The organism is Streptomyces sp. NPDC050423 (assembly GCF_040655445.1).
In the GTDB taxonomy this organism is placed as follows: Bacteria; Actinomycetota; Actinomycetes; order Streptomycetales; family Streptomycetaceae; genus Streptomyces.
Window position 1 is genome coordinate 1 of sequence record NZ_JBFAJY010000050.1, and the last position, 42,898, is coordinate 42,898.

At 71.2% G+C, this 42,898-nt stretch carries 35 protein-coding genes and 2 tRNA genes; 6 read left to right on the plus strand and 31 right to left on the minus strand.

Going from position 1 to position 42,898, the window contains the following annotated elements:
- The first annotated feature begins 143 nt into the window (after nucleotides 1-143).
- On the plus strand, nucleotides 144-599 hold the full coding sequence (locus AB0I52_RS29050; protein ID WP_363077579.1) for a pyridoxamine 5'-phosphate oxidase family protein: 456 nt from the start codon (nucleotides 144-146) through the stop codon (nucleotides 597-599).
- A 92-nt stretch (nucleotides 600-691) separates the two neighbouring features.
- Here AB0I52_RS29050 and AB0I52_RS29055 read toward each other — a convergent pair whose 3' ends face one another.
- The 8 genes from AB0I52_RS29055 to AB0I52_RS29090 form a co-directional block, all read right to left on the minus strand.
- Nucleotides 692-3,316 carry a ComEC/Rec2 family competence protein gene (locus tag AB0I52_RS29055; RefSeq protein ID WP_363077581.1) on the minus strand — a complete coding sequence of 875 codons (2,625 nt, stop codon included), beginning with the start codon at nucleotides 3,314-3,316 and terminating at the stop codon, nucleotides 692-694.
- Complete coding sequence (locus tag AB0I52_RS29060; protein WP_363077583.1) at nucleotides 3,313-4,212, minus strand: ComEA family DNA-binding protein; 900 nt, start codon at nucleotides 4,210-4,212, stop codon at nucleotides 3,313-3,315. The genes AB0I52_RS29055 and AB0I52_RS29060 overlap by 4 nt, the downstream gene beginning before the upstream one ends.
- 297 nt (nucleotides 4,213-4,509) lie before the next feature.
- On the minus strand, nucleotides 4,510-5,355 hold the full coding sequence (locus tag AB0I52_RS29065; protein WP_363077585.1) for a DegV family protein: 846 nt from the start codon (nucleotides 5,353-5,355) through the stop codon (nucleotides 4,510-4,512).
- A 172-nt stretch (nucleotides 5,356-5,527) separates the two neighbouring features.
- Nucleotides 5,528-6,292 carry a hypothetical protein gene (locus AB0I52_RS29070; protein ID WP_363077587.1) on the minus strand — a complete coding sequence of 255 codons (765 nt, stop codon included), beginning with the start codon at nucleotides 6,290-6,292 and terminating at the stop codon, nucleotides 5,528-5,530.
- A gap of 326 nt (nucleotides 6,293-6,618) precedes the next feature.
- A complete protein-coding gene (gene leuS / locus AB0I52_RS29075; protein ID WP_363077589.1) occupies nucleotides 6,619-9,486 on the minus strand; it encodes a leucine--tRNA ligase in 2,868 nt (955 codons plus the stop codon).
- A gap of 312 nt (nucleotides 9,487-9,798) precedes the next feature.
- Nucleotides 9,799-9,871: transfer RNA gene (locus tag AB0I52_RS29080), tRNA-Ala, on the minus strand.
- 112 nt (nucleotides 9,872-9,983) lie between these two features.
- Nucleotides 9,984-10,217: a hypothetical protein gene (locus AB0I52_RS29085; RefSeq protein ID WP_362962580.1), complete on the minus strand. Its 234-nt coding sequence runs from the start codon at nucleotides 10,215-10,217 to the stop codon at nucleotides 9,984-9,986.
- Between the two features lie 235 nt (nucleotides 10,218-10,452).
- Nucleotides 10,453-11,952, minus strand: a complete 1,500-nt coding sequence (locus tag AB0I52_RS29090) for an MFS transporter (protein WP_363077591.1) — start codon at nucleotides 11,950-11,952, stop codon at nucleotides 10,453-10,455.
- Nucleotides 11,953-12,246: 294 nt separating this feature from the next.
- On the opposite strand from AB0I52_RS29090, the gene AB0I52_RS29095 reads away from it, so the two are divergent.
- On the plus strand, nucleotides 12,247-13,113 hold the full coding sequence (locus AB0I52_RS29095; RefSeq protein WP_363077653.1) for a helix-turn-helix transcriptional regulator: 867 nt from the start codon (nucleotides 12,247-12,249) through the stop codon (nucleotides 13,111-13,113).
- A 29-nt stretch (nucleotides 13,114-13,142) separates the two neighbouring features.
- Here AB0I52_RS29095 and AB0I52_RS29100 read toward each other — a convergent pair.
- From AB0I52_RS29100 to AB0I52_RS29130, 7 genes are all read right to left on the minus strand, one after another.
- A tRNA-Ala gene (locus tag AB0I52_RS29100) sits at nucleotides 13,143-13,215 on the minus strand.
- A gap of 129 nt (nucleotides 13,216-13,344) precedes the next feature.
- Nucleotides 13,345-13,998: a histidine phosphatase family protein gene (locus tag AB0I52_RS29105; RefSeq protein WP_363077655.1), complete on the minus strand. Its 654-nt coding sequence runs from the start codon at nucleotides 13,996-13,998 to the stop codon at nucleotides 13,345-13,347.
- Nucleotides 13,995-14,426 carry a ribosome silencing factor gene (gene rsfS / locus AB0I52_RS29110; protein WP_362962578.1) on the minus strand — a complete coding sequence of 144 codons (432 nt, stop codon included), beginning with the start codon at nucleotides 14,424-14,426 and terminating at the stop codon, nucleotides 13,995-13,997. The genes AB0I52_RS29105 and rsfS overlap by 4 nt, the downstream gene beginning before the upstream one ends.
- A gap of 274 nt (nucleotides 14,427-14,700) precedes the next feature.
- Nucleotides 14,701-16,533 carry an LCP family protein gene (locus AB0I52_RS29115; RefSeq protein ID WP_363077593.1) on the minus strand — a complete coding sequence of 611 codons (1,833 nt, stop codon included), beginning with the start codon at nucleotides 16,531-16,533 and terminating at the stop codon, nucleotides 14,701-14,703.
- 19 nt (nucleotides 16,534-16,552) lie between these two features.
- The gene (gene nadD, locus AB0I52_RS29120; RefSeq protein ID WP_363031419.1) at nucleotides 16,553-17,170 is read right to left on the minus strand and encodes a nicotinate-nucleotide adenylyltransferase; all 618 of its coding nucleotides are present in this window, start codon (nucleotides 17,168-17,170) and stop codon (nucleotides 16,553-16,555) included.
- A gap of 38 nt (nucleotides 17,171-17,208) precedes the next feature.
- Nucleotides 17,209-17,373 (minus strand): hypothetical protein, encoded by a 165-nt coding sequence (locus AB0I52_RS29125; protein WP_363077595.1) that lies wholly within the window; start codon nucleotides 17,371-17,373, stop codon nucleotides 17,209-17,211.
- An 84-nt stretch (nucleotides 17,374-17,457) separates the two neighbouring features.
- Nucleotides 17,458-17,610 carry a hypothetical protein gene (locus AB0I52_RS29130; RefSeq protein WP_164494319.1) on the minus strand — a complete coding sequence of 51 codons (153 nt, stop codon included), beginning with the start codon at nucleotides 17,608-17,610 and terminating at the stop codon, nucleotides 17,458-17,460.
- Nucleotides 17,611-17,720: 110 nt separating this feature from the next.
- On the opposite strand from AB0I52_RS29130, the gene AB0I52_RS29135 reads away from it, so the two are divergent.
- A complete protein-coding gene (locus AB0I52_RS29135; protein WP_363077597.1) occupies nucleotides 17,721-18,860 on the plus strand; it encodes a M48 family metallopeptidase in 1,140 nt (379 codons plus the stop codon).
- Here the strand turns inward: AB0I52_RS29135 and AB0I52_RS29140 are convergent.
- The 5 genes from AB0I52_RS29140 to proB form a co-directional block, all read right to left on the minus strand.
- Nucleotides 18,784-19,911 carry a hypothetical protein gene (locus AB0I52_RS29140; protein ID WP_363077601.1) on the minus strand — a complete coding sequence of 376 codons (1,128 nt, stop codon included), beginning with the start codon at nucleotides 19,909-19,911 and terminating at the stop codon, nucleotides 18,784-18,786. The genes AB0I52_RS29135 and AB0I52_RS29140 overlap by 77 nt on opposite strands.
- Before the next feature lie 370 nt (nucleotides 19,912-20,281).
- Nucleotides 20,282-20,887 (minus strand): hypothetical protein, encoded by a 606-nt coding sequence (locus tag AB0I52_RS29145; RefSeq protein WP_363077603.1) that lies wholly within the window; start codon nucleotides 20,885-20,887, stop codon nucleotides 20,282-20,284.
- A gap of 65 nt (nucleotides 20,888-20,952) precedes the next feature.
- Nucleotides 20,953-22,236, minus strand: a complete 1,284-nt coding sequence (locus AB0I52_RS29150) for a glutamate-5-semialdehyde dehydrogenase (RefSeq protein ID WP_363077605.1) — start codon at nucleotides 22,234-22,236, stop codon at nucleotides 20,953-20,955.
- Nucleotides 22,237-22,320: 84 nt separating this feature from the next.
- Nucleotides 22,321-22,821, minus strand: coding sequence for a hypothetical protein (locus AB0I52_RS29155; protein WP_363077607.1), 501 nt, complete (start codon nucleotides 22,819-22,821; stop codon nucleotides 22,321-22,323).
- A 142-nt stretch (nucleotides 22,822-22,963) separates the two neighbouring features.
- The gene (gene proB / locus AB0I52_RS29160) at nucleotides 22,964-24,049 is read right to left on the minus strand and encodes a glutamate 5-kinase (RefSeq protein WP_363077657.1); all 1,086 of its coding nucleotides are present in this window, start codon (nucleotides 24,047-24,049) and stop codon (nucleotides 22,964-22,966) included.
- Between the two features lie 248 nt (nucleotides 24,050-24,297).
- Between proB and rfbC the strand changes: the two genes are divergently transcribed.
- Nucleotides 24,298-24,951: a dTDP-4-dehydrorhamnose 3,5-epimerase gene (rfbC, locus tag AB0I52_RS29165; protein WP_363077609.1), complete on the plus strand. Its 654-nt coding sequence runs from the start codon at nucleotides 24,298-24,300 to the stop codon at nucleotides 24,949-24,951.
- On the opposite strand, the gene rfbD is transcribed toward rfbC, so the two are convergent.
- Genes rfbD through AB0I52_RS29180 form a run of 3 tightly spaced genes read right to left on the minus strand, consistent with a single transcriptional unit; the run spans nucleotide 24,952 to nucleotide 27,886 of the window.
- Nucleotides 24,952-25,869 carry a dTDP-4-dehydrorhamnose reductase gene (gene rfbD / locus AB0I52_RS29170; RefSeq protein WP_363077611.1) on the minus strand — a complete coding sequence of 306 codons (918 nt, stop codon included), beginning with the start codon at nucleotides 25,867-25,869 and terminating at the stop codon, nucleotides 24,952-24,954.
- On the minus strand, nucleotides 25,833-26,819 hold the full coding sequence (gene rfbB / locus AB0I52_RS29175) for a dTDP-glucose 4,6-dehydratase (RefSeq protein WP_363077613.1): 987 nt from the start codon (nucleotides 26,817-26,819) through the stop codon (nucleotides 25,833-25,835). The genes rfbD and rfbB overlap by 37 nt, the downstream gene beginning before the upstream one ends.
- A complete protein-coding gene (locus AB0I52_RS29180) occupies nucleotides 26,816-27,886 on the minus strand; it encodes a glucose-1-phosphate thymidylyltransferase (RefSeq protein WP_363077659.1) in 1,071 nt (356 codons plus the stop codon). Before AB0I52_RS29180 ends, rfbB begins: the two co-directional genes overlap by 4 nt.
- Nucleotides 27,887-28,403: 517 nt before the next feature.
- On the opposite strand from AB0I52_RS29180, the gene AB0I52_RS29185 reads away from it, so the two are divergent.
- Entirely contained in the window at nucleotides 28,404-30,476 is a 2,073-nt protein-coding gene (locus tag AB0I52_RS29185; protein WP_363077615.1) for a hypothetical protein, read from the plus strand.
- A gap of 69 nt (nucleotides 30,477-30,545) precedes the next feature.
- Here the strand turns inward: AB0I52_RS29185 and galE are convergent, their stop codons facing one another.
- The gene (gene galE, locus AB0I52_RS29190; RefSeq protein WP_363077617.1) at nucleotides 30,546-31,517 is read right to left on the minus strand and encodes a UDP-glucose 4-epimerase GalE; all 972 of its coding nucleotides are present in this window, start codon (nucleotides 31,515-31,517) and stop codon (nucleotides 30,546-30,548) included.
- 206 nt (nucleotides 31,518-31,723) lie between these two features.
- On the opposite strand from galE, the gene AB0I52_RS29195 reads away from it, so the two are divergent.
- Nucleotides 31,724-33,955, plus strand: a complete 2,232-nt coding sequence (locus tag AB0I52_RS29195; RefSeq protein ID WP_363077619.1) for a CDP-glycerol glycerophosphotransferase family protein — start codon at nucleotides 31,724-31,726, stop codon at nucleotides 33,953-33,955.
- A gap of 93 nt (nucleotides 33,956-34,048) precedes the next feature.
- Here the strand turns inward: AB0I52_RS29195 and obgE are convergent, their stop codons facing one another.
- The 7 genes from obgE to AB0I52_RS29230 form a co-directional block, all read right to left on the minus strand.
- The gene (obgE, locus tag AB0I52_RS29200) at nucleotides 34,049-35,488 is read right to left on the minus strand and encodes a GTPase ObgE (protein ID WP_363077621.1); all 1,440 of its coding nucleotides are present in this window, start codon (nucleotides 35,486-35,488) and stop codon (nucleotides 34,049-34,051) included.
- 139 nt (nucleotides 35,489-35,627) lie between these two features.
- A complete protein-coding gene (gene rpmA, locus AB0I52_RS29205) occupies nucleotides 35,628-35,885 on the minus strand; it encodes a 50S ribosomal protein L27 (protein WP_018103204.1) in 258 nt (85 codons plus the stop codon).
- 14 nt (nucleotides 35,886-35,899) lie between these two features.
- Nucleotides 35,900-36,220: a 50S ribosomal protein L21 gene (rplU, locus tag AB0I52_RS29210; RefSeq protein ID WP_024494442.1), complete on the minus strand. Its 321-nt coding sequence runs from the start codon at nucleotides 36,218-36,220 to the stop codon at nucleotides 35,900-35,902.
- Nucleotides 36,221-36,418: 198 nt separating this feature from the next.
- On the minus strand, nucleotides 36,419-37,480 hold the full coding sequence (locus AB0I52_RS29215) for an iron-containing alcohol dehydrogenase family protein (RefSeq protein ID WP_363077623.1): 1,062 nt from the start codon (nucleotides 37,478-37,480) through the stop codon (nucleotides 36,419-36,421).
- Complete coding sequence (locus AB0I52_RS29220; RefSeq protein ID WP_363077625.1) at nucleotides 37,468-38,220, minus strand: phosphocholine cytidylyltransferase family protein; 753 nt, start codon at nucleotides 38,218-38,220, stop codon at nucleotides 37,468-37,470. Before AB0I52_RS29220 ends, AB0I52_RS29215 begins: the two co-directional genes overlap by 13 nt.
- Before the next feature lie 71 nt (nucleotides 38,221-38,291).
- Nucleotides 38,292-39,182, minus strand: a complete 891-nt coding sequence (gene galU / locus AB0I52_RS29225) for a UTP--glucose-1-phosphate uridylyltransferase GalU (protein WP_363077627.1) — start codon at nucleotides 39,180-39,182, stop codon at nucleotides 38,292-38,294.
- 119 nt (nucleotides 39,183-39,301) lie between these two features.
- Nucleotides 39,302-42,898: Rne/Rng family ribonuclease (locus AB0I52_RS29230; RefSeq protein ID WP_363077629.1), on the minus strand; the 3,597-nt coding region annotated here is incomplete at its 5' end.

Below are 42,898 nucleotides of genomic sequence, written 5' to 3' on the forward strand. Positions count from 1 at the left end.
TGTCGCAATCCACACCGAACCCGGAAGGCCCTCACTCGTTCAAGATCCCCAAGCCGTGGGATCCGTCACCAACCTCCATGGACAGAACACCTAGGACCAGCGGCGGAGGCGCGGTGCCGGTCGCGGTGACTAGCGTGCGGGACATGACGAAGCAGGAGCCGGCCCGCAGCCGGGAGCAGCGCAAGCAGGATGTACTCGATCGCCTGGAGAAGGACGAGGACGCCTGGGTGTCCACCGCCTCGGCGGACGGGGTGCCGACCCTGGTGCCGCTGTCGTTCGTGTGGGACCGGGGGACGTTGCTGATGGCCACCCGGCGCACCAACCCCACCGCGGTCAACGTGACGCCGGCCGGGCACGCCCGGATCGCCGTGGGCCACACCCGTGACGTGGTCCTCGTCGAGGCGACGGCCGAGGTGATCGAGGGGGCGGACCTTGCCACGGAGTCGGGCGACGCCTTCGCCGCCAAGCTCAACTGGGATCTGCGGGGCCGCCCCGCCTGGGTGTACCTGCGCTTCACCCCGACCGCGCTGAGGGCGTGGCGGGAGGAGAACGAGCTGGCCGGCCGTGAGCTGATGGCCGAAGGGCGGTGGCTGGACTGAGCAGACCGTGAGCTGACGGCCGAAGGCCCATGACCAAGCAAACTGCACGGTGAACTGACGGCCGAAGGCCCTTGGCCGGGCTGAGTACTCGGTCATGACCGGCCCACCGCCCGCAGTCCCGGCCCGGCGCCCGTCACCGCGATCGCACCGTCCCTGTCCGTACGGAGCACCACCGCTCCCCCGGCCCTGAGCGCGTCGACGGTTCGGGCGGCCGGATGCCCGTACGGGTTGTCCCGGCCCACGCTGATCAGGGCGAACCTCGGGTGCGCGGCCCGCAGCAGGGCGGCGTCCTGGTACGCGGAGCCGTGGTGGGCGACCTTGAGCACATCCACGCGCGGGAGCGCCGGATAGTTACGCAACAGGCTCTGCTGGGCAGGAGGTTCGAGGTCTCCCGGGAGCAGCAGAGTGAGTCCGCCGGCCCGTACGAACAGGGTGACGCTGGCATCGTTCGGCTCCTGCGGTACGGGACCGGCCGCCGGACCCGCCGACGCGCCGCCCACCGGCCACAGCACCTGCCAGTCGAGCGCGCCGATCCGTCGTCGCTCGCCGGGTACGGCCCGCACCACGGGGACACGGGCCGCCGCGGCCGTTCTCGCCACGAACGCGGCCTGTTCCGGCGGTTCGTCCAGGCTCGTCGTCTGGATCGCGCCCACCTCTCTTCCCCGCAGTACACCGGGCAGGCCCCGGACGTGGTCGGCGTGAAAATGGGTCAGCAGCAGCAACGGAACGCGAGTGATCCCCAGGTCGCGCAGGCACCGGTCGGCCGGCCGGGGATCCGGCCCGGTGTCGACGACCACACCCGCGCCGGGCCCCGCCGCGATGACCAGGGCATCACCCTGGCCCACGTCGCACATCGCGAACGCCCAGCCGGGCGGCGGCCATCCGGTCAGCGCCCGGGTCAGCGGCACCGGGCGCAGCACCGCGAGCACCAGGAGCAGCGCCGCGGCCGAGCACACCCAGGGCCGGCGTCCGATGCGCCGGGCGAACAGCACCGCCAGCCCGGTCAGCACGGCCAGCAGGAGTGCGCCCGGCCGGCCGTCGGGCCAGTCGATCTCCGCGCCGGGCAGCGCCGCCCCGGTCCGGGCCACGGAGGCGATCCACCCGGCCGGCCACCCCGCCACCCTGGCGAGCAGTTCGGCCGCGGGCATGGCCACCGGGGCCAGGGCCAGCGTGGCGAACCCGAGGACCGTGGCCGGTGCCACCGCGAGCTCGGCCAGCAGATTGCACGGGATCGCCACCAGGCTCACCCGGGAGGCGAGCAGCACCACGACGGGCGAGCACACCGCCTGAGCCGCCGCCGCGGCAGCCAGTGCCTCGGCGAGCCGGAACGGCAACCGGCGCCGTTGCAGCGCGTCGCTCCACCGGGGGGCGATGGTCAGGAGCGCGCCGGTGGCCAGGACCGACAGGACGAATCCGTAACTGCGCGCCAGCCAGGGGTCGTAGAGCACCAGCAGCAGAACGGCGGCGGCCAGCGCGGGGATCAGTGTTCTGCGCCGCCCCGTGCCGATGGCGAGCAGTGTGATCAGGCCGCAGGCCGCGGCCCGCAGCACACTCGGTTCGGGTCTGCAGACGAGGACGAAGGCGAGCGTGAGTCCGCCGCCGACCAGGGCGGTCGTCCGCAACGGGATCCCCAGCGCGGGTGCCAGGCCCCGGCGTTCGACCCGCTGAGCGCTGCCCGGCGGTCCGATCAGCAGGACGAGCAGGATCGCCAGGTTGGCACCCGAGACGGCCATGAGATGGGTGAGGTCGGTCGCCCTGAACGCATCGTGCAGTTCCGGCGTGACCCTGGTGGTGTCGCCGACGACCAGTCCGGGCAGGAGCGCCCGCGCATCGGGGCCGAGCCCCTCGGTCGCAGTGCGCAGCCCGGCGCGCAGCCCGCCCGCCGTGCGCTGGAGAAGCGTGGGCGGCCCGGTGATGCGGGGCGGGCCCTTGCCTTCGGGGCGAAGAACCGCGGCGGCCCGCTCCCCGCTGTGCAACGGGGGCGCCAGCCGGCCGCCGATGCGTAACCGGGTGGAGGGGAGCAGCCGCTGCCACTGCTCCGCCGCGCCGCCGGGTGTGACGATGACCAGCACCGGCGTACGCAGCCGGGCAGCCGTGCCGTCGGGCCCGGTGAGCCGGGTGATCTCGGCGTCCAGGAGGAGGGAGACGGGTGTGATGTGGTCGCCGCGCACCCGGGGAAAGGTCTGCCGGGCATCGGAGGTGAGGGTGATCTCTGCCTCGACCCTCGCGAACTGCCGGGCCAGTCCGGGCACCGGTCCCTGCCTCACGCCGGCGCTGTGCAGTCCGGCCGACGCCGCCCCGGCCGCCGCACAGAGCAGTACCGCCGCGGCGGCCGTCGTGTGCAGTCGCAGCCTTCCGTCACCGGTGGGGTGCGGTCGCCGCTGTCCATGACCTGCCACGTGCGGTTGCCGCCGTTGGTCACCGGTGGCGAGCGGTCGCCGTCGTACGCCGGCCGTGCTGTCCCCGTTGCCGTCCGGTGCCGCGCGTGCGGCGCGGGCCGGTGGGGCCCCCGGCACGGCCAGCAGGACCATGGCCGCCCCGAGACAGAGCACCACCCCCACCGCCACCCACCGGCCCGGCGTGCCCACCGCCAGTGCGGCACCGGCCCAGGCAGCCAGAGCCGGGGGAACCAGTCGCAGATCCGGCGGACCCTCCTGCCGCGGATCGGAGACCCCGAGCCGCCGGCCGGACGCCGTGTGGACGTCCGCGGCGCTCACGGTCGCACCAGTGGCTGAAGGTCGGCGAACCGGCGGTCGCCGATCCCGGTGACCTCGCGGAGTTCGTCGACGGACCGGAAACCACCGTGCTGGGTGCGGTAGTCGATGATGTGCCGGGCGAGGACGGGACCGACTCCGGGCAAGGCTTCGAGCTGTTCGGCGGTCGCGCTGTTGAGGCTCACCGGTCCGGTGGTGCCGCCCGGGGCCGTAGGGCCCGCGCCGCCCCCGTCCGTACCGCCTGCGGCAACCGTGCCGGGCGGTGCGCCCACCAGGATCTGTTCCCCGTCCACGAGCACCCGGGCCCGGTTGAGGCCGTCGAGATCCACGCCGGGCCGGGCCCCTCCCGCCGCCCGCAGCGCGTCGGCGACGCGTGCGCCGGACGCCAGCCGGTGAATCCCGGGCCGGCGCACCTTCCCGCTGACATCCACCACGATCCGCCCGGCCGTCCCCCCGGCGGCGGGCCGCGGCCCGGGGGACGGCTCGGGCACACCGGCCCCGTCCGCCACCGGGTCCGCGCCGGCCCGCGGTACAGGGGCGTGCCCGGTCTCGCTGACGGGATCGGGTGCACGTACGCCTTCGGGGCGTGCGGACCAGAAGTGCATCGCGGCGAAGACGGCCGCCGCGACCAGGACAACGGCGAGTGCGGCAAGAGTCTTCGGCTCCAGACCGCATCTCAGCTGCACCCACATCGGCAGCCGCTCCCGCAGCGCGGGAACCGCCCGCGCCCACCGCCCCTCCGGTTCCGCGCGCGACGCCGGCCCGGACGGTGATTCCGCCGTGGACGCCTCCGCCGTGGTTGCCGCGTCCGCCGCCTCTGCCGGCCCGAGGGCCGGGGCCGGCGGCGGACCCTCGGCCCGGGGCGGACCCGGGGCGATGCCCACCGCCTGTCGGGCCACCCGCCCCCCGTACCCGCCCGCCATGAGCGCATCCGCACGGGTGCGCGAGGCCGCGGCGGTGGCGGCGCGGTCCGGCGCGTGGCGACGGCGGCCGGGTCCGGCGCCCGCAGCGCTCCGGGCGCGCCCGTCCGACGCGGGAACGCGGCCGGGTCCGCTGCCGGGTCCGCTGGTTGCACGATGTGATCGGGAAGCCATGCCTCATGACGCTAGGCACTTCCGCCGGAACTCGCTGAGGGCGCCCGATTATGGTGGAAAACCTGCCTGTTGTGGATAACTCGACCACTCCGGACAGTGACGTCAGCGCGGCGAGACCACTGCTCCCAGCAGCCCCGGACCGGTGTGCGCGCCGATCACCGCACCCACCTCGCTGACATGCAGGTCGACGAGTCCGGGAACCCGCTCACGCAGCCGCTCGGCCAGTCGCTCGGCCCGTTCGGGGGCCGCCAGATGATGCACCGCGATGTCCACCCGCCCGCTGCCCGCCCGCTCGACGACAATCTCCTCCAGCCGGGCGATGGCCTTCGAGGCCGTCCGCACCTTCTCCAGCAGTTCGATGCGGCCGCCGTCCAGCTGGAGCAGCGGTTTCACGGCGAGGGCCGAGCCGAGCAGCGCCTGTGCGGCACCGATCCGGCCGCCGCGGCGCAGGTAGTCCAGGGTGTCGACGTAGAAGTACGTGGACGTGCCCGCCGCACGCTTCTCGGCGGCCACCACCGCATCGTCGAGGCTGCCGCCCGCGTCCGCGGCCTCCGCCGCCGACAGGGCGCAGAAGCCGAGGGCCATGGCGACCATCCCGGTGTCCACCACCCGCACCGGCACCGGCGCGTCCTTCGCCGCGAGCAGGGCGGCGTCGTACGTGCCGGAGACCTCCGCGGACAGGTGCAGCGAGACGACGCCGCTCGCCCCCGCGTCGGCGGCCGCACGGTAGGTGGCGGCGAACACCTCGGGGCTGGGCCGGGAAGTCGTCACGGGGCGGCGCTTCTGGAGCGCCAGCGCGAGGGAGCGGGCCGAGATCTCGGTGCCCTCCTCCAGCGCCTGATCACCGAGGACGACGGTCAGCGGCACTGCGGTGATGCCGTGCCGTTCCATCGCCTCGGGCGGCAGGTAGGCCGTTGAATCGGTGACGATCGCGACATGGCGGGACATGAGCGGGAGGTTACCTTCCGGGGCGGTGGCTCGGCAGTCCGACCCCGACCGAATGATCAGTTCCGGTCGCTTCGAGCCGCATCCTGCCATGCCAGGTCCCACTCGACGCCCAGGTCCCCACGACGGCCCCCGGCACTCCGCCCGTGTGCCGGGAAACGGGGCGGCTACTTCTTCAGTTCGTGGTCTCGGGCCGCGCCGTCTTCTGCCATGGGTATGTGGTCCGCTGCCGCGGGTCCGCAGCCGCGATGGCCTGCGCGATCCCCTCGTCTCCCGGCCCGCTTCCCTGCCCCTGCTCGTGCCGCTGGGCGGTTCCGGGGGCTCCGGCCGGGTCCTGCCCCGGTCCGGGGCCATGCTCGGCCGAGCGGTCGGGCTGCTGCCCCGCTACCGGCTCGTGCGTCGTCCAGTGCCGCAGCGCACCGGCCTCCACGTCGATCTGTTCGTTCAGTGCCGCCAGATCGTCGTCGGCGAACCGGCGGGCCCGGTCACGCGCGGCCCAGCGCAGCGACTCCGCCGAGCGTGTGATCTCCCCGGTGCGCTTCTTCAGTCCGGGCAGCAACGAGCCCACCGTCTTCTTGTCGGGCTCCCGCTCCAGTCGCTTCAGCTCGTCGTCCAGCTCACGGCCGTGCACACTCAGCCGCTGGAACAGTCCCAGCGACTCGGAGAGCGAGGCGTCCTCGGCCACGCCCGCCTGCAACGCCTCCTGCGTGGCCCGCATCGACATGCGCAGGGAGAGCCGCAGCTGCGCCAGCTCCCCGGCGACGCCCAGCTGTCCGTAGCTCTTCGCCCGCAGCGTGGTGTCCTCCACGGCCCGGCGCGCCTGCGTGATCGTACGGTCCACCCCGCGGCTGGCCGCCCCGATGACCTTGACACTCACATAGACGCCCAGCGCCACGAACGCGACGACGAGCAGCCCCAGGATCAGGATCACGGCTTCCATGAGCGCCCCTCGGATGGTGTGACGGCTGCCGACACGTGTTTACCGGCCCCTCCACCGTAAACGGAACGGGCAGGCCGAGGGTTCCATCGGAACCCCCAACCTGCCCGTAGGGGAAAGCCCTCACACCGTCACGACGAGGGCGAATGCCCAGGCCGTGTCCGCCTAAGGGCTGTCCCGCAATTCCTGGCGGGCGCACGACGACAGCTACGGCACCTCGCTGCGTTGTCGGAACGCCCGAATACATCCAGTATTCGGGCGTCCCTCCGCCTTGCGATGCACCGCATCTGACGCCGCGCGCTGTTCCACCAGCAATTACGGGACAGCCCTTAGGCCGGGACGATGTTCACCAGCTTCGGCGCCCGGACGATCACCTTCCGGATGCCCGCCCCGCCCAGGGCGGCGACGACGGCCGGGTCGGCCAGGGCCAGGGCCTCCAGCTCGGCGTCCGTGATCGACGGGGAGATCTCCAGGCGCGCCCTGACCTTGCCCTTGATCTGCACCACGCAGGTCACGGTCTCGTCGACGACGTACGCCGGGTCGGCCACCGGGAAGTCCTGGTGCACGACCGACTCGGTGTGGCCCAGCCGGCGCCACAGCTCCTCGGCGATGTGCGGCGCCAGCGGCGCCACCAGCAGCACCAGCGGCTCGGCGACGGAGCGCGGCAGCGGGCCGCCCGCCTTGGTCAGGTGGTTGTTCAGCTCGGTGACCTTGGCGATGGCCGTGTTGAAGCGCATGGCGGCCATGTCGCCGCCGACACCGTCGATCGCCTTGTGCAGGGCACGCAGCGTGTCCTCGCCAGGCTCGCTGTCGACGACGGTGACCTCGCCGCTCTCCTCGTCGACGACGTTGCGCCACAGCCGCTGCAGCAGCCGGTACTGGCCGACGACCGCCCGGGTGTCCCAGGGGCGCGACACGTCCAGGGGGCCCATCGCCATCTCGTACAGACGCAGGGTGTCGGCGCCGTACTCACCGCAGATCTCGTCGGGCGTCACGGCGTTCTTCAGGGACTTGCCCATCTTGCCCAGGACGCGGGAGACCTTCTCGCCCTGGTAGTAGTACGCCCCGTCGCGCTCCTCGACCTCGGCCGCCGGGACCGCGATACCGCGGCTGTCCCGGTAGACGAACGCCTGGATCATGCCCTGGTTGTACAGCTTGTGGAACGGCTCGACGGAGGAGATGTGCCCCAGGTCGTGCAGCACCTTGGACCAGAAGCGGGCGTACAGCAGGTGCAGTACGGCGTGCTCGGCGCCGCCCACGTACAGGTCGACACCACCGGTGGGCTGTCCCTCGCGCGGGCCCATCCAGTACTGCTCGATCGCCGGGTCGACCAGCTTGTCGGCGTTGTTCGGGTCCAGGTAGCGCAGCTCGTACCAGCAGGAGCCGGCCCAGTTGGGCATGGTGTTGGTCTCGCGGCGGTACTTCTTCGGCCCGTCGCCCAGGTCCAGCGTGACGTTGACCCAGTCGGCGTTGCGGGACAGCGGGGTCTCGGGCTTGGTGTCGGCGTCGTCCGGGTCGAAGGTGCGCGGCGAGTAGTCGTCGACCTCCGGCAGCTCCAGGGGCAGCATCGACTCGGGCAGCGGGTGGGCGATGCCCTCCTCGTCGTACACGATCGGGAAGGGCTCGCCCCAGTAGCGCTGGCGGCTGAACAGCCAGTCACGCAGCCGGAAGTTGACGGTGCCCTCGCCGACCCCGTGTTCCTTCAGCCAGTCGGTGATGCGGGCCTTCGCCTCGACGACGCCCAGGCCGTCCAGGGAGACCTCGTCGTTCGCGGAGTTGACCAGCTTCGCTTCGTACGAGGCGAAGGCGTCCTCCCACGTCGAGGCGTCCGTGCCGCGGTCGTCCGACGGCTCGACGACACAGCGCATCGGCAGCTCGAAGGCGCGCGCGAAGGCGAAGTCGCGCGCGTCGTGCGCCGGCACGGCCATGATCGCGCCGGTGCCGTAGCCCATCAGCACGTAGTCGGCGATGAAGACGGGGACCTGCTCGCCGCTGACCGGGTTGGTCGCGTACGCACCGGTGAAGACGCCGGTCTTGTCCTTGGCCTCGGCCTGCCGCTCCACGTCGGACTTGGCGGCGGCCTGCTTGCGGTACGCGGTGACGGCTTCGGCCGGGGAGGCGTGCCCGCCGGTCCAGACCGGGTGGGTGCCCTCGGGCCAGGCGGCGGGAATGATCCGCTCGACCAGCTCGTGCTCGGGCGCCAGCACCATGTAGGTGGCGCCGAACAGGGTGTCCTGGCGGGTGGTGAACACGGTGATGCTGCCTGCACCGTCGACGGGGAAGTCGACGCGCGCGCCCTCGGAGCGGCCGATCCAGTTGCGCTGCTGCAGCTTGATGGCCTCGGGCCAGTCCAGCCCGTCCAGGTCGTTCAGCAGCCGGTCGGCGTAAGCGGTGATGCGCATGTTCCACTGGCGCAGCTTGGCCTTGAAGACGGGGAAGTTGCCGCGCTCGGAGCGGCCGTCGGCCGTGACCTCCTCATTGGCCAGCACGGTGCCCAGGCCCGGCGACCAGTTGACGGGCGCGTCGGAGGCGTAGGCCAGGCGGTGCCCGCTCAGCACGTCGGCACGCTCGGTCGCGCTCAGCGCGCTCCAGTCGCGGCCGTCCGGGGTCGGGCGCTCACCGCTCTCGAACCGGGCGACCAGCTCGGCGATCGGCCGGGCGCGGTCCGCCTCGGCGTCGTACCAGGAATTGAAGATCTGCAGGAAGATCCACTGGGTCCACTTGTAGTACTCGGACTCGATGGTGGCGAACGAGCGGCGCTTGTCGTGGCCCAGGCCCAGCCGGCGCAGCTGCGCCGTCATGTTCTCGATATTGGACTCGGTGGACAGCCGCGGGTGCGTGCCGGTCTGTACGGCGTACTGCTCCGCGGGCAGGCCGAAGGCGTCGAAGCCCAGGGTGTGCAGGACGTTGTGGCCGGTCATCCGCTGGTGACGGGCGAAGACATCGGTGGCGATGTAGCCCAGCGGGTGGCCGACGTGCAGGCCCGCACCCGAGGGGTACGGGAACATGTCCATGATGAATTTCTTCGGCTTGGCGGCCAGCTCCGGATTGTCCGCCAGGTCACCGGTCGGATTAGGTGCCTCGTAGGTGCCCTCGGCGTCCCAGAAGTCCTGCCAGCGTGCCTCGATGTCGGCGGCCATCGCTGCCGTGTAGCGGTGCGGCGCAGCAACGTCGGCTGCGGAATTCGTCTCGCTCATGATCCTCAAAGCTCCATCGATCGTCATCTGCCGGCGCCCACGTCTACGGACACGCGTCTACGGAAACGAAAAATCCCCTCGCACAGGAGGGGACGCCGCGCCGATGCCGACCAGGCATTCTCACCGGTCGGGAGTGATCAGCGCGGCTCGCTAAGCAGAAGGCGTACGGCACGCATGGCGTCAGGGTACCGCAATGGAACGGCCGCCATCCGGGCGCCGCCGATCCGTGGACACATCGGATGGAACCGTACGGCGACACAGACGAGCAGCGGGCCACCCGAATCCGGATGGCCCGCTGCTCGATCTTCACTGTGGAGCTAAGGAGAATTGAACTCCTGACCTCCTGCATGCCATGCAGGCGCTCTACCAACTGAGCTATAGCCCCGCGTCGTGTCGCCCGGTCTCCCGCGGCGACATCGAGAACATTACCGGTCACCCCGGCCGTCCACCAAATCGTTTCCGGTCCGCCCGGTTCCGCCTGATCGGCGGGGCCCCGGTCAGGCGGTGGCGAAGGAGTAGAAGCGCTTGAGCGTGCAGTGCTCCTCCAGCAGACGGCCGTAGATCGGCTCGCCCTCCAGCTCCCGGTAGGTCTCGATCGGGTCGCCCTTTATGACCAGCGCCCGCGCGCACTCCTCGCACCAGTACTGGTAGTCCTGGTTGACCGGGTCCATGTCCCTGACGATGGGCGTACCGCTGCCGCACCAGTCGCACTTCCGCCTGTGGGCGCCCATGGGTCAGCTCCGGCTGCGGCCGCGGGCCGTGCACAAGTGGAGGGTTCCGCCGTTCCCGCCGGGCGTCCGGACCGTGGAGGGCGAACAGCCGACGGGGCGGCCGGCGCGTACGCGGGCCTCGGGAACAGGGGGCAGGTCCGGGACCTCGTGGCGACTCGCAGGCATCGCGCACTCCCTCCCGTTCGGTCCGTCGCCCCCTCCGGCGGTCCGATTCTGCCATGACCCCGCAAGGGGGTCAGCCCTGCCGGGACCCCGTCGTGCGCCGACGCCGTACAAGACCCACCAGCACACCCACGACGGCGGCCGCCGACAGTGCGAGAGCGCATGCCCACAGCGCCTCTCCCGAACCCTGCACCCCAGGCGTATCAAGGCGGTTGAGGTAGAGCGTGCCGAACCCCGCGACGCCGATGAGCTGGCCGAGCTGGGTGACGGTCACGAGTACGCCGCTCGCGTCGGCGGCGTCCTCCGGCCGTACGTTCGCCAGGGCACCCGTAAGAGTTGGACTGAAGCCCAGCGCCATGCCCGAACCGATGACGACGAAGACCGCGTACAGCCCGGCACCACCATCGCCGCCGTCGCGCATCAGGAAGCCGAGAGCCGCCGAACCGACGGCCACGAGCGTGAATCCGGCCGGGGCCAGGACTCCCTGGAGCCGGGCCGGCCAGCGCCGCCAGGTCAGCCCGATCGCACCGAAGGCCACCGCGGTCGGAGCGAACATCAGCCCGCTGCGCAGCGCCGAGTACCCCAGACCGCCCTGGACGTGGAGCGTCATCACGAAGAGGAAGCCGGCGTTGATCCCCATCACCAGGAGAATGCGCAGCGCCGCCCGCGCGATGCCGGGGATGCGCAGCACCCCGAGCGCGATGAGTGGTGCGCCCCCGCGCGCGGCCAGCCGTGTCTCGTACGCCGCGAACCCGGCGAAGAACGCCACGGAGGCGAGCAGGCAGATCCAGGTCCAGGCCGGCCGGCCCAACTCCTGTGCCAGCACCAGCGGAACGGTGAACAGGACGACGGCCACCGCGAGCATCAACAGCCCCACCAGATCCAGCCCGCGGGCCCGCGCCTCGCGCCGGGCCCGCCCGGCACGCGGCTCACCCGGCAGCACACGGACGCCGAGCACCAGCAGAACCAGCCCGATCGGCACGTTGACCAGGAAGACCGGACGCCAGCCCGTCCCGAACAGGTCCGCGCTGACCAGCACTCCGCCCACCACCTGCCCGGCCGCGGCGCCGGTGGCCAGCACCGCCGCGTAGGCGCCCAGCGCGCGAACCCGGGCCTCGCCGCTGAAGTGCCGCTGGATCAGGCTGAGTACCTGCGGGATCATCACCGCCGCACCGATTCCCTGGATCACCCGGAAGGTGATCAACTGTCCGGTGTTCGTGGCGAGTCCGCAGGCAAGAGACGCGGCGGTGAAGACGGCGAGACCCGCAAGATGGGCGCGACCGTGCCCGAAGACGCTGCCGAGCCGGGCACCGGTGATGAGCAGGACGGCGTAGGAGATGGTGTATCCGGCCACCACCAGCTGCAACCCGGCTCCGGACGCGCCGAGTTCGGTGCGGATCGTCGGGGCGGCGACATTGACGATGAAGGTGTCCAGCAGCGCCATGAACTGGGCCGCCAGCACCAGGACGAGGAGCCGTCCAGGGCGTTTGTCGGTGGTGGGGGTTTTACTGGATCTGGATACGGAACGTGGAGTTGCCCCGGAAGCCGTGGCCGTAGTCGTGGTCGTGGTCATGACCTCAAGGCTGGTCCCGGCCGCATACGGGTAACGAGAGCCCGCTGATGCTGGTACTGGCAGCACCTGGCAACACCCGGGGGAAGCACCGACGATGGGGGTGTGACGACGGTGACGGCACGACATCGGGTAGCAGAGGAGCGGCCGGACCAACCTGCCCGGCAGGAACCGGCGCTTCAGGAACAGGTGCTTCAGAAACGGGTACTCCGGGAACGGGCGAGGCGGACCGGGCGGGGGCCGCAGCACGGCCGGCGGCCGGAGCTCGCCGACTTCCTGCGCAGCCGCCGGGCCCGGGTGACACCGGCCGACGTGGGCATGGCGCCGGGGTTCCGGCGCCGCACCCCTGGCCTGCGCCGCGAGGAGGTCGCCCAGCTCTCCGGCGTCGGGGTCACCTGGTACACCTGGCTGGAGCAGGGCCGTCCGATCAACGCCTCCGCGCAGGTCCTGGACGCGGTGGCCCGCACCCTCCGGCTGGACCCCTCGGAGCGCGAGCACCTCTACCACCTGGCCGAGGTGGCCTGCATCCCGGGCAGGCAGTGCGACACGATCGAGGTCGGGCAGGAGGTCCAGGGCATCATCGACGCGCTCGACCCGCACCCGGCGGTCGTCTACAACACGCGGTACGACGTACTGGCCACCAACCCCGCCTACCGGGATCTCTTCGGTGTACCCGAAATGCTGGACACCGGGATCCGCAATGTGCTGTGGGCGCTGTTCACGGTCCCCGAGAAGGACTGCCCGGTCGTTCACCGCACCCGGGAGCTGCCGCTCATGGTGGCGACCCTGCGGGGCGGCTACGGACGCCATGCGGGCGAACCCGCCTGGGAGACGTTCGTCGCGGACCTTTCCGCGGCCAGCCCGTACTTCGCCCGGCTGTGGCGCAGCGGGGACGTCGCCCCGCCCGGCCCCCGGGTGAAGACCTTCCGGCACCGCGCCGCGTCCGCCGAGATACGGATGACGTCGGTGTCGCTCTCCGTCAACGGGCTGCCGGAGTGCCGGATCGTCGCCTACACGCCGGCCGACCGGGAGAGCGAACAGCAGATGGCCGCTCTGCGCGCCCGCCGGGAAGTGTGTCCGCGAGATGTGGCCGCCGGCTCCGGCACCGCCGCGCCCCAGCGGCCCGGTCCCACCCCGGCCCAGCAAAAAGATCCCGCCCCCTGACGGGGACGGGATCTTGATTGTCCTGATTGTGGAGCTAAGGAGAATTGAACTCCTGACCTCCTGCATGCCATGCAGGCGCTCTACCAACTGAGCTATAGCCCCGCTGTCCGCTGTGTTTCCCTGCGTTTCCGCGCTGCGAACAAGAAGAACTTTAGCCTGTGACCAGCCTGAAAGTGAAATCAGGCCGACGCCGCCCGAAGGCGCCGTCCGGGCACTGCGCGGACGGCCGGTTCAGTCGTCGTCGCCGAGCACCGGCTCGGGCAGCGTGCCCGCGTTGTGCTCCAGCAGACGCCAGCCCCGCGCGCCCTCGCCCAGCACCGACCAGCAGCAGTTGGTCAGCCCGCCGAGCCCTTCCCAGTGGTGTGACTCCAGGCCCAGCAGCCGGCCGATGGTGGTCCGGATGGTGCCCCCGTGACTGACGACGACGAGCGTGCCCTCGTCGGGCAGCTTGGCCGCGTGTGCGAGCACGACAGGAGCGGCCCGGTCGGCGACCTCGGTCTCCAGCTCGCCGCCGCCGCGCCGCACCGGCTCGCCGCGCTTCCAGGACGCGTACTGATCGCCGAACCGCCCCACGATCTCCTCGTGGGTGAGGCCCTGCCACGCGCCCGCGTAGGTCTCACGCAGACCGGGGTCGTGCGTGATACCGAGACCGGTGATCGCGGCGAGCTCGGCGGCGGTGGCCGCGGCCCTGCGCAGATCGGAGGCGACGATCGCGTCCGGCTTCAGCGAGGCGAGCAGCCGGGCGGCCCGACGGGCCTGTCCGACGCCGGCCTCGGTCAGCTCGATGTCCGTGGAGCCCTGGAACCGGCGCTCCAGATTCCACCCCGTCTGGCCGTGTCGCCAGAGGACGATCCTGCGGCCCCTGCCGCTTCCGCTGCCGTTCAGCTCTGGTCACCTTCCGTGCCGCCGGTGAGCTGTGCGTGCTCCTCGGCCTTGCCGCGGGTCTTCACGGCGTCCTCGGGCAGAGCGATCTCGGGGCAGTCCTTCCAGAGGCGCTCCAGCGCGTAGAAAACGCGCTCCTCGCTGTGCTGGACGTGGATGACGATGTCGACGTAGTCGAGGAGGATCCAGCGGGCGTCGCGGTCACCCTCGCGGCGGACCGGCTTGACGCCGAGATCCTTCTGGAGCTGCTCCTCGATCTCGTCGACGATCGACTTGACCTGGCGGTCGTTGGGGGCCGAAGCCAGCAGGAAGGCGTCCGTGATCGACAGCACATCGCTGACGTCGTACGCAATGATGTCGTGCGCGAGCCGGTCGGCGGCCGCCTGAGCGGCGGCGTTGATGAGCTCGATGGAGCGGTCCGTGGCGGTCACAAGCAGGCTTTCGTCGGCGGGCAGATCGACCTCTAGGGTCTCACGGACCGCCGACAGCCCACGCAGCCATTGTCCGAAGAGCGTTCAGCGACTCCGGAACGGCCTGCGGGACAGGTCGGGAACGGCCTGCGGGACAGCTCAGGGACGGCTTCGGGGCAGCTCGGGAACGGCTGCGGGGCGGCTCGGAACGGCCGTGGGGCAGCTCCGGAACCATCCCGCAGCCGCCCCACAACCGATCCCGGCCGATCCGGCCGATCACATCGACCTGGCCTGCCTAGTCGACCTTGTAGTCCTGTCCGATGACGACGGACACGTCCGCGTTCCCGGTCGGCTTGCCCTTCTTCACCGCGCTCGTCGGCAGGTCGAGCGTCTTGGCGACCTGGGTCGCCTTCTCCTTGTTGGCGGCGTCCTTGTAGATGATCTCGGAGGAGGCCACGGCACTGGTCTTCCCGCCGTTGACGAAGGCGTAGCCGCCATTGACCAGCTTGATCCGGGCGGACTCCGTGCCGCGCTCGCTGCCGGTGGCGTTCCTGATGGCGACCCGCACCGCCGCGTCCGCCGCCGGAGCCTTGACCGTGCCGCCCAGGATGTCCTTGACCACGCTGTCCGCCGCCGAGTCGGTGAGGCCGCCGTCTTCCTGGACCGGCAGCAACGCCGTCTTGTAGTCACCGACCTTGGCGTGCTCGGCAAGCTTGGCCAGGGAGGCGCCGAGGTCCTTCTCGGGGAGCGAGGGGTCGAGGATCTGGGCCAGTGTCTGCACGGTGACGGTGGCGGCCTTCGGATCGTCCGAGATCTTCCGCAGCACTCCGCGCATGACCTGCCCGAACCGCATCAGCTGCTTCGCCTCGGCCTCGTCGGGGCCGCGGTAGGTGGCGTACGCGACGGCCATCGGGCCGCTGAGCGTCTGCGCCGTCCCCTTCTTCACCAGGGGCGAGGTCCCCTTCTTGGCGTCGGGCACATCGGTGTCGGTGTCGACGTCGATGTTGCCGACCAGGTCGACGAGGTTCTCCAGATACGGGGTGTCGAGCCGCCAGGTGCCGCTGATCTCGGTGCCGAGCAGCGTGTCGATGGACTCCCGGGTGCCGGTGGTGCCGTCGTCCTCGACCGACTTGCCGAGCGTGCTCGTGTTGCCGTCCTCGTCGGAGACCGCGAGGGAGTTGGGTAGCAGGACCGTGGCTCCCTGCTTGGTGGTGACGTTGTCGACGAGCAGCGCCGTGGACGTGCCGCCGCCCTTGGTGTTGTGGAGATGGACCACGATGACGTCCCGCCGCTGGGGACCGGTCGTCGCGGTGTCCTCCTTCTCCGAGGCGGAGAAACCGGGGAGCTTGCCCGCGGACCACAGGTAACCGACGCCGCCGACCACGACCAGGGCCACCACGACAATCAGCGCGACCATCCGGTTGTGGCCGCGGCGCCGCGCTTCCTCCCGGCGCTCGCTGCGGCTCTCGGTGAACTTGAGCCAGTCGATGACGTCTTCGGAGTCCTCATCGGGCTCCTCGATGAAGGAGAACTGCTCGGTGCCGTAGTCGCGGTCACCGCGGCGCTGCCCGGGGACGGCCGCCTCCGGCTCCGCGTCCGGTGCCGGACCGGGGTCCCGCGGCGGTGGGACAGGCGCGGGAGCCGGCGCGGGAGCGGGCGGCGGGGCCTGCTGCGGGACGTTCCACTGCTGCTGAGTGGTGTCGACCGCGGCCGGCTGCTGCCCGGTGTCGTAGCCGTAGCCGTCGTAGCCGTAACCCTGCTGCGGGGCCTGGTGCTGCTGGGGCTGTTGCTGCTGGGCCGCGTACGGGTCGTACTGCTGCGGGGGCGGGCCCTGTTGCTGCTGCTGCCCGTGCTGTTGCTGTTGCTGTTGCTGTTGCTGTTGCTGTTGCTGCTGGGCGTACGGGTCGTAGCCGTAGCCCTGGTCCGTCTGGGGCGGCGGCTGCTGCCCCAGGTGTTGCTGTGTCTGCTGTTGCTGCGTCTGCTGTTGCTGCGTCTGCTGTTGCTGCTGCCCGTACGGGTCGTACTGCTGCTGTCCGGGCTGCTGGTACACCGGCTGCCCGTACTCGTCGTAGCCGACGATCTGCGGCTGCTGGTAGTACGGGTCGTACGGATTCTGTCGGTCGTTCACCGGTGCCCCTCTCCGTGGCTCATTCGCCGCGGTAAAGCTGGCGCTTGTCGATGTAGCGGACCACACCGTCCGGCACCAGGTACCAGACCGGATCGCCCTCGGCGACCCTCCCACGGCAGTCCGTGGAGGAGATCGCCAGCGCGGGAACCTCCACGAGAGAGACACCGCCCTCCGGCAGACCGACGTCCGTGAGCACATGCCCCGGCCGCGTCACACCGATGAAGTGGGACAGCGAGAACAGCTCGTCGGCGTCCCGCCAGGTGAGGATCTGGGAAAGCGCGTCGGCGCCGGTGATGAAGAAGAGGTCCGCGTCCCCGTGGACCGCGCGCAGGTCCCGCAGGGTGTCGATCGTGTACGTGGGACCGTTGCGGTCGATATCGCTCCGGCTGACCGAGAACTGCGGGTTCGACGCCGTCGCGATGACCGTCATCAGATACCGGTCCTCGGCCGCGGACACCTGCTTGTGGCTCTTCTGCCACGGCTGCCCGGTCGGCACGAAGACCACCTCGTCGAGGCGGAACTGGGCGGCCACTTCGCTGGCCGCCACCAGGTGTCCATGGTGAATCGGGTCAAACGTCCCGCCCATCACGCCGATTCGGCGCTTTCCGGGGCCGGTAGGCACTTCCTGCTCTCCCATGCGTGCAGAGCCTACTGGCACAGCTGTACGCCTCGGCCTCAGCGGTCGCGGTTGAAGCGCGTGGTGATCCACAGAAGGAGGAGAAGCGCGACAAGCGCACCGCCACCGGTGAGGAGCGGGTTGAGGCTTTCGTGGTTGCCGCCGTGCTCGGCGCCCTCGGCGGCGACGGTGACCAGCTGGTGTGCGGTGTTCGTGAGGCTCATCTTCGTCAGGACCTATCGATCGGGAGGCGGAGGGAAGACGTCGCGGACATCGTATGCGGGACCCCTGGGCACGCTCACGCCGACTCAGTCGTTGTTGTCATCGTTGCGGTATCCGCGCAGCAGGAACCAGGCCAGCAGTGCGGCTCCGACGAGCGAGACGAGCAGCACGATGCGGAGTGTGTTGCCAGGTCCCTGCTCTTCGGATGCGGCGGCGAGCAGAGCAACGGTGTGCGGCATGTCGGGCGTCTCCTCAGTTATCCACAGCCCCCCGCACACCGTAGCGCCAGCACCTAGGCTGGGATTTGTCAGGGGGCGAGCGACGTCTCGTACGAACAGGGGGCCTATTCATGACCGAAAGCAGCCACGAGAGTCACGAGAACGTGCCGAGCAGGCAGCGCAGGCGTTTCCCGGGAATCTCGTCCCGGGCGTACGAACACCCGGCGGACCGCTCGGCCCTGGTCGCCCTGCGGAAGCTGAGCGGTTTCGACACCGTCTTCAAGGCGCTGAGCGGTCTGCTCCCCGAGCGCAGTCTGCGACTGCTCTTCCTGTCGGACTCCGTCCGGGTGAGCGACGCCCAGTTCGCCCATCTCAACAGCATGCTGCGGGACGCCTGTTACATCCTGGACCTGGAGAAGGTCCCGCCGATGTACGTGAACCAGGACCCGCAGCCCAACGCCATGTGCATCGGTCTCGACGAGCCGATCATCGTGGTGACGACGGGCCTGGTGGAGCTGCTCGACGAGGAGGAGATGCGCGCGGTCGTCGGCCACGAGGTGGGGCACGCCCTCTCCGGTCACGCCGTGTACCGCACGATCCTGCTCTTCCTCACCAATCTCGCCCTGAAGGTGGCCTGGATCCCGCTCGGCAACGTCGCGATCATGGCGATCGTGACGGCGCTGCGCGAGTGGTTCCGCAAGTCGGAGCTGTCCGCCGACCGGGCCGGGCTGCTGGTCGGCCAGGATCTGCGGGCCTCGATGCGCGGACTCATGAAGATCGCCGGAGGCAACCACCTCCACGAGATGAACGTGGACGCCTTCCTCGCCCAGGCCGACGAGTACGAGAAGGGCGGCGACCTGCGCGACTCCGTGCTCAAGATTCTCAATGTGCTGCCCCGTTCGCACCCGTTCACCACGGTCCGGGCGGCCGAGCTCAAGAAGTGGTCGGAGACCCGCGACTACCAGCGGATCATGGACGGGCACTACCCGCGTCGTGACGAGGACAAGGACACCTCGGTCACGGACGCCTTCAAGGAATCCGCCTCGCACTACGCCGATTCGGTGCGCGGCAGCAAGGACCCGCTGATGAAGCTGGTCGGCGACATCGCGGGCGGTGCCGGCGATCTGGGCGGCAAGCTCCGTGACAAGTTCACCGGCGGAAGCGGCAGCGGCGCGGGCACCGGCAAGGGCGACGCTACGGGCGGCTCGCAGGAGTCCCGGAGCCCTGAGGACCCTGAGGGGCCGCCGGAGCCCGGGTCGGCAGGGAGCTGACCTCCAGCGTCCCGCACAGCGCGGCGGTGGGCCGGTCCGTCTCGTACGGGTCGGTGCCCGCCGGGCCCCGGGAGACCGCTCGCCGCCCGGCGAGCAGCGGTCGCAGCGCACCGCTGGTATCGGCCGTGCAGGACTGCGGCCCGGCCTGGACGTAGCTGGTCCGCACCTCCAGCCGGCCCAGCCGCAGATCCTCCCGGTCGAGCCGGAAGCGCAGCTCCCGCCGCACGGTGAACAGCGACGCGCCATCGGCCTGTTGGGGGCCCGAGACGGCCGGGCGGAGCGCGTAGGTGAAGGTGTGGTCCGACATCACCTCCAGCGCGTCGGACCCCACCTCCGCGTACCGCAGCGTGCCCCGGACCCGGACCTCCGGGGCGGGGGCGACCTGAGCCGGGTCGAATCGCACGAGCCAGCCGGTCGCGGCGTGCTGCCCGTCGTCGTACGGCTCGTTCATGCTCCGCTCGAACTGGGCCGTCTGGTCCGGGTCGAGCAGTGACTCCACCGGCCGCACCGTGTTCCCGCCGAGGACGTCGGGGTCGAGCGAGGAGGCCACCAGATAGTTCTTGACCGTGGCCAGGGCGGCGACCACCTGGCTCACCGAGAAGTTGTCCGTCCGCCGGGCCACCGGAGGACTGATGCCTTCGCCGCCCTTCGGGTAGTGGGCGGCGGGGCTGCTCGCGAACAGGCCGGCCGGTGTGCCCGCGGGTACGACGCCGCGCGGCGCCAGGGGGACGAAGGTCATCCGCAGCGGCTCGGCCCGCCTGCCGACGGGGGCCTGGTAGGGGTGGCGAAAGCCCATGAAGACGGCCGTGCCGAAGGCGAGGGCTATCAGGACGACCAGGGCGAGCGCGGCCCGGGAGCCGGTGCGCAGGGTCCGGCCCGGCAGGCTCCGTACGGCACGGGCGTGCTCCCCCATGCGCTCCTGGGCGGAGAACTCCTGAAGCCGGGCGGCCCGGACGAAGGACTCGTCGAAGACGAGCGACCGGTACTCGTCCTCGCCGCCGTTCCCGCTGTTGTCCGCCGGGCCTTCGGGGGGATCTCCGTGGTCTGCCATGGCTTCTCCCGACTCCACGTCACCGACCGGAGGCCGGTGCGGTGCGCCCCCGCCGCGGCCGGACGGCCTGGGCAGGGCCTGCCCGTCATGCGGGGGGCATGTCCGGGCAAGTGAGGAGCCCCCTCTTCGAGCAGGTGAGGGGTCATACCTTGAGAGTAGGTCGATTACGACGAACGTAAACGCGGAGGCGGGCCGAGAACTGCCCCGGGACTCCGCCGGGACGCACGCGGCGGACGCAGGCGGCGCCGGGCGACCCCGGACGGCCCCGGACGGCCCCGGACGGCCCCGGGGGGCCCGGCAAGGGAGAGCCGGGGTGCGTCCGGGGGTGCGGGGCTGTCCGGGGGTACGGGGCTGCTGGAGCGGGTTCGCGTCAGGGCGTGCGCGGGGCCGCGGAGACCACCGGGCGGAGGTAGCTGCCCGAGACCGACGGGACCGCGGAGGAGGCCGCCGGGGCGCTGTCCACTCCGGTGGTGGCCGGCGGCGGGACCTGGTCCTGCCGGTCGCCCGAGGTGTTGCGGTAGACGGCACTGAAGGCCAGCGCGACCATGCCGATGCCCATCACCAGGGCGAGCAGCCAGGCCACCGGCCGGTGCCAGCGGGCGGCTCCCCGATAGGGGCGCAGGGCGCCGCCGTGGCGCCCGTAGGGGCCGCTGTCGTAGTAGTCGTCGCCGTCGTCCGCGTCGGGCCGGTCGTCGTAGGCGCTCCCGCGGCCGTACCCGCCGCGCGGCCCGTAGCCGTCGTCGTAGAGATCGTCGTCCAGCGGCCCGCCGCCGGACCGGGCACGGAAGGCCTCCGCGTCGGCGCGCGCCTCGGCGGCCGCCGACATCCGCTCGACAGCGGTCGGCTCATGGAAAGCGGCGGCCTGTACGAAGTCCTCGTCGAACACCACGGAGGCGAAGTCCTCGTCCGCGCCCCCGCGGTCGTCGTCGGGCTCCCAGCCGTTCGGGAACGGCCTGCCCCCCACGTCGTCCGGCACGGCTTCAGCCTAGCCCCGGAGGGGCGTTTTGGGCAGGGAGACCGCACATTCGGCGCATCCCGAACTCACCTCACATGGCCGTCGCCGGTCACGATGTACTTCGTGGAGGTCAGTTCCGGCAGCCCCATCGGGCCCCTGGCGTGCAGCTTCTGCGTGGAGATGCCGATCTCGGCGCCGAAACCGAACTGGCCGCCGTCGGTGAAACGCGTCGAAGCGTTCACGGTCACCGTCGTCGAATCCACCAACTGGGTGAAACGGCGGGCCGCTGCCTGCGAGGTGGTCACGATCGCCTCGGTGTGGCCGGACGACCAGAGCCGGATGTGCGCCACGGCCGCGTCCAGCGACTCCACGACGGCGGCCGCGATGTCGTACGAGAGGTACTCGGTCTCCCAGTCCTCCGGCGTCGCCGCCACCACCGTGGCCTTGGACCCCTCGGCGTGCTCCATGACCCGTTCGTCGCCGTGCACGGTCACACCGGCCTCGGCCAGGGCGTCCAGGGCACGCGGCAGGAAGGCGTCGGCGACGTCCTTGTGGACCAGGAGCGTCTCGGCCGCGTTGCAGACGCTGGGACGCTGCGCCTTGGAGTTGACCAGGATGGCGACGGCCATGTCGAGGTCGGTCCGCGCGTCCACGTACACATGGCAGTTGCCGGTACCGGTCTCGATCACCGGGACGGTGGACTCCTCGACGACGGTGCGGATCAGGGAGGCGCCGCCGCGCGGGATGAGCACGTCGACCAGGCCGCGGGCCCGCATGAGCTCCCGTACGGAGTCACGGTTCTCGCCCGGCACCAGCTGGACCGCGTCGGCCGGCAGGCCGGAGCCGCCGACCGCGTCGCGCAGGACCCGGACCAGTGCCTGGTTGGACGCGTGGGCGGAGGACGAACCGCGCAGCAGGACCGCGTTGCCCGACTTCAGGCAGAGGGCGGCGGCGTCCACCGTCACATTCGGCCGGGCCTCGTAGATGATCCCGACGACGCCGAGCGGTACCCGGACCTGGCGCAGATCGATGCCGTTGGGGAGCGTCGAGCCGCGCACCACCTCACCGACCGGGTCGGGCAGCGCCGCCACGTCCCGCACATCGGCGGCGATGGCGCGGATCCGCTCGGGGTTCAGGGTGAGCCGGTCGACGACCGACTCACTGGTCCCGGCCTCGCGGGCGCGCGCCACGTCCTCGGCGTTGGCCGCGATGATGTCGCTCGTCCGTACTTCGAGCGCGTCCGCGATCGCCAGCAGCGCGTCGTCCTTCGCCGCACGGGGAAGCGGCGCGATGTCGGCGGCCGCGGAGCGTGCGCGGTAGGCGGCCTGGGCGACCGGGGACATGTTGTCGTACGGCGAAAGCGTGGTCATGCCCGCAGAGTAGTGCGCACACTGCGGGCATCCGTCACGTATCCCGTGATGCGAGACAGCCGCCGGCCGCCCCCGGCCGCCGGGTCAGTACGGGTGCACACCGACCGGGGCGGCCGGGGGCGGTCCGTATCCCTCGGCGATGCGCTGGTGGTACGTCTCGCGGTCGATGACCTCCAGGCCGACGATCTCCCACGGCGGCAGACCGGCGCTGGAGCGGTGCTCGCCCCACAGCCGCAGGGCGACCGCCGCCGCGTCGTGCAGGTCGCGGGCCTCTTCCCAATAGCGGATCTCCGCGTGGTCGTTGGCGTACCGGCTGGTCAGCAGGAAGGGGTGGTCGTGCGCGAGCTGTTCGAGGCCGCGTCTGACCTCCTTCAGCGGAATCTCGGCGCCCGAGACGCAGAGTGTGATGTGCCACAGCTTCGACTGGGTGAGCTCCTGGCTCACCGCCGGCTGTTCGGCCCCGGCGGGCCGCTCGTCCCTGAGGTCCGCGGACCTCCTCCCGTCGAAATCGGCACCTGCTCCGACGCTGGTCAGGGCGCGGCCACCCGTTCCTCGGGGCGGCGCCCCCGGGCGCGCTCGTCTCACCGGCGGCCTCCTGAATGTGTTGCTGTGCTGTGTACCCCGCAGTGTCCCCGCTACAAAGTGGACCAGTCCGCGGCCCGGCGTGTGGCGGTTTTCGTGAAGGTCTCTGCCCCAAGGCTGGACTTTCAGCCGTTTCAGGGGCCGGTCAACTGTGAAGGACGACAAGATCGTCCCTGTGTACGACCTCGCGCTCGTAGGCGGGGCCCAGTTCGCGCGCCAGATCGTGGGTGGAGCGGCCGAGGAGCTGCGGGATCTCCTTGGCGTCGAAGTTGACGAGCCCGCGGGCCACCGGCCGGCCGCGCAGATCGCGCAGTTCCACCGGGTCGCCCGCGGCGAAGTCGCCCTCGACCGCGGCGATCCCGGCCGGCAGCAGCGAGCTGTGGCGCTCGACGACCGCCTGCACGGCACCGTCGTCCAGGGTCAGCGAGCCCTGCGGCGTCGAGGCGTGGGCGAGCCACAGCAGCCGGTCCGCGCTGCGGCGTCCGGTGCGGTGGAAGTACGTACCGGTGTCACGGCCGGACAGCGCGTCCGCCGCGTGGCTCGCCGAGGTCAGCACGACCGGGACGCCGGCGGCGGTGGCGATCCGGGCGGCCTCGACCTTGGTGACCATGCCGCCGGTCCCGACGCCCGCCTTGCCCGCGCTGCCGATCCTGACCCCGGCCAGATCGGCGGGGCCGGTGATCTCCGCGATGCGGGTGGTGCCGGGGATGCTCGGGTCGCCGTCGTAGAGGCCGTCCACGTCCGAGAGGAGGATCAGCAGATCGGCGCGGACCAGGTGGGCGACGAGCGCCGCGAGCCGGTCGTTGTCCCCGAACCGGATCTCGTCGGTGGCGACGGTGTCGTTCTCGTTGACGACCGGCAGCGCGCCCATGTCCAGGAGCTGGTCCAGGGTGCGGTAGGCGTTGCGGTAGTTCGCGCGGCGGCTGGTGTCGTTGCTGGTGAGCAGCACCTGGCCGACGCGGACGCCGTAGCGGGCGAAGGAGGCGGTGTAGCGGGCGACGAGCAGCCCCTGGCCGACGCTGGCGGCGGCCTGCTGCCTGGCCAGGTCCTTGGGCCTGCGGTGCAGTCCGAGCGGGGCGAGCCCGGCCGCGATGGCGCCGCTGGAGACGAGGACGACCTCCCGCTCACCGCCGCCGCGCACCTTGGCGAGCACATCGACGAGCGCGTCGACGCGGTCGGCGTCGAGGCCGCCGGTGGCTGTGGTGAGGGAGGAGGAACCGACCTTGACCACGATCCTGCGGGCGTCCGTGACGCCCTGCCTTGCCCCTGACACGCGTGTCCCCCGTGATCGGCCTCGATGAGCGGAATCCGCAATCTACGCGAGCGCCGGAATCGGTGCGTGGGCATTCCGCCCCGTGGACCCCGGTTCATCCGGATCCGTGCCGCTCCGTGTCCGCAGTGCGCCGCGTCTCGTTGCAGCGGATATCGGCATCAGTGCCGACGGAAGCCGGGAATCTCCAGGAAGAAGGACGTGATCGCATGCGCCAGCTCTCCATTCCAGGGGCCTGGGTGCACGAGCCCGAGGTCATCACGGACAGCCGCGGCAGCTTCCACGAGTGGTTCAGGGCCTCGGATCTCGATGCGGCGCAGGGGCACCCGCTGGGGCTCGCGCAGGCCAACTTCTCCAGTTCGGCCCTGGGCACGCTGCGCGGGATCCACTTCGCCGATGTGCCGCCGGGCCAGGCGAAGTACGTGAAGTGCGTGCGCGGCGCGGTGCTCGACGTGATCGTGGACATCCGGGCCGGCTCGCCCACGTACAAGCGGTGGGAGGGGGTCCGTCTCGACGACAGCGGTCACCGGGCGGTGTATCTCGCCGAGGGGCTCGGCCACGCCTTCATGGCGCTGACGGACGACGCGTGCGTCCTGTACCTCTGCTCGCAGGAGTACGCGCCCACGCGTGAGCACGGCATCGATCCGTTCGACGCGGAGCTGGGCATCGAGTGGCCGCGGGACATCGCCCCGCTGCTGTCCGGGAAGGACGCGGCGGCCCCTTCGCTGGCCGAGGCCGAGGAGCGGGGGCTGCTTCCCTCGTACGCGGAGTGCGAGGCGTACTACGCGCGGCTGCGGACGACCGGTCCGCCGCCCGCCGGGATGCGGGCGGGCGAACCGGCGCTGCTCAGGGCCGGGCGCTGATCAGGGGCGTTCCGCGGCGAGCAGGGACGGGAACGCCTCGCCCAGGGCGGTGCGCCAGTCCCGGATGGGTTCGATCCCGGCCGCCGCGAAGCGCCTCTGCGCGAGCACGCTGAACACCGGGCGGGGGGCGGGCCGTACGAAGGCCGCGCTGGTGGTCGGGCGGACCCGTGCCGGGTCGGCGCCCAGCAGCCGGAAGATCTCCCTGGTGAAGCCGCACCAGGTCGTCTCGCCGCCGCTGGTGCCGTGGTAGACGCCGGCCGGGGCGGTGCCGTCGAGCGCGGCCCGGCCGAGCCGGACCAGGCGGCCCGCCAGGTCGACGGTCCAGGTGGGCTGGCCGCGCTGGTCGTCCACCACGTCGAGGGTGTCCTTGACGCCCTCCAGCCTGATCATCGTGCGGACGAAGTTGCCGCCGCCCGCCCCGTACAGCCAGGCGGTGCGCACCACGTAGCCGGTGTCGGGGAGGGTCTCCAGGACGGCGCGTTCGCCCGCCAGCTTGGTGCGTCCGTAGGCGGTGCGCGGGCCGGTGGGCGCGTCCTCGCCGTACGGCCGGCCGCCGTCCCCGGCGAAGACGTAGTCGGTGGAGACGTGGAGGAGGACGGCGCCGTGCTCGCGGCAGGCCGCGGCGAGGACGGCGGGCCCGGTGCCGTTGACCCGCAGGGCCGCGTCCTCCTGGCTCTCCGCTTCGTCGACGGCGGTCCAGGCCGCGCAGTTGACCACGACCGCGGGGCGGTGGGCGGCGAAGGCCTCCCGGACGCGGGCCGGGTCGGCGATGTCCAGGGCCGTGCGGTCCGCCGCGACGGGGGTGACGTCCTGGCGGGCGAGGGCCGCCAGCAGGTCCTGTGCGAGCATTCCGGCCGCCCCGGTGACCAGCCAGACCGGGCTCACAGCGCGGCCCTCTCCTTGAGGGGCTCCCACCATGCGCTGTTCTCGCGGTACCACCGCACGGTCTCATCGAGGCCTCTGCGGAAGTCCTTGCGCGGTGCGTAACCGAGCTCCTCGCGGATCTTGGCGCAGTCCACGGAGTAGCGCCGGTCGTGGCCCTTGCGGTCCTCGACGTAGGTGACGTCGGCGTCCCAGTCGGCGCCGCAGGCCTCCAGCAGCAGTCCGGTGAGTTCCTTGTTGGAGAGCTCGGTGCCGCCGCCGATGTTGTAGACCTCGCCCGCCCGTCCCCGGGTGCGGACGAGCTCGATGCCCTGGACGTGGTCGTCGATGTGCAGCCAGTCGCGGACGTGGGCGCCGTCGCCGTACAGTGGGACCGGCCGGCCCTGGAGGAGGTGGGTGACGAACAGCGGGATGACCTTCTCGGGGAAGTGGTGGTGCCCGTAGTTGTTGGAGCAGCGGGTCACCCGCACGTCGAGTCCGTGGGTGCGGTGGTACGAGAGCGCGATCAGGTCGCTCGACGCCTTGGAGGCGGAGTACGGGGAGTTGGGTGCGAGGGGTTCGCGCTCGGTCCAGGAGCCCTCGTCGATCGATCCGTAGACCTCGTCGGTGGAGATGTGCACGAAGGTCCGGACGCCCGCCAGGTGCGCGGCGTGGACGAGGGTGTGGGTTCCCATGACGTTGGTGCGGACGAAGGCGGCGCCGCCGTCGATGGAGCGGTCCACATGCGATTCGGCGGCGAAGTGCACCACCTGGTCGTGCCCGGCCATCAGGCCGCCGACCAGCTCGGCGTCACAGATGTCGCCCCGCACGAACGAGAAGCCCGGGTGGTCGCGGACCTCGTCGAGGTTGGCCGGGTTGCCCGCGTAGGTGAGCTTGTCGAGCACGGTGACGGCCACGTCACCGGGACCGTCCGGGCCCAGCAGCGTACGGACGTAGTGCGAGCCGATGAATCCGGCACCGCCGGTCACCAGGATGCGGTTCGTCATGAGGAGATCTGTACCTTGCTGTGGTCGCCGAGGACGAGACGGTGGGCGGAGGGGCTCCGGGGCGCGGGGGTCACCTCGACCTCGTGGCCGATGAGGGAGGCCTCCACGCGGCGGACGCCGTCGATCGAGGCGCCCCGCAGGACGATGGAGTACTCGATCTCGCTGTCCTCGATCCGGCACTCCTGGGCGACCGAGGTGAACGGTCCGACATAGGCGTCGCTGATCACCGAGCGGGCGCCGATGATGGCGGGGCCGACGATCCGGCTGCGGGTGACCCGGGCACCCTGCTCGATCCGCACCCGGCCGATGATCTCGCTCTCGTCGTCGACGTGGGCGCCCTCGGTGGACGGTTCGATGCTCTCCAGAACGGTCCGGTTGACCTCCAGCATGTCGGTGACGTTACCGGTGTCCTTCCAGTACCCGCGGATCATGGTGGAGCGGACGTCGCGCTCCTGGTCGATCAGCCACTGGATGGCGTGGGTGATCTCCAGCTCGCCGCGCCAGGACGGGCGGATGGAGCGGACCGCCTCGTGGATGACCCGGGTGAAGAGGTAGACACCGACGAGCGCCAGATCGCTCTTGGGCTCCCTGGGCTTCTCCTCCAGGGCCACCACCCGCCCGTCCCCGTCGAGCTCCGCGACGCCGAACGAGGTCGGGTCGGGCACCTGGGTCAGCAGGATCTGGGCATCGGGCCGGTCCGCCCGGAATCCCTCGACCAGACCGGCGATCCCGCCGATGATGAAGTTGTCCCCGAGGTACATGACGAAGTCCTCGTCGCCCAGGAAGCGCTGGGCGATCAGGACCGCGTGCGCGAGGCCGAGCGGCTCGGACTGCGGGATGTAGGTGACGTCGATGCCGAACCGGGAGCCGTCCCCGACCGCCGCGCGGATCTCCTCCTCGGTGTCGCCCACGATGATGCCGACCTCGGTGATACCCGCTTCCGCGATGGCCTCCAGGCCGTAGAACAGCACCGGTTTGTTCGCCACCGGGACCAGTTGTTTGGCCGAGGTGTGGGTGATGGGACGGAGCCGGGTGCCTGCCCCACCGGAAAGTACGAGAGCCTTCACTGTTTGTGCCCCCACGATGAGATGGCGGTCCTGTCGCAGCTGCGACCTGTTGGGCGACCATACTGAGATTCGCTGTCCCATCTGCGGTGAAACAGCCCTCTCGGCCCTTTACCGACACATCCGGACGAAAAGCGGCGGCGGCCCGTAACCGCATGCCGCCTTTTCTCGCACTCCCGGTTCCGGGACGCGGAGACACCTGCCGGTCACCTCGAACTGATAAGGGAGACGCCGGTTTGCCTTGATCCGATGCGATGAACCGACAGCCGGTGCAGCATAATCCGCACTTTCGGGAACAGATCCTGCCAATTCACGAACTCGGAACTTGGTTGCGCCCGCACCTGCAGTTCTCACCAATCTTTCACATTCATCTCATGAACGGACGGGCCGACTTCCATATGGTGGGCCCCTGAACCCCACGCCCACCGGGCGGCCGGTCCGGGGCCGGGTCCCGGCCGCGCCGACGCGCCTTGCGCGGCCCGACCGCGCACGCGAGCCTCGCGCTCTTTGGAGTCCCCCAGTGCAACCACTCCCCCCGCTCCTGCGGTACGCCGCGAAGGCTCTCCCCGTTGCCGTACTGGCCGCGTCCTTCGCCGCCCAGGCAGCCGCGGCAGCTGTTCCCCACCTCGCACTGCTCATCACGGCGACGGCCGCCAACCTGCTGGCCGAGGCCGCCCTGCACCGATGGCAGCCCGGCCAGGTCTCCCTGCTCGCCAAGGTCCGGGCCGATGTCATGGTCCGCCGGCTGACCTGTGACTTCCTGCTGATCGTGGGGCTGCTCCGGCTGGGCGGGAACTACCGGGAGACGGTCTATCTCCCGCTCGTCCTCGGCCTGCTCCTCTTCTACGCGCTCCACCTCGCCGGCCACGCGGCGGCGATCCGGGTGCGCGGGATGCGGACCCTGCCGCTGCTCACCCGCAATATCGACGCCTCCGCCCTGGGCATCACCCCGGCTCCCCCGGCCCTGCTGATGCGCCGGCACGGGCCGCGCCTGCTGCTGTTCGGGCTGCCCGCGACCGCGGGCCTGCTGGTGACTGCGGCGAACGACGAGCCGGAGTTCGCCGCGGCCGGCATCGCGCTGTCGGTCGCCCTCGCCGCCGTCTCGCTGGCCGGGCTGGTGCGGAGTCTGGTGCGCCGCCGCCCCGTGCCGCCCGAGGAGGTGCTGGACTGGTTCGACGGCTGGCTGGCCGACTACCGGCCGAGCGTCGGCATGTACTTCTCCGGCGGCATCTCGTCCGCGTACCAGGCCAACATGTGGCTCGACGCGCTGGCCGAACTCGACGGCCGCCCGGTGATCGTGCTGCGCGAGCGCTTCATGATGCAGCGGATCGGCGCCACGGACATCCCCATCGTGTGCATCCCGAAGGTCTCCCAGCTGCTCCGCCTGGAGCAGTCGTCTCTGAAGCTGCTGATCCACCCCGCGAACTCCGGCAAGACCTCGCAGATCCTGCGGATACCGTCGATCAAGCACGCCTTCGTCAATCACGGCGAGAGCGACAAGCTCTCCAGCTGCAATCCGTACGCGAAGGCGTACGACGAGGTGTGGGTCGCCGGACCGGCGGCGCGCGAACGCTACGCGCTGGCCGACGTCGGCATCGAGGACCGCGACGTGGTGGAGATCGGCCGCCCCCAGCTCGCTGGGATCACCCCGTACGCGGGCCCGCCCACCGGTGCGTGCACGACCGTGCTCTACGCCCCCACCTGGGAGGGCTGGGACGGCAATCCGGGGAACACGTCGGTCGTCCTGGCCGGCGAGAACATCGTCCGGGCCCTGCTCGCCGACCCGGGCGTCCGGCTGCTCTACAAGCCGCACCCGATGACCGGCTCGGTCGATCCCCTGGCCGGCGCCGCCGACGAACGCATCCAGGCCCTGATCCACGAGGCCAACCGCGGGCGCACCGCCCCGCGCCCCGGTCCGCGGGCCGCTGCTGAGCTGGCCCGCCGGACCGCGCAGCTGGACGCGCTGACCGCCGCCACGTTCCGGGACGACGCGGACGACGCGGAACGCATGCTGGTGCAGGGCACACCGGAGCCCGGCCGGGCCGAGGCCGTCGCCGCGGCGACCGCGGCCTGGGAGGCCGCCCACTGGGCGTCGCTGCCCGCCGCGGAGCACCAGGTCATCACGGCCCCGCAGCCCGCGCTGTACTCCTGCTTCAACGAGGCGGACCTGCTGATCAGCGATGTGTCGAGCGTGGTCACGGACTACCTGGCGGGCGAGAAGCCGTACGCCGTCGCGAACACCAGCGACCTGCCCGAGGAGCTGTTCCGCGACGCGTTCCCGACGGTCCGCGCGGCGACGATCCTGACGCCGGACGGGGCCGGGGTCGCCGTGCTCCTCGACTCGGTGCGTCACCCCGCGCACGACAGGCTGGCCGCGGCCCGCGCCGGTCTGAAGCTCCATCTCCTCGGCCCCTCGGACCCGCCGTCCCAGGCACGCTTCGGCGAGGCGGCGCTCGGGCTGTGCGAGGTCGCGGACGAGCACCGCGTACGGATGTCGAACCGGCTGCTCCCGGCGATCCCGTCCCAGCGCGGAGCGCTGGAGGAGGCCGTGGCGGCGGGCGAGGAACAGCTGGAGCCGGCGCCCGAGGGATAGCCCCGGACACGGCCGAGGCCCGGCACCACTTCGCGAGGGAGGGGGCGCCGGGCCTCGGCCGTACAGGCTCTACGGGTGGCGGTGGCGCCAGCCCTGCCAGGCGGAGTCGATCATCTCGTCCACGCCGTACCGGGCCGACCAGCCCAGCTCCGCACGGATCCGGTCGGCGCCCGCGACCACCCGTGCGGGGTCACCGGCGCGGCGGGCGGTCACCTCGGGGACGACATCCCCGTTGTCCGTCACCTTGAGGATCCGGTCGACCATCTCCCGTACGGAACTGCCCTCACCGCGTCCGATGTTGAGCGTGAGATCCGTGCCGCGCTCCGCGTCGTCGAGCCGGCGCGCGGCCGCGAGGTGGGCGGAGGCGATGTCCTCGACGTGGATGTAGTCGCGGACGCAGGTGCCGTCCGGCGTCGCGTAGTCGTCGCCGAAGATCCGCGGGCCCTCGCCGGCCTCAAGGCGCTCGAAGACCATCGGGATGAGGTTGAACACCCCGGCGTCGGCCAGCTCGGGCGACGCCGCACCGGCGACGTTGAAGTAGCGGAGCGAGGCGCAGCGCAGGCCGTGGGCGCGGGCGGCGGCGTGGATCAGCCACTCGCCGACGAGCTTGGTCTCGCCGTACGGGCTCATCGGCGCGCAGGGGGTGTCCTCGGTGACGAGGACGACATCGGGCATGCCGTAGACGGCGGCGGAGGAGGAGAACACCAGCCGGTCGACACCCGCGTCGACCATGCTCTCCAGCAGCACCTCCAGTCCCGTCACGTTCTCCCGGTAGTAGTGGAGGGGGCGCTCGACGGACTCCCCCACCTGCTTCTTGCCCGCGATGTGCACCACACCGGTCACACCGTGCTCGCGGATGGCGGCGTCGAGTGCCTGACGGTCGAGCACGCTGCCGGTCACCAGGGGCACCCCGTCGGGCACCTTGTCGGCGCTCCCGGTCGACAGGTCGTCGTACACGACGACCTGCTGACCGCCCGCGAGCATCGCGCGCACGACGTGTGCACCGATGTATCCCGCCCCGCCCGTAACCATCCAGGTCATGTCGTGCGTCTCCCTGTCCGAGGTCTTACCCGTCCGCTTCACTCTACGTGCACATAAAGTCGGACCGGCGGATCGGGCCTTGCCACGCAAAGGGGGCTGACAGCAATCAATTACGCTGTCCGGGTGCTGGACGTCACCTCACTGTTCAGCGGTGCGCACCGCGCCCCTCGCACAGACCCTCGGACAGCTCTCTGGACTGGTGGACGATGCCTCGACTGACACTCATCGTGCCTGCGTACAACGTGCAGGGGTACATCGGGGAGTGTCTCGACTCCGTGCTCCAGCAGGACTTCACCGACTTCGAGATCATCGGCGTCGACGACTGCTCGCCGGACGGCTCCGGCGCGATCCTCGACACATACGCGGAACGCGACGCCCGCATCCGTGTGCTCCACCTCACCGAGAACGTGGGGCTGGGACGCGCGCGCAACGCAGGTATCGACGAGGCGACCGGCGACTATCTGCTCTTCCTCGACAGCGACGACACCCTGGCCCCGGGATCGCTGTCGGCCATCGCGGCGCGCCTCGACGCGACGGACGACCCCGACGTCCTGATCTATGACTACACCCGCACCTACTGGGACGGGCGGCTGCTGCGCAACAAGCGCGCGGAGCTGCTGGACGAGAGCGGTCCCGCCGTCTTCGCACTGGCCGACCGGCCGCAGTTGCTGGATCTGCTGCAGATCGTGTGGAACAAGGCCTACCGCCGCGATTTCGTCACCCGGCACGGCTTCCGGTTCCCGCCCGGTTACTACGAGGACGCGCCGTGGACGTACTCCTCGCTGATCTCGGCGCAGAGCATCGCCGTCCTCGACCGCTCCTGCGTGCTGTACCGGCAGCGGCGTGAGGGCGGGAACATTCTCCGCACGGTCAGCCGCAAGCATTTCGATGTCTTCGATCAGTACGACCGTGTTTTCGCCTATCTGGACTCGCGGCCGGATCTCGATTCCTGGCGTCCGGCGCTCTTCAGGAAAATGGTCGACCACTTTCTGACCGTCCTGGAAAAGCCCGGCCGGCTTCCGCAGAACGCACGGGCCGAGTTCTTCCACCGCGCGGCCAAGGACTACCGGAGCCGCCTTCCGGAGGACTTCCAGCGGCCGCTGGGCGGCCGGGGCTACAAATACGCGCTGCTGAGCCTCGATTCCTACTCCGCACTGGTCGGCGTGACCCGGGTCAACAACGTGCGCAACCGGGCCAGGCTCGGCGGCAGGGCCCGCGTCGGCCGGGCCAAGCGCGCCGCCCTGGGAATGTTCTACAAGTCCCAGCTGCGCATGCCGCTGGACGACAACCTCGCGGTGTTCTCCGCGTACTGGGGCCGCGGCTACTCCTGCAGCCCCGCGGCCATCGAGGCGGAGCTGGGCCGGCTGGCCCCGGGCATGCGCCGGGTCTGGGCGGTCAGGTCCGAGCACCGCGACCGGGTGCCCAAGGGCGTCGAGACCGTGCTCGTCGGGTCCCGCGAGTACTGGTCGGTGATGGCCCGTGCGAAGTACCTGACGAACAACGTGAACTTCGGCGACACCGTCGTCAAGCGCGAGGGCCAGATCCATCTGCAGACCCACCACGGCACCCCGCTGAAGACGATGGGGCTCGACCAGGCCGACTACCCCGCGTCCACCAGCATGGACATGGAGAAGCTGCTCAGCCGGTGCGACCGCTGGGACTACAGCCTGTCCGCCAACCGCTTCTCCACCACCGTGTGGGAGCGGGTGTACCCCTGCCGGTACACCTCGCTGGAGACCGGATACCCGCGCAACGACGTACTGCTCAACGCCACCGCGGCGGACGTCTCGCGGGCCCGGCACGACCTCGGCCTGGCGGACGGCTCGACGGCCTTCCTCTACGCGCCGACCCACCGCGAGTACCAGAAGTCCTTCACCCCGCGGCTCGACCTGCCGAGGCTGGCCGAGGAGCTGGGTCCCGACGTCACCCTGCTGGTGCGCGGCCACTACTTCTACAAGCCGACGGGCCGGCTCGCCGATCTCCAGGCCAGCGGCCGGATCATCGACGTCTCCGCGCACGGGAACGTCGAGCAGCTCTACCTCGCGGCGGACGCCCTCGTCACGGACTACTCCTCGGCGATGTTCGACTACGCCAACCTGGACCGGCCGATCGTGATCTACGCCGACGACTGGAACACCTACCGCGTCGTGCGCGGCACCTACTTCGACCTGATGGCCGAGCCCCCGGGCGCCGTGGCGACCAGCCAGGACCAGCTCGTCTCGGTGCTGGGGTCCCAGGAGTGGCGGAGCGAGGCGTCGGCAGAGCTGCGCAGGGCGTTCCGGGAGCGCTTCTGCGACTTCGACGACGGCCGCGCCGCGGAGCGCGTCGTGCGCCGGGTGTTCCTGGGCGAGGAGACGCTGCTCCCGGTCGTCCCGCTCGCCGAGCGCACCCCGGCCCCGTCCCCCGCCGAGGCGCTCGGACGGGCCGGCCGCTCCTGACGGAACCGGACGCCCGTTGACCGGGCGCCCCGGAAAACACGCGGTCCCGGCTCCCCCGAAGGGAAACCGGGACCGGTGACCGGTCTCCCGTTGTCACGCGAACGGGTCGAACTCCTGGTACTCCTTGCTGACGTCGTCGCGCTCGTCCTCGCGGTCGCGACGGCGCTGCGCGGCCGGACGCGGCTCCTCCAGCCGGTGGTCCTCGCCACGGCGGCCGAGCATCTCCGCACCGGCGGTCACGGTCGGCTCCCAGTCGAAGACGACGGCGTTGTCCTCGGCCCCGATGGCCACCCCGTCGCCCGCGCGGGCACCGGCCTTGCGCAGCGCGTCCTCGACACCCAGCCGGTTCAGCCGGTCCGCGAGGTAGCCGACGGCCTCGTCGTTGTTGAAGTCGGTCTGGCGCACCCAGCGCTCCGGCTTCTCGCCGCGCACCCGGTAGATGCCGTCTTCCTCCAGCACCACGGTGAAACCGGCGTCGTCCACGGCCCTGGGCCGGATGACGACACGGGTCGCCTCCTCCACCGGCTTGGCGGCACGCGCCTCGGCGATGACACCCGCCAGTGCGAAGGAGAGCTCCTTGAGCCCGGTGCGGGCCACTGCGGAGACCTCGAAGACGCGGTAGCCGCGGGCCTCCAGGTCCGGACGGATCATCTCCGCCAGGTCCAGGCCGTCCGGGATGTCGATCTTGTTGAGGACGACGATGCGGGGCCGGTCCTCCAGACCGCCGTACAGCTTCAGCTCCTCCTCGATCATGTCGAGGTCGGAGACCGGGTCGCGGTCGGACTCCAGCGTCGCCGTGTCCAGTACGTGCACGAGCACCGAGCAGCGTTCGACGTGCCGCAGGAACTCCAGGCCGAGGCCCTTGCCCTGGCTGGCGCCCGGGATCAGGCCCGGGACGTCGGCGATGGTGTAGACGGTGCTGCCCGCGGTGACGACACCCAGGTTCGGGACCAGGGTCGTGAACGGGTAGTCGGCGATCTTCGGCTTGGCGGCCGACAGGACCGAGATCAGTGAGGACTTGCCGGCGCTCGGGTAGCCCACGAGGGCGACGTCGGCGACGGTCTTCAGCTCCAGGACGATGTCCCGGCTCTCACCGGGCTCGCCCAGCAGCGCGAAGCCGGGGGCCTTGCGCCGGGCGGAGGCCAGCGCGCCGTTGCCGAGGCCGCCGCGGCCGCCCTGGCCGGCGACGAACATGGTGCCCTGGCCGACCAGGTCGGCGAGCACGTTGCCGTCCGTGTCGAGCACGACGGTTCCGTCCGGCACGGGCAGGATCAGGTCCTGGCCCTCCTTGCCGGTGCGGTTGTCGCCCGCGCCGGGCTGGCCGTTGGTGGCCTTGCGGTGGGGGTGGTGGTGATAGTCGAGGAGCGTGGTGACGGCCTGGTCGACAATCAGGGTCACATCGCCGCCACGGCCGCCGTTGCCGCCGTCCGGGCCGCCGAGCGGCTTGAACTTCTCACGGTGAACGGAGGCGCAGCCGTGGCCTCCGTTACCCGCGGCGGCATGCAGCTCGACGCGGTCCACGAAGGTGGTCATGGTTGGAACCTCCAGTTACATACGTGCAGAAATGTCTCGCTCGTGCCCCTGTAGGAGCAACACGCGAAAGGCGGACCCACTTCCCGTTACAGGAAGTGAGGTCCGCCTCCACGTCAAACCGCTCTACGAGCGCCGAAAATCAGCCGGCGATCGGAACGATGTTCACGACCTTGCGGCCACGGTGCGTGCCGAACTCGACCGCACCTGCGGCGAGGGCGAACAGCGTGTCGTCGCCGCCACGGCCGACGCCCGTGCCCGGGTGGAAGTGGGTGCCGCGCTGGCGGACCAGGATCTCACCGGCGTTGACGGCCTGACCGCCGAAGCGCTTCACGCCGAGCCGCTGAGCATTGGAATCGCGCCCGTTCCGGGTGGACGATGCGCCCTTCTTGTGTGCCATGTCTCCTCAGTCCCTTACTTCGCAGCCGCGGGGATACCGGTGACCTTGATCGCCGTGTACTGCTGGCGGTGACCCTGGCGACGGCGGTAGCCGGTCTTGTTCTTGTAGCGAAGGATGTCGATCTTCGCGCCCTTGTGGTGGTCCACAATCTCGGCCTGGACCTTGATGCCGTCAAGCACCCACGGGTCACTGGTCACGGCGTCGCCGTCGACAACGAGCAGGGTAGAGAGCTCTACCGTGTCGCCAACACTGGCGGTGGGAATCTTGTCAACCTCAACGATGTCGCCGACAGCAACCTTGTGCTGCCGACCACCGCTGCGCACGATGGCGTACACGCGGATCTCACTCTCACTCGAAGCGAAAACCCCTGAGGCCAGCCGCTCACACGGGTCCGAGGACCCGTGATGACCCGGATTGGACGAGCGGCCTCTCCCGTACGAGCGGGAGGTCAGTTGCTCAGAGGTGTGGCGAAACAAACGCCGACGGTCAAGATTACGGGGCCTCGGACACCCCGGTCAAACCGGGCCCCGGTTTCAGGCCCCGACCGCCCTGACGTAGTCGGCGTAGGCCTCCCTGATCCCGTCCGGGGACAGGTCCAGATGTTCCAGGATCGTGTACCGGCCCGGCCTGGTCCGGGGCGCGAACTCGACCACCGAGACGAACTCCTCCACGCTGAACCCGATCTCCTGCGCGGTCACCGGCAGACCGTGGCGCCGCAGCGTCCCGGCCATCCGTACGGACTCCTGGTGGGCGCCGCGCAGATGCATCGCGAACGCCGCACCCAGACCGCACTGCTCCCCGTGGCTGGCCGCCCGCTGGGGGAAGAGCAGGTCGAAGGCGTGGTTGATCTCGTGGCAGGCGCCGGAGGCGGGCCGGCTGTCGCCCGCGACCGACATCGAGATTCCGGTGAGCACCAGCCCCTCCGCCAGCACCTGGAGGAAACGGTCCTGGTCCAGGGACCCGGGGTGGCGCAGCACGGCCTCGCCGGCCTGCCGGGCCATGGCCGCGGCCAGTCCGTCGATGTCCTCGCCGTTGACCCGGTGGGCGAGCTCCCAGTCCGCCACCGCGGAGATGTTCGAGAGCGCGTCCCCGATCCCGGACCGCACGTAGCGGACCGGGGCCTCACGGATGATGTCGAGGTCGATGACGACGGCGATCGGGTTCGGGACACCGTACGAGCCGCGGCCCGCGTCGTTGTCCAGAGTGGCCACCGGTGAGCACAGACCGTCGTGGGACAGGTTCGTCGCCACGGCGACCAGCGGCAGCCCGACGCGCGCCGCGGCGAACTTGGCACAGTCGATGATCTTGCCGCCGCCGAGGCCGACCACGGCGTCGTACCGCCCGGACTTCATGTCATCGGCCAGCTTGACGGCGTCGCTCAGCGTGCCGCCGCCGACCTCGAACCAGGAGGCACCGGGCAGGCTCGCCGACAGCCGCTCCCGCAGCGCCCGGCCGGAGCCCCCGCTGATCGCGACCGCCAGCTTCCCCGAACCGGAGATGCGCTGGTCGGCCAGCACACTCGCCAGGTCCGCCAGGGCGCCCGCCCGGATGTCGACGACGACCGGCGCCGGTATCAGCCGGGTCAGTACTGGCACGCGATGGTCCTGCCCTTGGCCAGGTCCTCGTGGTTGTCGATCTCCACCCACTTGATGTCGCCGATCGGCTCCACGTCGACCTTGAAGCCGCGGTTGACGAGCTCCTGGTAGCCGTCCTCGTAGTACAGGTCGGGGTCGCGCTCGAACGTGGTCCTCAGCGCGTCGGCCAGCTCATCGGCCGCGTCGCCCTCGATGAGGGTGACCCCGATGTACTCGCCGGTGGCCTCGGCCGGGTCCATCAGCTTGGTGATGCGCTGGACACCCTTCGCGGGGTCGGCGACGACCTTCATCTCCTCGTCGGCGAGCTTCTTCACCGTGTCGAGGGCGAGGATGATCTTCTTGCCGTCGCCGCGGGCGGCCAGCAGCGTCTTCTCGACGGAGACGGGGTGCACGGTGTCGCCGTTGGCGAGGATCACACCGTCCTTGAGGGCGTCACGGCCGCACCAGAGGGAGTAGGCGTTGTTCCACTCCTCGGCCTTGTCGTTGTCGATCAGCGTGAGGGTGACGCCGTACTTCGCCTCAAGGGCCGCCTTGCGCTCGTACAGGGCCTCCTTGCGGTAGCCCACGATGATCGCGACCTCGGTCAGGCCGACCTCGGCGAAGTTGCCCAGCGTCAGGTCGACGACGGTCAGGCTCTCCTCGTCGCCCTCCGGGCCGACCGGCACCAGTGCCTTGGGAAGCGTGTCGGTGTAGGGGCGCAGACGACGGCCGGCGCCGGCCGCCAGAATCATGCCGATCATGAGGGTTCTCCTTGGTCCTTGGTACGTGTGTCTCGGGTGGGTCCGGGTGCCGTACGGCTCGCGACAGCCTCTCAGAGCTCGGTCGCTACATAACCGCGCAGCCAGGTACGGAAGTCGGGGCCCAGGTCCTCGCGCTCGCAGGCGAGTCTGACGATGGCCCGCAGATAGTCGCCGCGGTCACCGGTGTCGTAGCGGCGGCCGCGGAAGACGACACCGTGCACCGGGCCGCCGAGCTTCTCGTCGACGGCCAGCTGCTGGAGTGCGTCGGTCAGCTGGATCTCGCCACCCCGGCCCGGCTCCGTCTCGCGCAGCACGCCGAAGACCGCGGGGTCCAGGACGTAGCGTCCGATGACGGCGAGACTGCTGGGCGCGTCGCCGGGCTCCGGCTTCTCGACCAGCCCGGTGACCCGGACGACGTCGCTCCGAGGGGTGGCTTCCACCGCGGCGCAGCCGTACTGGTGGATCAGCTCGCGCGGGACCTCCATGAGCGCGACGACGCTGCCGCCCTCGCGCTCCTGGATCTCCACCATGCGGGACAGCAGCGGGTCGCGCGGGTCGATCAGGTCGTCGCCCAGGAGCACCGCGAACGGCTGGTCGCCCACATGGGGCTCCGCGCACAGGACCGCGTGACCGAGGCCCCGCGGGTCGCCCTGGCGGACGTAGTGCATGGTCGCCAGGGCGCTGGACTCCTGGACCCGCACCAGCCGCTCGTCGTCGCCCTTGCGGGTCAGCGCCGACTCCAGCTCGTAATTCCGGTCGAAGTGGTCCTCCAGGGCACGCTTGTTGCGCCCGGTGATCATCAGCACGTCGCTCAGCCCCGCGGCGGCGGCCTCCTCCACGACGTACTGGATCGCGGGCTTGTCGACCACCGGCAGCATCTCCTTGGGAGTCGCCTTGGTCGCCGGCAGGAACCGGGTACCGAGCCCGGCGGCCGGTATGACGGCCTTCTGGATCTTGCGCATGTACTCAGACTTCCGTGTCCACGGGGAAGGGTGCGGTTCGACGGACGCCCGTACGCAGCCGACCCGGTTCCTGTGACGGAACCGGTCCGGCTGCGTACGGGCGCACGGTGCGAGTCGGGTCAGACCTCGTCGGCCGACGCCGTGACGGAGGACGGCGCCTGCCGCTCCGCCGCCACCGTCTTCTTCGCTGCCGCCTTCTTGGCCGTCGTCTTCTTCGCGGCGGTCTTCTTTGCGGCCGTCTTCGTGGCAGCCGTCTTCGTGGTGGCCGCCTTCTTGGCGGTGGCCTTCTTGGCGGTCTTGCGGGCCGCCTTCTTGGCCGGTGCCGGTGCGGCCTCGGGCTCGGCGTCGGACGCGGACTCGGGCTCGGACTCGGCGGAGGCCGTCACCACGACGGTCCCTGCCTCGTCGGTACCGGCCGGGGAACCCGCGGGCGCGGTGGCCTTGCGGGTCGCCCGGCGCCGGGCACGCGGCGGCGCGGCCGGCTCCTCGGCCGGGGCCTCCACGTGCGGGGCCTCGACCACCGGGTCCTCAGCGGCGACCGGGTCGGCATCGGAGACCGGCTCCTCGGCGGCCGCTGCCGGCTCGGCCGCTACCGGCTCGGCCGCGGCGGGCTCGGCCGCGGCGGGCGAACCCGCCGGGGCGGTCGCCTTGCGGGTCGCACGACGGCGCGTACGGCCCTGGGGCGCCTCGGCGGCAGGCGCCTCGACGGCCGGGGTCTCGACGACCGGCTCCGGCTCGGGCTCGGGCTCCGCGACGGGCTCCGGCCGCGCGGCCGGCTCGGCCACCGGAGCCGGCGCGGACGCCGCCTTCGGGGCACCGGCCGGCGCCGACGCCTTGCGCGTCGCCCGACGGCGGCCACGGCCGCGCCCGGCGGCCGCCTCGGCCTCGGCCGGGCTGCTGTACAGCTCCTCGTCCGCGACGAACTCCGGCTCGGGCAGCGCCAGCGGGGCGGCGACCTCCGCCGCGACCTCGGCCTCGGTCTCGGCCTCGTCGTCGTGGCTCAGCTCGTGCTCGTGCTCGTGGCTGTGGTCGTGGTCCTGCTCGTGGTCCTGGCCCGAGCCGCCGCGGCCGCGCTTCTTGGCGCGCTTGCCGCCACCGCCGCCACCGACCGAGGCGGGCTGCTCCATGTGCACGATCACGCCGCGCCCGTTGCAGTGGACACAGGTCTCGGAGAAGGACTCCAGCAGACCCTGGCCGACCCGCTTACGGGTCATCTGGACCAGGCCCAGCGAGGTGACCTCGGCGACCTGGTGCTTCGTACGGTCGCGTCCCAGGCACTCCAGGAGCCGCCGCAGCACCAGGTCCCGGTTGGACTCCAGCACCATGTCGATGAAGTCGACGACGACGATGCCGCCGAGGTCGCGCAGGCGCAGCTGGCGGACGATCTCCTCGGCCGCCTCCAGGTTGTTCTTGGTGACGGTCTCTTCCAGGTTGCCGCCCTGGCCGGTGAACTTGCCGGTGTTGACGTCGACGACGACCATCGCCTCGGTCTTGTCGATCACCAGCGAGCCGCCGCTCGGCAGGTAGACCTTGCGGTCCAGCGCCTTCATGAGCTGCTCGTCGATCCGGTAGGTCGCGAAGATGTCGACCTCGGAGGTCCACCGCGACAGCCGGTCCGTCAGGTCGGGCGCCACGTGCGAGACGTAGCCGTGGATGGTGTCCCACGCCTCGTTACCGCTGACGATGACCTTGGAGAAGTCCTCGTTGAAGATGTCGCGGACGACCCGGACGGTCATGTCCGGCTCGCCGTAGAGCAGCGTCGGCGCGTTGGAGCTGCCGCTGCTCTTCGACTTCTTCTGGATGTCCTCCCACTGTCCCTGGAGCCGCTCGACGTCGCGGCGCAGCTCGTCCTCGCTCGCGCCCTCCGCGGCGGTGCGGACGATGACGCCCGCGTCCTCGGGAACGATCTTCTTGAGGATGGTCTTGAGCCGGGCGCGCTCGGTGTCGGGCAGCTTGCGGCTGATCCCGGTCATCGAGCCCTCGGGCACGTAGACCAGGTAGCGGCCGGGCAGCGAGACCTGGCTGGTGAGGCGGGCGCCCTTGTGGCCGATCGGGTCCTTCGTCACCTGGACGAGGACTGACTGGCCGGACTTGAGCGCGGTCTCGATACGGCGCGGCCCGTGGGCCATGCCGAGCGCCTCGAAGTTGACCTCACCGGCGTACAGGACGGCGTTGCGGCCCTTGCCGATGTCGACGAAGGCGGCCTCCATGGACGGCAGGACGTTCTGGACCTTGCCCAGGTAGACGTTGCCGACGTAGCTGGTGGCCTGCTCCTTGTTGACGTAGTGCTCGACGAGCACGTTGTCCTCAAGAACACCGATCTGGGTGCGCTCGCCGCTCTGGCGGACGACCATGACGCGCTCGACGGCCTCGCGGCGGGCCAGGAACTCCGCCTCGGTGATGATCGGGACCCGGCGGCGGCCCTGCTCGCGGCCCTCGCGACGGCGCTGCTTCTTGGCCTCCATACGGGTCGAGCCCTTGATGGACTGGACCTCGTCGAAGCCGGTGCCGGGCTCGCGCTCAGCTTCCTTCTTACGGGGCTCGCGGACCTTGACGACCGTGCGCTCCGGGTCGTCCGTGCCGTTCTCGGCGTCGGACGAGGAGTCACCGCTGCGACGGCGGCGGCGACGGCGACGGCGGCTGCTGCTCGATCCGGAGGCACCGGAGTCGTCGTCGTTGTCGCTGTCGTCGTCGCCCTCGTCCTCGGACTCGTGGGCGCGCTCGTGCTCGTCGCCGGAGTGGTCGGAGGAGTCGTCGGTGTGCTGCTCGCCGCCCTCGTCCTCGGCGGACTCACCGCGACGGCGACGGCGGCCACCGCGACGGCGGCGGCGCGAGGGCCGGTCGCCGTACTCGTCGGTGTCCTCGCCGTCGTGCTCGGCGTCGTGCTCGCTCGAAGGCTCGTGCTCTTCCTCGGCCTGCTCCTCCACCGGGGCGGCGGCCGGAGCGGGTGCGGCGGCGGGCTCGGTCTCGGCGGCCTCACCACGACGGCGGCGACGGCGGCGCGAACCGCCCTGCGGGGCGGCCTCGGCGGGAGCGGGCGTCTCGGCGGCCGGGGTCTGCTCCTCGGCCGTCGCGATCTCGTCCTCGGACTCCTCGTCCTGCGAGGCGGGGACCTCGGCGGCGGCCGCGGCCGCGGCGGTCTCCGGGGTCTGGAACATCGGCTCGGCGAAGACCGGGGCCTGGAACACGGCGACGGAGGGGCGCGCCGCGCCACGGCTCCTGCGCACGGGCTCCTCGACCTTGCCGGTGAACTCGGGCCGGCCCGCCGCGGCGGTGGCCCGGCGGCGCTGGCGGCCGCGCGGGGCGGCCTCCTCGACCTCGGCGGTCTCGGCGGCCAGCTCCTCGACGGCGGTCTCGGGCAGGCTCTCGCCCGTCTGGACCTCGGTGCGCTCCTCGGCGGCCTGCGGGGCACCGGCCGGGGCGGTGGCCTTGCGGACCGCACGGCGGCGGCCGCGCGGGGCCTCCACGGGCTCGGTGGACTCGGCCTCTTCGGTGACCTCTGCGGGCTCTGCTGCCGCTACGGGCTCGGCGGACTCGGTCCGGGTGGCCTGCGGGGCACCGGCCGGGGCGGAGGCCCTGCGCCGGGCACGGCCGCGCGGCGCCTCGGCGGCGGGCTCGGCCTCTACGGGCTCAGGGCTCTCCACGACCGCGGACTCCTCGACGATCTCCACAGCCTCCGCGGCCTGCGGCGCACCCGCCGGAGCGGTCGCCTTTAC

What these genes read in the sequence shown, in the direction of transcription:
- AB0I52_RS29050 (WP_363077579.1), top strand. Translation starts at nt 144, where the DNA reads ATGACGAAGCAGGAGCCGGCCCGCAGCCGGGAGCAGCGCAAGCAGGAT.
- AB0I52_RS29065 (WP_363077585.1), bottom strand. Translation starts at nt 5,355, where the DNA reads ATGTCCCGCCATGTCGCGATCGTCACCGATTCAACGGCCTACCTGCCG.
- AB0I52_RS29070 (WP_363077587.1), bottom strand. Translation starts at nt 6,292, where the DNA reads ATGGAAGCCGTGATCCTGATCCTGGGGCTGCTCGTCGTCGCGTTCGTG.
- leuS (WP_363077589.1), bottom strand. Translation starts at nt 9,486, where the DNA reads ATGAGCGAGACGAATTCCGCAGCCGACGTTGCTGCGCCGCACCGCTAC.
- AB0I52_RS29085 (WP_362962580.1), bottom strand. Translation starts at nt 10,217, where the DNA reads ATGGGCGCCCACAGGCGGAAGTGCGACTGGTGCGGCAGCGGTACGCCC.
- AB0I52_RS29090 (WP_363077591.1), bottom strand. Translation starts at nt 11,952, where the DNA reads ATGACCACGACCACGACTACGGCCACGGCTTCCGGGGCAACTCCACGT.
- nadD (WP_363031419.1), bottom strand. Translation starts at nt 17,170, where the DNA reads ATGGGAGAGCAGGAAGTGCCTACCGGCCCCGGAAAGCGCCGAATCGGC.
- AB0I52_RS29125 (WP_363077595.1), bottom strand. Translation starts at nt 17,373, where the DNA reads ATGAGCCTCACGAACACCGCACACCAGCTGGTCACCGTCGCCGCCGAG.
- AB0I52_RS29130 (WP_164494319.1), bottom strand. Translation starts at nt 17,610, where the DNA reads ATGCCGCACACCGTTGCTCTGCTCGCCGCCGCATCCGAAGAGCAGGGA.
- AB0I52_RS29135 (WP_363077597.1), top strand. Translation starts at nt 17,721, where the DNA reads ATGACCGAAAGCAGCCACGAGAGTCACGAGAACGTGCCGAGCAGGCAG.
- AB0I52_RS29140 (WP_363077601.1), bottom strand. Translation starts at nt 19,911, where the DNA reads ATGGCAGACCACGGAGATCCCCCCGAAGGCCCGGCGGACAACAGCGGG.
- AB0I52_RS29150 (WP_363077605.1), bottom strand. Translation starts at nt 22,236, where the DNA reads ATGACCACGCTTTCGCCGTACGACAACATGTCCCCGGTCGCCCAGGCC.
- rfbC (WP_363077609.1), top strand. Translation starts at nt 24,298, where the DNA reads ATGCGCCAGCTCTCCATTCCAGGGGCCTGGGTGCACGAGCCCGAGGTC.
- rfbD (WP_363077611.1), bottom strand. Translation starts at nt 25,869, where the DNA reads ATGGTGGGAGCCCCTCAAGGAGAGGGCCGCGCTGTGAGCCCGGTCTGG.
- rfbB (WP_363077613.1), bottom strand. Translation starts at nt 26,819, where the DNA reads ATGACGAACCGCATCCTGGTGACCGGCGGTGCCGGATTCATCGGCTCG.
- galE (WP_363077617.1), bottom strand. Translation starts at nt 31,517, where the DNA reads ATGACCTGGATGGTTACGGGCGGGGCGGGATACATCGGTGCACACGTC.
- AB0I52_RS29195 (WP_363077619.1), top strand. Translation starts at nt 31,724, where the DNA reads ATGCCTCGACTGACACTCATCGTGCCTGCGTACAACGTGCAGGGGTAC.
- obgE (WP_363077621.1), bottom strand. Translation starts at nt 35,488, where the DNA reads ATGACCACCTTCGTGGACCGCGTCGAGCTGCATGCCGCCGCGGGTAAC.
- rpmA (WP_018103204.1), bottom strand. Translation starts at nt 35,885, where the DNA reads ATGGCACACAAGAAGGGCGCATCGTCCACCCGGAACGGGCGCGATTCC.
- AB0I52_RS29220 (WP_363077625.1), bottom strand. Translation starts at nt 38,220, where the DNA reads ATGATCGGCATGATTCTGGCGGCCGGCGCCGGCCGTCGTCTGCGCCCC.
- galU (WP_363077627.1), bottom strand. Translation starts at nt 39,182, where the DNA reads ATGCGCAAGATCCAGAAGGCCGTCATACCGGCCGCCGGGCTCGGTACC.